Here is a 57,671-nt window from a genome sequence, read left to right as displayed (position 1 = left end):
CATCTTCAAAAATGAGCTTACTTTCAGGGAAATCCTCTTCTGTTAGTGATTTGATTTCATTTAACGCTCCCTTTTTCTCATCCATAAATGGATATACTTCATCTATTTGTTTGGCAGAATGAAGTTTTCCTTTAATAAAATTACCATCGGTATCAATATCGATTTCTGCAATAGGAGCATATCCTTTAATTCCTCTTAAATTAAATCGGGAGTAGGTGCAAAAATTGCCTAGGCTATATGCTATAAATTTGTTTTTATATACTTCAAAAGCTCTTGATACATGCGGGCCGTGCCCTAGAATGATATCAGCACCTGCATCAATCATAGTATGTGCAAAACGATATACATCACCGCGATCTTCACCATAAAAACGTTCTGTTTTTCTGGGAACATGAGTGTATTTAAGGCCTTCTGCCCCTCCATGAAAAGAAACGATCACGATATCTACCTTTTGTTTGAGTTCGGTTACGATTTTTTTAGCATTGGTTAAGTTATGAATTTTTATGCAATCCTTGTTAGGGGCAAAAGCACAAAATCCATACGTGATACCATCTTTTTCAAAAATTGTAGAAGGTTGAGCAAATACTCCTGCATAAGCAATATTGTGCTTTTCGAGAGTTTTAGAAGTATTCTTAATCCCGATTTCACCAAAATCACCAATGTGATTATTGGCAATACTCATTACATCAAACCCAGTTTCTTCAAGGTATTTTCCAAAATATTCTGGGGATCTAAAGGAGTAACATTTTGATGGATCAGAACAACGTTTAGCATTCTCTCCCTCATCAGTAAGTGTGCCTTCTAAATTACCAAAAAGTAAATCTGCCTGGCTAAGTATAGGATTAACATCATCAAAAGGACCTTTACCTTCAGGAGGTAAGTAACTATCATTAGGGAAATCAGTTCCCATCATGATATCACCAACGGCCATGATTTTGATATACTTTGGTTTTGCTAATTTTTGTTGAGTGTTTTGGACTATTACGTACATCGAATCCAATACTTCTTTTGAATATTTTTGAGCTTGTATTGAAGAACAGAAACCAAAAACGAAGACAATAAAAAGAAGTTTGCGCATTGATGTTTAATCTAAAGTTTCATTAATTAAATTAGAGGCCTTAAGCATTTCACTAAATTCTTCAGAAGTTAAACTTCCGTAGTAAAAATTACGAGGATTGATTCGTTCACCATCTTTAAAAATTTCATAATGTAGATGAGGTGCTACAGATCTTCCTGTGCTTCCTACGTATCCAATAACATCTCCACGATTTACTTTCTGACCTTTCTCTACATTATATTTACTTAAGTGAGCATATAAACTCACATAATTAAAGCCGTGATCAATACGAATATGCTTTCCATAACCAGAAGAATTAGCATCTGCCCGGGTTACTACACCAGTACCCGATGCATAAACTGGTGTCCCTGTATTAGCCGAAAAATCCATTCCGTAATGAAATTTTCGTGCTTTGGTAAAAGGATCACTTCTCCATCCATAACCAGAAGCCATACGTCTTAAATCCGAATTTTGTATGGGCTGTATAGCAGGGATTGTGGCTAATAATTCTTCTTTTTTCTCTGCCAACGATGCGATTTCATCAAGAGATTTTGATTGAACCACAATTTGTTTTGTTAATTTATCGATACGTTCACTGCTTTCAATAATAATATCAGAATTGTCAAAACCTTCTAAGCTTTTATATCTGTTTACACCTCCAAATCCAGCATTACGTAATTCCTCGGGAATAGGATTGGCACCAAAATAAAGGCGATAAATGTTATCGTCACGTTCTGCGATTTCTTTTAGAATATCTTCATCACGCTTCAATCTTTGATTCATTAAATCATACTGAAGCTGCATATTTTCAAGTTCTCTTTTATATGCTTTTTCTTTAGGAGTCTCTAATTGAGGGATATTAAGATAAATAAGAAGAAGGATGAAACCAGCTAAAAAAGCGCTAATAACTCCTAATGCAGCTATACCAAATTTACGACCTTTCTTTTGCTCAATTCTGCGATAAGAAAGCGTCTCACTATCATAGTAATATTTAACCTTTGACATAATCTAAAATATGCTATTTTTGCAGGATATCAACCAAAATGTGGTTTATAAAAAACCAAGACATCGCAACAAATATAATAAATTGTTACAAAGTCCAGAAAAAACTGACAAATATCGATTTAGAATCTTTTTTTTAAACAACGCAAAATAATGATCGCGATTGTGTTAAGTGTTTTATTTCGAAAAAATAGTAATACATAGAATTCATGAAATCCCAAGAAATACGAAATCAATTTTTAGAGTTTTTTAAATCCAAAAAACATAGCATCGTGCCTTCTGCACCAATGGTGATTAAGGACGATCCTACTTTAATGTTTACTAATGCCGGGATGAACCAGTTTAAAGAATTCTTTTTAGGTAATGGTATTCCAAAAAGTAATCGAATAACAGATACTCAAAAATGTTTACGTGTAAGTGGTAAACATAATGATCTGGAAGAAGTAGGTATGGATACCTATCACCATACTATGTTCGAAATGCTTGGGAATTGGAGTTTTGGAGATTATTTTAAAAAAGAAGCAATTCAATGGGCCTGGGAATTATTGACCCAAGTATATGGTATAGATAAAGATATTCTTTATGTTTCTGTTTTTGAAGGTGCGAAAGATGAAAACCTGGATATGGATCAGGAAGCTTATAATCTTTGGACGGCTATTGTTCCTGAAGAGCGTATCATCATGGGAAATAAGAAAGATAATTTCTGGGAAATGGGAGATCAGGGACCTTGTGGTCCTTGTTCCGAAATTCATGTAGATATTCGTTCTGATGAAGAAAAAGCTAAAACTCCTGGTCGGGACCTGGTAAATATGGATCATCCACAAGTGGTAGAGATCTGGAACCTGGTTTTTATGCAGTATAACCGAAAAGCAGATGGATCATTAGAGAAGTTGCCCGCGCAACATGTAGATACCGGAATGGGTTTCGAACGTTTATGTATGGTGTTACAAGGAGTGAAATCAAATTATGATACCGATGTTTTTACACCTTTAATTCGAGAAATTGAAACGATCACCAATTCTACATATGATAAAAATAGCTTACCAACCAATGATGATGGAAAAGTAAGTGTTGCAATTCGTGTTATTGCCGATCATGTAAGAGCTGTGTCATTTTCTATTGCAGATGGCCAACTACCTAGTAATACAGGAGCAGGATATGTGATACGAAGAATTTTGCGTAGAGCTATTCGATATGGGTTTACTTTTCTGGATACCAAAGAACCTTTTATATATAAGTTGGTAGAAACACTTAGTAAACAAATGAGTAAAGCTTTCCCTGAATTGAAGGCTCAGAAAAACTTAATTACTAATGTAATTAAAGAAGAAGAACAATCTTTTTTAAGAACATTGGATCAAGGATTAGTATTGCTAGAAAATGTGATCAAGAATACCAAAGGAAATATAATCTCTGGAGAGAAAGCTTTCGAATTGTATGATACTTTTGGTTTTCCGATTGATTTAACAGCTTTAATTTTAAGTGAGCAGGGATATGAATTAGATGAAAAAGCTTTTGAAATAGAACTTCAGAAACAAAAAGATAGATCCAGAGCAGCATCACAAGTAACTGCGGGAGATTGGAAAATATTACTAGATGATACTACTACAGAAAATTTTATTGGATATGATCATCTTAAAACAGATGTAAAAGTAACCCGTTATCGCAAAGTAAATAGTAAGAAAGATGGAGAACTGTTTCAGTTAGTGTTTGATAAAACACCTTTTTATCCCGAAGGAGGGGGACAGGTTGGAGACAAAGGATATCTAGAGGTACCTAATGGTGATGTGGTATACATCATAGATACCAAGAAAGAAAATAATCTGATCATTCACTTTACTAAAAATTTACCTAAGCATATAGACGAGACTTTGACTGCTGTGGTAGATGAAAAACAACGTTCGAGATCTGCTTCTAACCATACAGCAACACATTTGATGCATCAGGCATTGCGTACAATTCTGGGTACTCATGTAGAACAAAAGGGATCGATGGTTCATAGTGGTAATTTACGTTTTGATTTTTCTCATTTTGCTAAAATGACTACTGAAGAATTGAAAGAAGTTGAGCATTTTGTAAATGCGAGAATTCGCGAGCAACTTCCACTAGAAGAGCGACGCAATATTTCTTATGATCAGGCAATAGAAGAAGGAGCAATAGCACTGTTTGGAGAAAAATATGGAGATACAGTAAGAGCAATACGATTTGGAGAATCTATGGAGCTTTGTGGTGGTACTCATGTAAAAAATACCAGTAGTATATGGCATTTTAAAATTGTATCAGAAAGTGCAATTGCAGCAGGGATTCGTAGGATTGAAGCAATTACCGGTGATGCAGCAAAAGAATTCTTTACAACTCAATCTGAAGCGTATGGAGAAGTAAAAGCAGTTCTTAAAACAAAGGATCCTTTAAAAACTATTATATCATTACAAGAAGAAAACTCAAGTCTGAAAAAACAAATAGAAACTCTTCTTAAGGATAAAGCTAAAAACCTGAAAGGAGATCTTAAATCAGAATTTGAAGATGTAAATGGGGTTAAATTTCTGGCTAAAAAAGTAGACTTAGATGCAGCCGGAATTAAAGATTTGTCATTCGAATTAGGAGGTGAACTTGAAAATGTTGTCATGCTATTCGGATCAGATCAGAAAGGAAAGGCCTTGTTGTCATGCTATATTTCTAAAAATCTGGTAGAAGAAAAACAGTTAAATGCTGGGCAAATGGTTCGTGAACTTGGTAAGTATATTCAAGGTGGTGGTGGTGGACAACCATTTTTTGCTACAGCAGGAGGAAAGAACCCTGCCGGTATAGAAGAAGCATTAGAGAATGCAAAACAATATTTGAAATAATCTTAAACTATAAAACTCTCCCTCTTCCGCATAAAGGAAGAGGTTGGAGTAAGGAGACTTATGAACCTACAAACCAAAATAACGCTACAGTCTCAAGAGCCAAAAGTTGATTATAACTCAGAACTTTTACTGTTAGGTTCATGTTTTGCAGAAAACATAGGAGAGAAATTCGAATATTTTAAGTTCAGGAATAAGATCAATCCATTTGGGATATTATTTCACCCTAAAGCAATAGAAACATTTTTGTGGATGGCTACTCAGGGAGAACAATATACCGATACAGATTTGTTTTATATCAATGAACAATGGCATTGTTTTGATGCACACTCCTCTTTAAGCAATGCCGATCAAAATGTAGCATTGTCTAATTTAAACACGGCATTAACGACTACAAGAAAGAATATTAATTCTGCGACACATGTTTTTATCACTTTAGGAACCGCTTGGGTATATCGATTAAAATCTCTGGATATGGTGGTGGCGAACTGTCATAAAATTCCGCAAAGAGAGTTTGAAAAAGAATTATTATCTGTAGATGAGATCAATCAATGCCTTCAGAATTGTATACATCTAATTAGAGGTATTAACCCTTCAGTAGAAATTGTATTTACTGTTTCCCCTGTACGGCATAGTAAAGATGGGTTTGTAGAAAACAATAGAAGTAAGTCTCATTTAATCACATCGCTACATCAAACTATTAGTAGCAATAAAAATCTAAATTATTTTCCTTCTTATGAAATCATGATGGATGAACTTAGGGATTATCGGTTTTACAATGTAGATATGATTCACCCTAATACACTGGCGATAGATTATATTTGGGAGCGTTTTTCTGAAGCTTGGATTTCTGAAAAGACTGCCCAGACTATGGGTAGAGTCGAAGAAATCAAAAAAGGAATGATGCATAGACCGTTTAATCCACAAAGTGAGCAACATGTGTTATTTTTACAGAAGCTTGAATCAAAAAAATATCAACTCTATAAAGAATACCCTCATATGATTTGGGGAGAATGATTATTTATGAGTTCTATGATTAAAATAAAAAGAGGTGACTGTAGTAAATACAGTCACCTCTTTTATTTTTATAACGTGTTGTTTAATTATTAGGGATAAACAGAGGAGATAAAGTAACGGTTGCATTACCTCGGGCACCTACGTGATTGGTATAGGTTTTGTTTTTTTGAATGGTATACAAAGAATCTACATAATCATCGTTATTGGTGTACCATTCATCTGGCATTGCTTGTAAGATAGCTCCTGCCACCTGCCCAAGTACATTTACCCATGGCTGTCCAGAAACTGTACCAACAATTTGAAAAATACCATCAACAATAATGGTGACCAATTGCTTAAAATTGTAGTTGTCATCTTTTTCGAATAATTGGATATTTGCTGCCTGGTATTTATAATCGTCCCAGAAAAGCAAGATTTGGTTAGGGTAATATGTTGTGCCTTCATAATCCAGATAATACATAGGTATGATCTTTACTTCAGCTTCATTACTGTTGTTTTTTATTCCAGAAGTGATAGCGTAAACTTCTGCAGCACCACTAATCCAGGGCTCCTCATCGTTATTTAATCGTATTTTGTCTAATTTGGTAGTTTCAAGCCCTGCATTGGCTTTTGAAGAAGGACTTAAGTCCATTTTAGCAGACTTAAAACGATTATTTTGTAATCCAGCAGTTTGTAACTGCTTATTCATATAATCAACTTCTGCTTTTAAGGTTTCATAACCTTTGGTTTCTATAACAAGTACAGGTACACTAGGTATATCTTTAACGTCTAGAAAAACGGTTTCTCCATCAAGCGTATACGCTTCAATTTTTGTCCATGATTTTTCATCACCTTCGGGAGCAAATGATACTAATAGATCAGCGTAGTTTACAGATTTATTATTAGGTTTTTGTAACCATAATTCTGGTATTTCTATATTATCAGGTATTTCATTAGATTTAAGCTGATTATCTGCTTTATCTACTACTTTTTTTAAGGATTGATACGATTCCTGATCTGATAATAAGGAGGCGTTTTCTTTTAATACTTTAGATAACTTAATACCTGGTGTTCGATCTTTGCCTAATACCTCCACAATATTAGTACTAAACTCTGTGTTAGCTAGTAAATCAATTAGGTCAAATGCAATCTTCTTTTTGTCTATTCTATTCTTGTTTTGAACGACATTAGTTTCGTTAACGACTACTTCTTCCGTTTCGCAATTAAAAAATAACAAGGAAACGAGAACTACATTTAAAAGTAAAAATGATTTTTTCATAATTTTAATATACTTAAGTTAGTTTTGTCTTTTAAAATTAGGAAAATGATATCTTATTACCTTGATTTGCAAGGTGTTAAATACTCAAAAAAAATGTGGTTAGGCCATAAAAATTGACAAGTGATTTTTTGTTTTTTACATATTTATTATGCATGCATATAAAGTTGCACTTTATATATAATCTGTTGGTAATGAGGTTTTTGATAGTATTTAAGTTGTTTTGGTTAAGAATTTTAGAAACACACACACTTATATGGTAGCAAACTAAAAATTCTAGAAGCCATGATTTCTGAAGAAATAATTTAAAAAAAAGAAATAGTATTCTATACCGTAAATTCTGAATTGATCACAGTATCAATACCGCTATTAATTAAATGTTTAATATTAGGTCTTTTAGATTGTATGTTTTTAAGATGTTCTAACACTTGCGAAGCAAATATTGAATCTCTATCATAAACTAATTCATAAATCTCTAAAGAGAGTAACCAATCGCTGGGGTGATCTTTTTCTAAAATTTCGAATACGGCTTCCAGTGAAAACGTAGTATTTTTTCCTTCTCTAATATTTTTAATAGAGGAGTATAAAGAATGTAGATCTTTTTCTTTTTCAGAATATGTTCTTTGTGCAGTAACCAACGAAGGGTTATGAGTCACTAAATCAAATGAGTTATCATCTGCAGGACCAGAGAAAGCAGATACGATTTCTTTTCCGACAGCCAAATCAAAAGTACCCCATTCTGGTTTAAAAAGATATTCGTCTTTGTATTTGATAGTACATTCACTAAATTGAATTAAAATCAATTCACCTTTAATGTTTCTTATCCCGGTAATATTAGTTCCTGCAATAGTAATTCCACTTTCGAATTCGAATTCTATATACTCTCCATCATAGAAATTATAAGCTTTCAGGTCTCTTGGAGACATGTTTTCTATAGCAAGATTGATCCCTTTTAATTTCCCAAGAGGAGATCTAAGCCCATTAGGGTGAGCTTCTATACCATGGCCAATAAGCTCTTTTTCTCTAAAAGAAAGTGCTGTTGGGCCACTAGTTTCAAAATAAATAACTTCGTTATCCTCATTTTTTATCATTCGGGTAAATACTCCCGAGATTTGTAGACCAGTACTTAACTCTATGGTTCCTAAATTTTCTGATTCGATTAATTTTGCAAGTCCTCTGTGCCCACCTTTTCTTAAAGCCATAGTATCTGCAAATTCTTCTAATACCTGACATAAATAAGCAAAATCTGGCGTTACAAAGAGTTGAGGTTGTGGTTTGGTAATGTCAAAATCCTGAAAAGCAGCATCGGGAGAGTAGGGCAGTTTTTTTACATTGTCTGTCATGCACCATTCGCTTTCTCCAATCGAGGAAAGCAATCCTGCACCATAGATTCTAGGTTCATCTACTGTACCAATTAGACCATATTCAACCGTCCACCAATGTAAGTTACGTATCAAAGCCATTTCCGAAGGGTTCTCTTTTTGATTTTGTAACTCTTCTATTTTTCTTTCTGCTTCTTCTATCTCTTTTGGATTTGTACCATATGCCTCTTTTAGAATAGAAAGTGTACGCACAGCTTCATACATATCATAATCTTTTTTAGAAGAGATTGCTTTGCAACCAATTTTCCCGAAACGTCGTAGGTACTCTGCATAATCAGGATTAGCAATGATAGGAGCATGTCCCGCCGCTTCATGAATTATATCGGGAGCAGGGGTGTATTCAATATTTTCTAATTGCCTGATGTCTGATGCGATAACAAGAATATTATATGCCTGAAACTCCATAAATGCATTAGGAGGGATAAATCCATCGACAGCTACAGCCGCCCAACCAATTTCTTTTAAAATTCGATTCATTCCATACATACTTGGTATCTCATCGATCGAAATTCCTGTCTTTTTAAGGCCATTTAGATAAGAATTATGGGCAACTTTACTAAGAGAAGTGGTGTTTTTGCGCATAACATACCTCCAAACCGCTTGATTTATCGGCGTATACTCTTCATAATTTTGTGGTTTTATGAATTGTTTTAAATGTGCGGGAAGCCTTTCAATTAGGGGGTTAGATACAATATTTAGAGACATATATAGAAATTAATTTTTTATCAAGACAATTTAATTGGAAAATTAATAGTTTTATTTTGATATTGAAGTATTCTTAAATAGTTAAATTTGTTTTATCAATTAAAAAAATAAATGGTTGTGAGAATTAAGCTGATAGTATTAGGATTGTTATTATTTACATTAGGTATAAATGCCCAGGTTACATATAGTGAACCAGTAAGTTGGGGTATGCAGGAGAAAAAAAGCATAGTTCCGATGCTTATGAAAAATTTTGATTTGGCTAAAATTGAAGCTGAAGATGCCAAGAATGATTTAGATAAATCAAGACCATGGAGATTTGGTTATGAACTTAAAGTAAACTTAGGTCTTAAAAATTCTGGAGTATGGGACGAATTACCCAATGGAGATAGAATATGGCGTATTAATATTATATCTAAAGGTGCCAAGACATTAAATTTCATTTTTGACACCTATAAAATACCTAGAGGAGCTACCGTGCATCTATATAATAGAGATAAATCTGATCTTTTGGGTGCATATACAAATATCTTTAACAGACCAGACCAGATGCTAGGTACTTGGATGGTAGAAGGAGATAATGTTTGGATAGAATATTTTGAACCTGCTTCTGTTGCTGGTAAAGGGCAATTAAATATTGCTAAAGTAATTCATGGATATCGTTCAATTACAAATACTCAAATTCAGCAAAAAATAGATGAATCGGGAGACTGTAATCAAGATGTGAATTGTCCTGTTGGAGAAGATTTTGATGAATTAAAAGATAGATTAAAACATGCTGTAGCTTTTGTGATTATGCAAGGATTTGTTTGTACAGGGACATTGATTAATAATACGAAGAATGATAAAGCACCATATTTTTTGACAGCTAATCATTGTAATGCTGGTAATGAATCTACTTGGGCATTTCGTTTTAATTGGATTAGTCCTAATCCTTCTTGTGCAACAACTACAGGCAGTACAGATGCAGCAGTAAACCAAACAACGAGTGGAGCTACACGATTAGCTGCGAATGCAGAATCTGATTTCAAACTGTTGAATTTGGATGGAGGTTTAGATGAATCCTGGGATTTAGAATGGGCCGGTTGGGATCGAAGAGATGTAGCAGCAAATTTTGCGATAGGGATTCACCATCCTAGTGGAGATATAATGAAGGTATGTAGAGAAAATACAGCGTTATCACAAATAAAAACTAATATTGGGGGTTTAACGGCTCCTGTTGATTCCTGGCAGGTAATAGATTGGGATCTTGGAGTTACAGAAGGAGGATCTTCTGGTTCTGCTCTTTTTGATCCAAGTGGTAGAATAGTAGGGCAACTTGCGGGAGGAGGAGCAGCCTGTTCTGGAACAAATGATAATGGTCTTTCAGATTTTTATGGTAGGTTTAATATTTCATGGAGTTTTGGTAACTCAGATTCTAACAGACTCTCTAATTGGTTAGATCCTGATAATACGGGAAGAGAAACATTAAATATGCTTTCTCAAGAAAACGGCGGAAACCCGCCACCACCGCCACCGCCACCAATTGATCCTGATCCTGAACCTGAAGAAGAAAAGGTGTTAGCGGTTTCGTTTAACGCATCAGAAGCTATTATTAGTATTACTAATACAGTAGAGGGTAAATTAGAATATTACCTTTATAATATTTCAGGAATGGTTGTAGATTCTGGGAAATTGTCTGAGGAAAAAGGACAAATTGATATGTCAGATAAATCTACAGGAATGTATTTTATTTATGTTAAAAACACATCTGATGGTACTTCCTTTACCAAAAAGGTAATTGTAAGTAAACAATTCTAGATATAGAATAACAAAATACAAAGAGTTATTCTTTGGATCTTATCCCAAAGAATAACTCTTTATTATTACCATCTTTTAAAATTAGAGTATCTTCTTTCTGGATTCTGGTTTTAACTTCAATAAGAGTTTTAAAAAATTCTTTTTCTATTGCTGCATTTTTTTTACAATACATTTTTGTTGCAATAGGAAAGCTAAAAGAAATAGTGTTGCCTTCTTCGGTATACTTAGACGAAAACGTATTACAGCCAGAATGGCCATAAGCAGAGCTTTGTTCTTCGTCAAAAGTGATATGTAACTTCCTGTTAGAAACATCTTTCTCATTAAGACGAGTAATAGAAAAAGTTGTTTTTTTAGTAACCTTATTTTCTTTTTCCTGACTTTTGACTGCTGCATTATTTTTGTTTGCACAACTATTTGTATTTGAAAATGCCACGAAAAACAAAATGATTAGTAAAGATTTCATAAGTCTAGTTTCTTTTTATGGTTAATATAGTATTATTTATAACATAAATTCATCATAATCATTGTTTTTGGTCGCAAAAATATGGGTTATATGAGATTAAAATTTATTTTTGAGTGGAAAACAAAATACCTACCATGAAATGAGTATAGTTAAGGTTTTTGATACCGGCTTCACTTTATTAGTTGAGCCTGTTGAAAAATGATTACTATGTGAATTTTATCTGACCAATAAAAATGATAAATCGAAACAGATGAGACCCGAAAGCAGAAAACAAGAAATTATAAATGCAGCAGCTATTCTTTTTAAGGAAAAAGGGTATAGTGCAGTAACTATGAGAGATTTGGCAAAAGCTATGGGGATTAAAGCAGCAAGCTTGTATAATCATATTCAGTCAAAACAAGAAATATTATCTACTATCATAATTGGACTTGCAGAAGAATTTACTATTGGGATGAATAAAATTGTGAATTCTGATGAAAATACGATCCAAAAGCTGGAAAACATTATTGACTTACATATAGATGTGACATTGCGAAATGCAGATGGTCTAGCTTCACTTAATAATGATTGGATGCATCTTGAAGAAAATAATTTGCAATATTTTGAGAAAATGCGCCAGGAATATGAAGATAATTTTAGAGATATAGTAAAGAAAGGATTAGAAAAAGGAGAGATTAAACCCTATAATGTAGAAATTATGGTGTTTTCTACACTCTCTACCTTAAGAACATTGTATTTATGGTACCCCGAACAAAAAGAGATTGATTCTGATATCTTGAAACGAGATATGATATCAGTATTGTTAAAAGGAGTGGCATGACTAGTATTTTGAGGTAGTCATAAAATTAACAGATAATTATTTGTGTATCAAACTAACAATTGTTAGTTTTGTTTAGCTATAACTATATAGTTAAATTAAGATATGACTGATTTTTATTCTATTCGTGTTTCTGAATTAACTAAAGAAACTAAGGATTGTACATCTATCACTTTTGATATACCAGAAGAGCTTAGAAATACATTTTTGTTTAAGCAAGGCCAGCATCTTACTCTAAAAACATCTATTAATGATGAAGAGGTAAGACGCTCTTATTCTTTGTGTTCGAGTCCTGTTGAAAATAAATGGCAGGTGGCAGTTAAACGAATTGATCAGGGATTGTTCTCTAACTTTGCAAATGATGTGCTTAAAGAAGGAGATGTTCTGGAAGTAATGCCTCCTATGGGAAACTTTTTTGTTGAAGTAGCACCTTCAAAAGCCAAAAATTATATTGTTTTTGCTGCAGGAAGCGGTATTACACCCATATTATCTATACTAAAAACTCATCTTGCATCTGAACCAGAAAGTACTTTCAAGCTCTTTTACTTGAATCGGAATGCGAAATCCATTATCTTTAAAGAAGAGATAGAAGCGCTTAGAAACAAGTATTTTGGAAGAGTAGAGATATTTTACTTTTTAACAAAAGAACATCGGGATATACCATTACTTAATGGAAGATTTACAGAAGAAAAGATACAGGAACTTACTGATAAAATAATTGACGTATCCAGTGTAGATGAATGCTTTGTCTGTGGCCCCGAAGAAATGATCTTTTTGATTAGGGATGGATTGATGAATGCAGGATTGTCAAAAGACAAAATTCATTATGAACTTTTCTTTTCAGGTGTTTCTGAAGAAGATAAGAAAAAAGCAGCAGAAGTAGTTGATCATAAATTTGATGGAACCGTGGTTACTATTATAGATGGCGGAAAAGAGTTTCACTTTGCCATGGATGATGATCATGATAATATATTAGATGGAGCGTTGGCTTCTGGCGCAGATCTGCCTTTTGCCTGTAAAGGCGGAGTGTGCAGTACTTGTAAATGTAAAGTTGTTGAAGGAGCAGTAGAGATGAAGATAAATTACGCATTAGAAGAAGATGAGGTAGCAAAAGGCCTTGTCTTATCTTGCCAGGCTGTTCCTACTACAGAAAAAGTAGTAGTTGATTTTGATGTATAAAACTCTAGGATTATGAGCGAAAAAGAAATAAAAAACCATGGGACTGGGCAGAGTCTAAGTCTAGAAGAAATCTTTGAGCAGAGAATTGCCAGAGATGAAAAGATCGAACCTAAAGATTGGATGCCGGAAAAATACCGAAAAACTCATATTCGGCAAATTTCTCAACACGCACATTCCGAAATTATTGGAATGCTACCAGAAGGAAACTGGATCACCCGTGCACCCTCTCTAAGACGTAAAGTAGCTTTGTTAGCTAAAGTTCAGGATGAGGCAGGACATGGATTATACTTATATAGTGCATGTGAGACTTTAGGAATTTCTAGAGAAGAGCTATACGAGCAATTGCATACAGGTAAAGCAAAATACTCTAGTATATTCAATTACCCTACAATCACCTGGGCAGATATGGGAGCAATTGGCTGGCTGGTAGATGGTGCGGCAATTATTAATCAAGTGCCACTATGCAGTACTTCTTATGGACCATATGCAAGAGCGATGATTAGAGTATGTAAAGAAGAGAGTTTTCATCAGCGTCAAGGATATGAAATAATGATCACATTGGCGAATGGTACCCCAGAGCAAAAAGAAATGGCGCAAGATGCGTTAAATAGATGGTGGTGGCCATCGTTGATGATGCTGGGACCTACAGATGCAGAATCTGTACATACAGCCCAATCAATGAAGTGGAAATTAAAAAGAAAAACTAATGATGAATTACGTCAGCAGTTTATTGATCAAACAGTTCCGCAAGCAGAATTAATTGGACTTACTATTCCTGATCCGGATTTAAAATGGAATGAAGAAAAAGGGAGTTACGATTTTGGAGAAATAGATTGGGACGAATTCTGGCAAGTAGTAAAAGGTCATGGCCCTTGTAATAAAGAGCGTATGGCAGCTAGAGTTAATGCCTGGGAAAAAGGAGAATGGGTAAGGGATGCAGCGATGGCATATGCCAAAAAACAAGAAGATAAAAAGCTTAAAAAAGCAATATAATAATTCTGAATTCAGAATTTAAAATTCATAATTATGAAAAATAACTGGCCACTTTGGGAAGTGTTTGTAAGAAGTAAAAATGGTTTAGAACATCGTCATTTTGGTAGTATTCATGCGGCCGATGCAGAAATGGCTTTAGAAAATGCCAGAGATGTATATACGCGAAGAAATGAAGGAGTAAGTATATGGGTAGTAGAATCTAAACATATCACTGCATCAAACCCCGAAAATAACGGAGAATTATTTGAACCTGCTCAGGATAAAGTGTATAGACACCCTACATTTTATACATTACCAGATGAAGTAAAACATATGTGATTTTTACAATGGTAAAAATTGCAATTCCCGTGAATACGGAAAACTTACTATTTGAAATTAAAGTTATTTAAATAAGATACCCATCATTACGGGCAGTGTTATGAAAAACGAAAATAAAATACAATACATCTACGGTATAGCAGATAATGCTTTGATCCTTGGTCAGCGATTATCAGAATTATGTGGGCATGGACCAAACCTGGAAACAGATATTGCAATGACTAATATGGCATTAGATTTATTAGGCCAAACGCGAAGTTATTACCAATACGTGGCTCAGCTTTCTGGAGATGGAAAAACTGAAGATGATATTGCTTTTTTGAGAATAGAAAGACAGTACAAAAACGTACTTCTTGTCGAACAACCAAACAGACACTTTGGATATGTGATTACAAGACAGTTTTTCTATGACGCTTTTCACTTACTATTGTTAGAAGAATTGCAAAATAGTGATGATGAAACAGTAGCAGCAATTGCAAAGAAAGGAATTAAAGAAGTAAGTTATCATCAAAGATTTTCGTCTGACTGGATGAAAAGATTGGGAGATGGTACAGAAGAAAGTCATCAAAAAGTTCAGGAAGCAGTTGATGATCTGTGGAAGTATACAGACGAACTATTTCATATGACAGAGGATGATAAAATTGCTGTAGAAAATGGAGTTGGTGTTAATACTGCGGCTTTGCGAGAAAAGTACGACCAAAGGATTAGAGACGTATTTGAAGAGGCTAGAATTACCATACCAGAAACAAAATGGTTTCAGAAAGGCGGTAAACAAGGTATTCATAGTGAACATATGGGCTACTTGCTTTCAGATTTGCAATATATGCAACGTACCTATCCTAATATGAAGTGGTGAAATAATACAGAATACCGAATTTAGAATATTGAATGATGAAGAGAAATAAAACTTCAGCCTTGGATATTAAATGTTCGATATTCCATATTTATTATGACAATAGAATTTGAGAAACATATTGATCCTACGCTGATTCCAATTTTGGAAAAAGTTCATGATCCCGAAATTCCGGTATTGTCTATTATGGATATGGGAGTGGTTCGCTCTGCTCAAATGATAGAAACTATTGCTCAGATTACAATTACCCCAACATATAGTGGTTGCCCTGCAATGGATGTGATAGGGGATGATATTATAAGTGCTTTTGCAAAAAAAAATATAGAAGCCAAAGTTTCCTTAGTCTTATCGCCGGCATGGACTACCGATTGGATTACACCAAGAGGTAGAGAAGCTCTAGAAAAATATGGGATTGCCGCACCTTTACATGAAAAAGCAGATAAAGAAGCATTACTTGGAGGTAAAAAAATAGTAAAATGTACCCAATGTGGCTCAACAAACACAAAAATGGTAAGCCAGTTTGGTTCGACAGCGTGTAAAGCACTTTTTCAATGTAATGATTGTTTAGAACCTTTTGATTACTTCAAATGTCTCAAATAATGATGCTCGGATTAAGAACAACAATATATAAAGTTAGTGATCTGGATAAAGCCAGGAAATGGTATTCAGACGCATTTAATACGAAACCCTATTTCGACGAACCTTTTTATATAGGATTCAATATAGGAGGGTATGAACTTGGATTACTTCCAGAAGAAGCCCCTTCAGAAACAAAATCTGATAGCGTACTTTCGTATTGGGGTGTAGAAAAGATAGATGCAACATACCAAAGATTACTCGATTTAGGAGCTACCGAACATGAAAAACCAACAAATGTAGGAGGAGAAATCGTGGTAGCAACAGTTAAATGCCCATGGAATAATATCATCGGAATAATTTATAACCCACAATTCAAAATAGAGAATTAAATATGCCTTCAATCGAATTGCACATTGATAATGGAGTAGCGAGAATAACGCTAAACCGCCCAGATACTTTTAATAGTTTCAATAGAGAAATGGCCTTGTTACTACAAAAAACATTAGACGAGTGTAATGCTAATGATAAAGTAAGAGCCATTATGCTTATCGGAAACGGAAAAGCGTTTTGTGCAGGACAGGACCTTAAAGAAGTAACTTCTCCCGAATTGAACCCTGGTTTCAGAAAAATATTAGAAGAACATTATAATCCAATAATCAGCCGCATTAGAACTATCGAAAAACCTATTGTGGCAGCTGTAAATGGAGTTGCTGCAGGAGCAGGAGCTAATATAGCTTTGGCGTGTGATATTGTTGTAGCTACTGAGGCGGCAAGCTTTATCCAGGCATTTAGTAAGATAGGATTGGTTCCTGATAGTGCCGGAACTTTTTTTCTACCCAGATTAATCGGTTTTCAAAAAGCTTCTGCTTTAATGATGTTAGGTGATAAAGTAAGCGCAAGAGAGGCAGAGCAATTAGGGATGATATATAAAGTGTTTGAAACAGAAACCTTTGAAGAAGAGGTGACTAAGCTGGTTTCAAAATTAGCTCAAATGCCAACCAAAGCTTTAGGATTGACTAAGAGATTATTAAATCAGTCATTGGTAAATACGCTCGATGAGCAATTAGCAATAGAATCGGATCTACAGATAGAATCTGCAGAAAGTGAAGATTATGCAGAAGGTGTAAATGCATTTATTGAAAAAAGAAAACCAATATTTAAAGGTAAATAAGAATGATGATTGTTGGAGTAATAGGATCAGGAACAATGGGAAGTGGTATCGCTCAGGTAGCAGCTACTTCTGGTTGTAAAGTAAAAGTATTTGACACAAAGCAAGAAGCACTAGATAGAAGTAAACAAGCTTTAGAAAAAATTCTTTCCCGCTTGATTGAAAAAGGAAGAATTGATCAAACAGAGAAAACACGTATTCAAGGTAATATTTCTTATGTAGATTCTTTAAAAGACCTTAAAGACGCAAATCTTACTATCGAAGCTATCATAGAGAACCTGGATATTAAAAAGAAAGTATTTTCAGAACTAGAAACATATGTTTCAGAAGATACCATTATTGCATCCAATACCTCCTCTTTATCTATAGCATCTATAGCATCATCATTACAAAAACCAGAGCGATGTATAGGAATTCATTTTTTTAACCCTGCTCCGTTAATGAAATTGGTTGAGGTGATTCCGGCAGTACAAACTTCAACTCAGGTTACCGACAAGGTGGTAGAAATCATTAATGGCTGGAAAAAAGTAGTTGCCTTAGCAAAAGATACTCCCGGGTTTATTGTGAATCGTGTAGCACGACCATTTTATGGAGAATCTTTACGTATTTATGAAGAAGGCTTGGCTGATATTGCTACCATAGATTGGAGTTTAAAAACTTTGGGAGGGTTTAGAATGGGCCCTTTTGAATTAATGGATTTTATAGGAAACGATATCAATTATACGGTTACAGAAACTGTTTTCAAAGCATTTTACTATGATCCCCGATATAAACCTTCTTTTACACAAAAAAGATTGTCTGAAGCAGGATATCTAGGAAGAAAATCAGGTAAAGGATATTATGATTATAGTGATACTGCAGTAAAAGATGCCCCAAAAGAAGATAAAGTACTGGCAGAGTATATTTTTAATAGAGTATTAGTAATGTTAATTAATGAAGCTGCTGATGCATTATTCTGGAATATAGCTTCGGCAGAAGATATTGATAATGCAATGACCAAAGGAGTAAATTACCCTAAGGGATTATTAACCTGGGCAGATGAAAAAGGAATTGACTGGTGTGTTACTATGCTGGATAATCTCTATAATGAATATCATGAAGATCGATATCGATGTAGTCCACTATTAAGAAAAATGGTGAAAGAGAATAGAACTTTTTTTAGTGAAAAATTAGTTGCAGATAATTAATCTACTGGTATGATAAAATCAGAAAAAATCCCTAATAAGATGTTGTCCCAAGACGCCTTTAGCCAATGGTTAGGTATCGAAATTATTGAAGTCGAAAAAGGAAGATGTAAAGTAGGAATGACGATTAGGAAAGAAATGCTCAATAGCATGAGTAAAGCTCACGGAGGAATATCCTATAGCTTAGCTGATACAGCTTTTGGCTTTTCTGCAAACACCCATGGCAAATATGCTGTATCTATAGAAACCTCGATCAATCATATCGAGGCATTAGAAGAGGGGGATTATCTAACAGCAGAAGCTACAGTTGATATTACTAAAACAAAAGTAGGCTTCAATATTGTAGAAGTTAAAAGAGGAGATGATATTGTCGCACTTTTTAAAGGAGTAGTATATAGAACCAGTAAAGACTGGGAGGAATAAATATAAAACCGTAAAATGATAAATATAAAAGTGGTTCAGATATATGAGATTACACTTTAGAATTTATGATTTAACATTTAAAATTTAAACTTTTGAAAGAATCGTATATAATAGACGGAGTCCGCACTCCTATAGGAAGCTATAAAGGAACATTATCAGCAGTAAGAACTGATGATTTAGGAGCTTTGGTAATAGAAAAGTTAGTAGAAAATAATCCAAATATTCCAAAAGATGCATATGATGATGTCATTATGGGGTGTGCTAATCAGGCTGGTGAAGATAATCGTAATGTAGCCAGAATGGCTGCGTTATTAGCAGGGCTACCTTTTACTGTTCCGGGAGAAACGGTTAATCGTTTGTGTAGCTCAGGGTTATCTGCAATAATACATGCTAATAGAGCAATCAAAGCAGGAGACGGCGATCTATTTATTTCGGGTGGAGTAGAAAATATGACACGTGGGCCATACGTGATCGCAAAACCGTCATCTGCCTTTGGTAATGATTCTAAAATGTATGACTCTAGTTTTGGATGGCGATTTGTAAATCAAAAAATGCATGACCTGTATGGTACAGATGGTATGGGAAATACTGCAGAAAATCTGGTAGAGAAATATAATATATCTAGAGAAGATCAGGATGCATTTGCGTATTGGAGTCAGATGAAAGCAACCAATGCCCAGAAATCGGGGAGATTAGCCAAAGAAATTACTACAGTCGAAATCCCACAGCGCAAAAAAGATCCAATCTTATTCTCTGATGATGAATTTGTAAAACCAACTACTACCAAAGAGGTATTAGCAAAATTACGTCCAGCTTTCAAAAAAGAAGGTAGTGTAACAGCAGGAAATTCTTCAGGATTAAATGATGGAGCAGCAGCTACCATTATTGCATCAGAAGATGCAGTTAAAAAATACAATCTAAAAACACTAGCTAGAATAGTAAGCTCTGCAGTGGTAGGAGTAGAACCTAGGATTATGGGTATCGGACCTGTTCAGGCTTCTAATAAAGCTCTGGAAAAAGCAGGGATTACAATGGATGATATAGATGTTATTGAGCTTAATGAAGCCTTTGCCTCACAAGCATTAGCGTGTATACGAGAATGGGGATTAGCAGATGATGACCCAAGAATAAACCCTAACGGAGGATCTATTGCAATTGGGCATCCATTAGGAGTAACAGGTACCAGGATCGCGTATTCTGCAGCTTTAGAGTTACAACAACAAAATAAACGATATGCACTAATCACAATGTGCGTTGGAGTAGGTCAAGGATATGCTTGTGTAATCGAAAATACAAATGTCTGATTTATGAAAAAACTAGAAAGCTACATAAACGGAAAATGGACTTCAGGTTCTGGAGATGGAATCGTAATGCACGATGCCATTACAGGTGAAGTTATTGGGACGTCTACAACTGAAGGATTAGATATCCCCGAAGTATTACAATATGGTAGAACAAAAGGAGGAGAAATACTGAGGGAAATGACTTTTCAGCAACGTGGTAATATGCTTAAAAAATTGGCATTATATCTTACCAAACGCAAAGAAGAGTTTTATGAACTAAGTTATCGTACAGGAGCAACCCGAATAGATAGCTGGATCGATATCGAAGGTGGTTTTGGTAATCTTTTTGCCAATGCATCATTACGAAAACTATTCCCTAATCAACCATACCATGTAGAAGGAGATCCTATAGATCTGTCTAAAGGAGGACGGTTTATGGCACATCATATTTTAGTACCCAAAAGAGGAGTCGCTGTACATATCAATGCTTTTAATTTTCCTATTTGGGGAATGCTAGAAAAATGTGCTGTTAACTGGATGGCAGGAGTACCAGCAGTGGTATTACCTGCACCACAAACCGCATATTTAACAGAAGCAGTAGTACGAGTAATTATAGATTCTGGAATACTCCCCGAAGGAGCATTACAGTTACTTAGCGGAATGACCAAAACGATTCTGGACACAGTAGAATCTCAGGATGTAGTAACTTTTACAGGTTCTGCGCATACAGGAAGAATGTTGAAAGCACATCCAAGACTTATAGAAGAATCTGTACCTTTTACAATGGAGGCAGATTCATTAAATGCTTCTATATTAGGAAAAGATGCTGTGCCAGGTACACCAGAGTTTGACTTATTTGTTAAAGAAGTTCGAAAAGAAATGACTGTGAAATGTGGTCAGAAATGTACTGCAATTCGTAGAATTATTGTGCCTTCAGAATTGGTTGAAGATGTACAAATTGCTTTAGGTCAACAGTTGGATAAAGTTACTGTAGGAGATCCAAGATTGAAAGAAGTGCGAATGGGAGCACTGGCAAGTAAGCAGCAGGTAGAAAGTTTTAAAAATAATATCTCAGAAATAGCTAAAACTGCTCAGATTGTATATGGTGATTTAGATAAACTTGAAACTGTAGGAGCCGATGCTCAAAAAGGAGCATTCGTAAGTCCGATTTTGATGCGAGAAGATAACCCATTCAAAAATACAAATGCACATACGATTGAAGCATTCGGTCCGGTAGCGACTATTATGCCTTATGATACGCTAGAAGATGCTATTACCTTATCTCAAATGGGTAAAGGATCATTAGTGTCCTCTATTTTTACATACGATGATAAAATAGCCAAAGATTATATCGTAGGTGCAGCTTCTCATCACGGACGTATCTTGGTTGGTAATCGAGAAAATGCGAAACAAAGTACTGGTCATGGTTCTCCATTACCATTACTTACACATGGAGGCCCGGGACGAGCTGGTGGTGGCGAAGAAATGGGAGGAATGCGAGGAATTAAACACTTTATGCAACGTTGTGCCATCCAGGGAACACCAACCACACTTACCGAAGTAACAGGTATATACCAGGCAAATTCTGCGTATAAAGAATCAGAAAATCATCCGTTCTCATATCATTGGGAGGATATAGAACCGGGAATGTCACTAAAAACCCATAAACGTACAGTAACTGATACAGATATCATTGGTTTTGCAAACCTTACCTGGGATCATTTCTATGCGCATACCGACATCACATCTTTAGACGGGAGTATTTTTGAAAAACGAACGGCACATGGGTATTTTATCCTGGCAGCCGCAGCGGGATTATTTGTATATCCAAACAAAGGCCCAGTAGCAGCTAATTATGGATTAGAAGAATGTAGATTCTTGAGACCAATCTATCATAATGATACAGTATATGTTAGACTAACCTGTAAAGAAAAAGTAGATCGCGATGTTGCAAGTGCAGAACATCCTAGTGGTATTGTAAAATGGTTTGTAGAAGTATTTGATACCGAAGATGAGTTAGTAGCTATTGCTACCATTTTAACAATGGTACAGAAAAAACAAACCTCTCTTGTAGAAATGACCGAAGCAAAAATTAAGAAATGCTTACTGAAACTATCTGCAGACACCAAACCAAAATGGGGGATTATGACACCCCAGCATATGATAGAACATTTGGAGTATACCTATAAAATTGCTTCAGGAGAAATTCAGGATTTTGAAATTGCAACACCAGAAAAGATTTTGGATAAAGTACATAATAGCTTATATAATTACGAACCTTTTCCTAAAAACACAGATTTTCCATTACTTAAAAAAGGAGAGTTAGAAGATTTAAAACATCCTGACCTAGAAACAGCTGTAATAAAGCTGAACGAAGCAAGAGAAGTATATAAAACATATTTTAAGGAAAATCCAGATGCAATACTAAAAAATATTGTTTTCGGAGAATTGAATAAATATGAATGGTATCTGTTAGAAAGAAAACATTTAAACCATCACTTTGATCAATTTGATCTGTTAGGCTAAGTAGTTTAGAAAATAAAATATAAACCTCACAGGTTTTGAAAACCTGTGAGGTTTTAGAAGAAAAAAATATATTATAAAAACCGAACAATGTAAAATAGTAAATGATAAAATTTTAAAGCAATGTTATCTCCTTTAAACTTTTAGATTTTATATTTAAAATTTGATATTTATTTTGACACAACCATACGTAAACATAAACATAGAAAATCAGGTAGGAATTATTGAATTTTTTCATCCTGCGCATAACTCCTTACCGGGAGATATTTTGACTAAGCTTGCTCAAACTATTACTGATGCGGGTACTAATGATGATATCAAGGTAATTATATTAAAAAGTGGAAAAGACAGAACGTTTTGTGCTGGAGCCAGCTTTAAAGAGTTGATCAATATTAATGATGCCGAAACCGGAAAAGTATTTTTCTCTGGTTTTGCCAATGTAATCAATGCGATGCGTAAATGCCCAAAATTTATTATTGGGCGAGTACAAGGAAAAACTGTTGGAGGAGGAGTTGGATTAGCTTCTGCAACCGATTATTGTATGGCAACAAAATATGCATCCATAAAATTAAGTGAACTTAATGTAGGTATAGGACCATTTGTAGTAGGACCTGCAGTAGAACGTAAAATAGGATTGTCCGCAATGACGCAGATCGCAATTGATGCAAATTCGTTTTATGATGCAGAGTGGGCTAGAGATAAAGGGTTGTTTACCAAAGTTTTTGAAGATGTAGAAACATTAGATGCTGAAGTAAAAGCTTTTGCAGAACATTTATGTACATACAATCCAGAGGCAATGAAGGATATGAAACAAGCATTTTGGAAAGGAACAGAAGATTGGGATACGCTTTTGGCAGATAGAGCTGTAATTAGCGGAAGATTGGTACTTAGTGATTTTACAAAAGAAACCTTGAAAAAATTTAAATAAAATAGTAATTACTGCACTGAGTTTGCCAAAGTGTAATCAAAATTTATAGACCTCACAGGTTTTTAAAACCTGTGAGGTCTAAGAAAGTAAGAATTTAAATAGATTAATGATTTACAGCTTTAAAGGATATATACCTGTAGTACACGAAAGTAGTTTTGTACATCCACTGGCGGCAGTGACCGGTAATGTGATCATTGGTAAAAACTGTTATATCGGTCCAGGAGCGGCGATACGTGGAGATTGGGGAGAGATTATCCTTGAAGATGGAGTTAATGTGCAAGAAAATTGTACGGTACATATGTTTCCTGGTAAATCTATTGTGCTCAAAGAAAGTTCGCATGTAGGACACGGAGCGGTGATTCATGGTGCAAATTTGGGACGTAATTGTTTAATTGGAATGAATACTGTGATTATGGATGATGCAGAGATCGGAGATGAATGTATCGTGGGGGCAATGTCTTTTGTGAAAGCAAATACAGTTTTTTCAAAACGAAGTTTGATTGTTGGTAATCCGGCAAAGGTAATTAAAGAGGTAAGTGATGAAATGATAGCCTGGAAAACAAAGGGCACACAGTTATATCAACAATTGCCAGCAGATTGTTATGAGTCACTAAAAGAAGTAGAGCCTCTAAGAGAAGTTCCGGAGGATAGAGGAAGGCAGGAAGCATTTTATAAAACGCTAGAGGAGTTTAAGCGAAAATAGATCATTACGAATGTAGCATTGAGTTGCCGCACTAAGCTTGTCGAGGTGTTGCCGAAATGTAACATAAACGAATAAAATTAATATAAATAAACTAACAAACATTTGTTAACCAAGATGTCGACAGTAGAATTAAAAATGCCCAAAATGGGCGAAAGTATATCAGAGGCTACCATTCTTAACTGGTTAAAGAATGTAGGTGATACGGTAGAAGAGGATGAAACAATTTTAGAAGTAGCTACAGATAAAGTAGATTCTGAAGTGCCTTCTCCTTGTAATGGAGTGATTACAGAAATACGATATCAGCCTAATGATGTAGTAGAGATAGGGCAGGTAATTGCTGTTATCAATGCCGATGCAGTATCTGGGTCATCTCATCAAAAATCGGAAGAGACAGAAACTACTATTGAAAGATCACAAAAAAAACCAGAACCATCTGTTCAAATAGAATCAAAAACAACAAGTAATTCTGATTTTAAAAATCTAAACCTAGGCGAAAATGACGGTTTTTTATCTCCTTTGATCATTAGCATTGCTCAAAAAGAAAATATCACTATAGAAGAACTGCAAAGTATTGCAGGTACAGGAGTAGATGGTCGTATACGCAAAAGTGATGTGATGCAATACCTGAAAAACAGGAAATACCCACTGCCTAGCAGGCCACAACCGCAATCACCAAAATCGACTTATAATGCACCTCCGATCTCATTTATAGAAGGCAAAGATCGTATTGTAGAAATGGACCGTATGCGCAAAATGATTGCAGATCATATGGTGTACTCTAAACATACTTCGCCCCATGTAACCAGCTATATCGAAGTTGATGTAACCAATATTGTGAATTGGAGAAATGAAGTAAAGGTGAAGTTTCAGGAAAAACACGGAGAAAAATTAACATTCACTCCAATTTTTGTAGAAGCGGTTGCTAAGGCAATTCAGGAATATCCAATGATTAATGTTTCTGTAGATGACAAGAAGATTGTGGTACATAACGATATTAATGTTGGTATGGCAACTGCATTGCCTAATGGTAACTTAATCGTTCCGGTGGTTAAAAATGCAGATGAAAAAAACCTACTTGGATTGGCTAAACGTGTAAATCATTTGGCGAATAGTGCAAGAAGCAATGCCTTGAAACCAGATGAAATACAAGGAAGTACTTTTACCATTTCTAATGTAGGAACCTTTGGTAGTTTGATGGGAACACCAATTATTAATCAACCCGAAGTTGCTATTCTGGCTTTAGGAATTATAAAGAAAAGACCAGAGGTGATTACTACAGAAAAAGGAGACGAAATCGCAATTAGAAGTATGATGTATTTATCATTGTCTTTTGATCATAGAGTAGTAGACGGGTTTTTAGGAGGGTCATTTTTACGTAAAGTAGGTGATGAACTGGAAGCTTTTGATATAAATAGAGAAATATAATAATCAATACATGCACAAGGGATAGAAGCAAGCTACCATGTAGCGCGAATAGCCCGACCCCGAGAGATACGATTCGGGGATGTGCCCAAAACAAATACTAATGGAGCAGCAAATCAAAATTACAACAACCTCGGATTCAAAATTAAAGGATATTGATTTTGATAATATTCCTTTGGGTAAAGCCTTTACCGATCATATGTTTATCTGTGATTATGAAAATGGAGCGTGGCAAAACCCGCGTATCGAACCATTAGAATTTATTCCTACACATCCTGCAGCGATGGCTTTGCATTATGGACAGGCAATTTTTGAAGGAATGAAAGCTACAGTAGGAAAGGATAATACTCCGTTGTTGTTTAGACCAGAAGAAAATGCAAAACGATTTAATCATAGTGCTGCAAGAATGGGAATGCCTTCTGTACCCGAAGAACTTTTTGTAGAAGCAGTAAAGCAGATTGTAGGCATAGAGTACGGGTGGATACCACCACAAGAAGGAAGTGCATTGTATTTACGACCATTTATGTACGCAGATGAACCTTTTATTGGGATGCGTGCAGCAACAAGTTATAAGTTTATTGTGATCTGCTCTCCTGCCGGACCGTTCTTTACCAAAAAAATAAGATTGTATGCTGAAACCGAATATATAAGGGCTGCAGACGGAGGAACGGGTGAAGCAAAAGCGGCAGGTAATTATGCTGCTGCGATCCTACCTACCGAAAAAGCCAAAGCCAAAGGCTATGATCAGGTATTGTGGTTAGATGCTAATGAGCACAAGTATATTCAGGAAGTAGGAACTATGAATATCTTTTTTAAGGTAGATGGTAAGTTTATTACTCCGAGGACCAATGGATCGATTTTAAAAGGAATTACTCGTGATAGTGTAATCACTTTGCTAAAAGATAAAGGTTTTGAAGTAGAGGAACGCCCAATTACGATTGATGAGGTTATTGAGTTTTCGAAAGAAGGAAAATTAGAAGAGGCTTTTGGAACCGGAACAGCAGTTGCTATTGCCATGATAGAAGCTATTGGGTATAATGAAGAATTAATCACTTTACCCGATACAAACCCTGTAAGCCAGGATATGAAAAATACTCTGGATGAGATCAAAGCTCAGAAAAGAGAAGATAAGCATGGTTGGATTATACCTGTGTCTATTAAAGAGAAAGTAAAATAATTAGAATGTTATTTAAGGAAGAATTTTGGTTGTTTCAGTGTTTAACGATAGTTAAAAAATATTGAGAGCAAGTGAAATTAAAAATCGTAAGTCGTACATCAAAAATTGATTTAAAATGTTAGCTGAAAAAACAATAGCAAAAGAAGTATTAGAAAAAGCATTCATGACGCTCTGTACGGCTAAGTCGATGACAGAGTTGTACGAAGAAAACTTTAAGATTGTTTCTAAATATGTACATGCTACCTCGAGAGGACATGAAGCAATCCAAATAGCTACAGCAATGCAGCTATTACCTCAGGATTATGCGTTTCCCTATTACAGAGATGATTCGATGTTGCTGGGGATAGGAATGCGCCCGTATGATTTGATGTTGCAGTTACTAGCAAAAAAGGAGGATCCATTTTCGGGAGGTAGAACCTATTACTCGCACCCCAGTTTACGAGATGAAGATAAACCAAAAATCCCGCACCAATCATCAGCAACAGGAATGCAGGCCATACCTTCTACGGGAGTAGCATTAGGAATGCAATACAAAGAATTGGTTGGTTTGGATGACAAATCATTAAAAGATAAACCTCTGGTAGTATGTTCTCTTGGAGATGCATCGGTAACAGAGGGAGAGATTGCAGAAGCTTTTCAGATGGCTGCCTTAAAGCAATTACCGATTTTGTATTTGGTACAGGATAACGGATGGGATATTTCTGCAAATGAAGAGGAAACCCGTGCACAAAATGCTTTTGAATATGCAGCAGGATTTAATGGATTAGAAGCTATTTCTATCGATGGGGCTAATTTTACAGAAAGTTACCTGGCGATACAAGAAGTAATCAAAACTATAAGAGAAGAAAGAAGACCAATTCTGGTGCATGCCAAAGTACCTTTACTAAATCATCATACTTCGGGAGTGCGAATGGAATGGTATCGTGATGATCTTGAAGAAGCTCGTTCTCGTGATCCATATCCTGTATTGAGAAACCAATTGCTTTCATCTGGTTTTACCGAAGATGAAGTACTGGCTATAGAAGCAGAAGCAAAAGCAGTAGTGGCCAAAGATTTGGAAGAAGCCATGAAAGCTGAAGATCCAAAACCAGAAGACTTATTTACTCATGATTTTGCTCCTACACCAATTACAGAAGAGAAAGGAGAACGATCCCCTGCTGATAAAGAAGAAGTAGTGATGGTAGATTGTGCTTTGTTTGCTGTAGAAGAATTAATGAAGAAGCATAAAGAATGTTTGTTATATGGACAAGATGTAGGGGGAAGACTAGGAGGAGTATTTAGAGAAGCAGCTACATTAGCTCAAAAATTTGGAGACGAACGTGTGTTTAATACTCCTATCCAGGAAGCTTTTATTGTTGGTTCTACTGTTGGAATGTCTGCTGTTGGTTTAAAGCCTATTGTAGAAGTACAGTTTGCCGATTATATCTGGCCAGGGCTAAATCAATTATTTACAGAAGTAAGCAGGTCATGTTACCTATCTAATGGAAAATGGCCGGTATCGATGATTCTACGAGTTCCGATTGGAGCTTATGGTAGTGGAGGACCATACCATTCTTCCTCTGTTGAATCTGTAGTAACTAATATTCGCGGAATCAAGATTGCATATCCAAGTACCGGAGCAGATCTTAAAGGGTTGATGAAAGCTGCATACCATGATCCAAATCCTGTAGTAATCTTAGAGCACAAAGGCTTGTATTGGTCAAAGGTAAAAGGAACCGATGCTGCCAGGACCATAGAGCCATCAGAGGATTATATATTACCTTTTGGTAAAGCTAATGTTGTACAACGTATATGGCCACAGGATCAAAAAGAAACCATGACGATTATAACCTACGGTATGGGAGTACATTGGGCGCTTAATGCCACAAAAGACATGAAAGATGTAGTTGAGGTTATTGATTTACGTACATTGTATCCTCTGGATGAAGAAACCATTATGGAATCGGTAAAGAAAACAAAGAAATGTCTTGTAGTTACCGAAGAACCTACCAATAATTCTTTTGCAAGAGCATTATCGGGTAAAATCCAGGAAGAGTGTTTTAGATCTCTGGATGCTCCTGTAATGACTATTGGATCAGAGAATATGCCAGCCATTCCTTTGAACAGCACTTTGGAACAAACCATGATTCCTTCTACCGAAAAGGTAAAAGCTAAGATAATGGAATTATTAGCATATTGATTTGTTCAAATAGGTTAGGTTAAAAATGAAAAACCTGAATTTAATTTAGAATCCAGGTTTTTCATTTTTTTTTTATTTCTATTATTTAGAAACTCTATATGGTTTTAGTTCTTCAAAGAAGATATCATCATTAGGAACATCAAAATCCATACTTTTAACATTTAAGTTATTATCGGTATTAAATTTTACGGTTCCAAAACTAAACCAGGCATGTTTCTTATCCCAAACAATTTCCCAAACGTCATGATGCCAGTGTCGTAGTGTAGCAGATAAATCTGGAGTATGTTCAAATTTCATGCGTAACAGGTCTTTTTCTAACGAGATTTTAATTTTTCCGTAGATATCAGACATATAATCTCCTGCTATTTTAGTTGGTGCGACAGAAGGTTTGGTGTTTAGCTCTCTTTTTTCTTTTCTTTTAGAGATTCGAGTATCTTTTTTGCCATTATTATTTGCCTTTTTCAATAGTTTGGCAGACCAATCGATAGATGCTGTACCTAGAAATTGATCTAAAGCATAATAAGTTGCAACTCTAATTGGACTTTTCATACCATTGGTAAGTACTACAACCCCTAGATTTTCATCTGGAATTAAAGTAACTGCCGTAATCATCCCATCAAACCCTCCTGTATGAGCAACGCTAAGTCTTCCTTGATAATCACTTAATCCCCATCCTAATCCATAGCCACTAAAATGTTTATTGAAATCATTTTTTGAAGTGTGATCTACTCTATAATTGTTATGAGGTGTCCAGATCATATTTCTGGTGTTTTTGGTAAGTAATGTATCTTTATCGATACGACCATGGTTTAGATTAAAGATCATCCATTTAGAAACATCTTTAACACTAGAAATAAGCCCACCCATAGCTCCTATTTCTTCCCAATCTACCCAGTCGATAGGGATATTTTTATCATTTTCACGACCATGCGGGGTGGCATAATTCTTTTTTGTATCCAGTTTTTTATATGATGTTATGGTTCTATCCATTCCCAGAGGATCTAGAATTCGTTCTTTTACATTTTCTCCCCAACTTTTCCCCGTTACTTTTTTTATAATTTCTCCTGCAGTAATGTACATTACATTAGAGTACCCAAATCCAGATCTGAAATCATGAGTTTTAGGAAGATGTTTAATTCTTTTTATAATTTCTTCTGATGTTAAGTTTGCTTTATACCAGATCACATCACCACTGAATGTGCCAAGTCCAACACGATGACTTAATATATCTCTAATAGTAACTTGATTACTTACCCATGGATCGTAAAGCGCAAAATATGGTAGATGTTTTTTTACTTTATCATCCCAATTAAGCTTTCCTTCCTGAACCAGCATTCCAATAATAGTAGCCGTAAACGCTTTAGAGTTAGATGCAATGGCATACAGCGTATTTTCATCTGGTTTTTCGTCTTTTCCTTTTTCTTTTACTCCGTAATTACCACTGAAAATCAGTTTTCCATCTTTAACAATTCCAATAGAAACACTAGGTATATCCCAGTCTTTTGCCATTTTTGCATAGTATTCATCTAACTTTTTAAGATCAACTGTAGTGCCTGTTTGACTTAATATATTCGTTGTAGAAATCAGTAATACTGTAAATAACAGCAATAGTTTTTTCATGATATTAATTTTAGATAGTGTTTTGTGTGTTTCGAAAGGTAAATATAATTTATTTAAGATGATAAGAATGCTATATCTCCTTCAAAAGAGGATCAACTATACAATCGATTTTGTCTAACTAATAATTATAGTTAGGTATATGGGATGCTATTTTTTTAACAATTTTCTGAATGCTTCAGCATTTCCATGAAATAGATCATAATCGACATCGCCTCTGATTCCTTTTAAGTTTTTAAGATCTGTACGTTGCCAGATAATCCAGCCTTCACTTTTCCAGGTGTTGGGAACTTTTGGAGTTTTTTTGGTATACTCTGCAATCCACAATTTATATTTGGCAAAATCGGGATGGTCAAGGTATTTAACACCAAAATAAAAATTAGAATAGATAATTGGGGTTACTCCCCATTCTTTTTCTACTGTTTGTAACCAGAGTAAGGTGTTTTTTTGATATTCTTTTTTGGTTACGTGGGCTTGAATCCCTAATTCTTCTAGATCTAAAACAGGAGGTAAATCTCCCGGTTCTAATGTACCTACTGCAGCTATAAAATTTTGAGCTTGCTTTGTAGGATCGTAACCAGTTTCATAAAAATGATATGCACCCCGGTAGATGCACTTACTTTTTGCAGCTGCTCTGTTTGTTTTAAACATTGGATCTTTAAAATCATCACCTTCTGAAGCTTTGATATACACAAAATTAACACCGTCTTTCTTAATATCATCCCATTTAATATCTCCTTGAAAATGAGAGACATCCATCCCTAAGATAGAAGGGTCTGTTTCGAGTCTTTGATTTTCTGAACTACACAAATTGTTTTTGTCTGTTGCGCAAGAAAACAGTACTAACGATAGTACAAAAAGTTGAGTGGTAATTTTTTTCATGAATTCTATTGGTTAAGTCTTAAGAATATTTAATTGTTTAATTTTTAGGTTAATGTGGATCATGAGTTAGATCTTTGCCAAGTTTTTTTAAATTTTCGTCTTGAGCTTCTTCAATTTTACTTAATCCAGAAAAATGAAAGAACTTCTTAAGTAAGAAACTCATGAGATAAAAATATAATAGTGGCAGAATAAGAAAAAGAACAATGAGGTTACTAATCATGTTTATGATAAGTTTCATCAATTCTTTTTTACCTTCTTTTAAGATTTGAAAAGCTTCAGAAAACCCTTCTTCTGCGTCAATACTAACATCTTCGACTTTGTCAACAACTGCATCTTCAACTTTTTTAAAAATGCCTATACCTTTACGACCTTTTTCTTTGGCTTTCTCTAATTGCCTGTTTTTTCGAGCTTCTTGTTTTGATTTGATGTGCTTTTTCTTTGCTTCATATTTGTTTTTAATAGATGAAAGATGTTTATGTAACGAAGAACCAAGACTTAATTCCATTGTGTCAGATACATAGTGTATTCCATTAACATATAAAGAAAGTCCCGGGTTTATAAGCAATGCTATAATAAGCAGTTTTAAAGCTGTTTTTTTATATTTTTCGAAGAATATACCAATAAGAAAAATTAAAGGAAGTACTTTAAACAGTAACGATTTACCCATATTCACTAATATGGTTTGAACCGCGATTACAATATTTGCAAAGGTTAAGTAATTGATGGCTCGTGTAAAAATATCAGAAAGCTCTGTGGCCAGCCCACCAACTAAAAGGATACCAGAATTGTCAATACCTGCAGTGATACTTTTTAACTCCATGGCAACGCCAAGACCCAGCATCATATCTCCATTTATATTAGATAAAAAATTAATAGCTGGTGCTACTAATATGTTACTAAATCCCAGAACAATAATAATCAAAGAGATGATAATAACCCAGATTTTATCATTTTTAATAAGATTGGATAGTGTTTGGTTAATATCCATAGCAGTAGTAAAGTTGGTTCGTTTTTGTGTAATTTAAAGGTAGAGAATTTTTGAAGTAAATTATATAGGTATTTATACGTAATTATTTTATAAACTGCACCAGGTTTTTGGGCAAAATCATACGCAACGTGGTCTTATAATTTACGATGGTTTTGATATGAATAAAATTAAGTTTTTAGGCATTTAAATGAAAAGTTAATAAATATAGTGTCTATGTTTTTTGAAATAGGCACTCTTTATAAAGAATGTTTAAGAATTAATTATATATCACCAATATGAGAATTAGTACAATTTTTACTATGCTATTAAGTGTAGTTCTGTTATCATCTTGTTCATTTAAAAAACAAGAAGATATTCCTTCTGATCCAATTGAGGCCAAAGTGTCTGCACTATTATCTGGTATGACTTTGGAAGAAAAAATTGGTCAAATGACTCAAATTACAATCACTGCTCTTGAAAAAGAAGGGAATCCAGGAATACTTGATAAAAATAAACTAAAAAAAGCTATTCATAAATATAAGATAGGTTCAATACTTAATACTCCTAATCCAGGAGCTCCAACACCAAAGAGATGGAATGCAATTTTGAACGAAATTCTAGCAGAAACTAATCAAACCGATAAAAAAATTCCGATAATTTATGGAATAGATGCTATTCATGGTGCAAGTTATACTAATGGAGCAGTTTTATTTCCTCAACAAATAGGCCTAGCTGCAACATGGGATGCTGAACTAGTAGAGAAATGCACTGCTATTTCTGCTTATGAGACCAGAGCATCTTCAATACCCTGGGTCTTTTCTCCCGATCTTGATCTACCCCGAAATCCAGCCTGGTCAAGACTTTGGGAATCTTTTGGAGAAGATACCTATCTATCCTCCCAAATGGCGGTTGCTATGGTGAAGGGGTTTCAGGGGAATGACATTGGTAATTCTGATAAAGTAGCAACTTGTATTAAGCATTATATAGGATATGGTAGTCCAACTACAGGAAAAGATAGAACTCCAAGCATTATACCAGAGCGAGTTTTAAGGCAATATGATTTACCTATATATGAGAAAAGTATAAGTGCTGGTGCCAAGAGTGTAATGGTGAGTTCTGGAGAAATTAATGGTACTCCGGTTCATGCCAGTAAAAAAATGATAACTGATATTTTAAAGGGTGAATTAGGATTTAAAGGTTTTGTTGTAACCGATTGGAAAGATATAATTTACTTGCATACGCGCCATAAGGTCGCTTCTACAATGCGTGAAGCAGTTAAAAAATCTGTAATGGCAGGTATAGATATGAGTATGGTTCCCGAGGATTATTCATTTTTTGAAGAGCTATTCTCTTTAGTAAGTGATGGTGAGATACCTATGTCTAGAATTGACGATGCTGTACGTAGAATCCTGAGAGTGAAGTTTGAACTAGACTTATTTAGAACACCAGTTACTGACCCCGAGGATTATCCTAATTTTGGTTCCCCTTCTTCGATAGCAATGTCGTATATCGCAGCATCTGAGTCTATTACTTTACTAAAAAATACAGATAAAATACTTCCTATCTCTAAAGAGAGTAAAGTGTTGATAACTGGCCCTACTGCCAATAGCATGAAGTACCTTAATGGCGGATGGTCATATACTTGGCAAGGAGAAAAAAGTGATGAATATGCAAATGATAAGCTTACTATTTTAGAAGCATTTAAAAATAAAATAGGAGAGCAAAATGTAATATATACGCCTGGTGTATCTATTTTTGAAGAAGTCGATATCGCCAAATCTGTTTCACTTGCCAGTAATGTAGATTACATTGTTTTATGTCTGGGGGAGCATAATTATACAGAAACTCCGGGAGATATTAATGATTTGATAATCACAGAACCTCAGATCAAATTGGCTCAGGAATTAGCTAAACTAAATAAGCCGGTTATACTAATCCTAAATGAAGGAAGACCAAGAATCATAAATCAGTTTGAAAATGATATGGATGCCGTTTTACAATGTTATCTTCCGGGAAATGAAGGAGCACGTGCTTTGATAGATATTGTTTACGGCGATATAAACCCAAGTGGAAAATTGCCTTACAATTATCCCAGATATACAAATTCTCTACAAAAATATAATAGAAAGTATACTGAAAGTTTAGGGGATGAAGAGCAAAATGATGATGCAAATTATCAAAAGAGTTATAATCCACAATATGAGTTTGGTTATGGGTTATCATACACAACTTTTAGCTATAAAAATTTGAAACTAGATAAGATATTTATTAATAAAGAAGATGTTATTCAAATAACTGTAGATGTTCAAAATACCGGAGTAAGAACCGGAAAAGAAGTGGTGCAGCTCTATCTTAGAGATATGTTTGCTAGTATTACACCAGAAGTAAAAAAACTAAAAAGATTTAAAAAAATAGAACTTCAACCAGGAGAAATCAAAACAGTTTCATTTACAATTGGGGTTGACGATTTAAAATTTGTAAATGACAATAATCAATGGGTTACAGAAAGCGGAGAATTCGAAATAATGATCGGATCACTTTCTAAAAAAATTGTACTTGAAAAAGAGTTATAGGTATTTTTGATTATATTTATTTTTATTAATTTAATGTTAGGTCAATTGTCAAAACGTTAAAAATATACCCTATTCTTTTGGGAATTCATAAATGCTTAAAACTATTTTAAATGCAATCCGTTAAAACTAAAGATACTACATTGTGGACAAAAGTTAAATTAGGGGATTTAGATGCTTTTAATCAACTATATGATAAATATATAGATGCACTTTATGAATTTGGTATTCAATATACGAACGATACAGACTATGTTAAAGACTGTATTCATGATCTATTTTTGGATATTTATAAATATCGTAAAAAACTTTCTGATGTAGATAATGTAAAATATTATCTTTTTAAATCTTTGAAAAGAAAGATCAATAGAAAATTTAAATCAAAACTTACTCTATTTTCAACAGAAGAGAAAAAAAATGAAATTAAATCAGAATACAAATCCATAGAAGAAACGATTATTCAATCAGAAAATTCTTCAGAAATTGAGGCTAAACTTTCTGTTGCTTTAACATCTCTTTCTAGTAGACAGCGAAAAGGATTGTCCTTAAAGTTTGAAGAAAAAAAGTCTTATGAAGAAATTGCAGCGATCATGGGTATTTCTATAGAATCAGTACGTACACTTATCTACAGGGCAGTAAAAAAATTGCGAAATAAAATATAAGTTAAATAAAAATTAAAAAAACAATAATTTTTTTGTCTATGTTTTTTGATTTTTATCCTTTAATAGTATGGTGAGGTGCTGAATTTGTTATTTCATCTCTAAATTTTGCCGAATACTATAATATAATAATGTGTTAAATAAAGAACATAAAATAGTATAATTGATATTAAAACCTTCCCAAAATGTTAAATGAAGAAGAAAAAAGGCTTTTAAAAAATAAAATAAATACTTCTATTACTGATTATCGTAATAAAAGAAAAAAACGACGAATAGGGTATTACATAACTGCTGCGGCTGCAGTCACGATTGTATTCTTTTCTGTCAGGTATACAAATAACTATCAAAACTCTTCAGCAATTAAAAACTATGTTGATGCTACAGATATCAGTATTGATAAAGATGGAGATGTGAAACTAGTTTTGAATGACAAAGATGAAGTGAAAATTACTGAAAAGGCATCAAGTATTACTTATTCTAATTCTGGAGGAGAAGTTGATATTAATAACTCTAAAAAAGTTGAACAATCATCAGAGAATACTTTTAACACAATTATTGTTCCTTACGGAAAGAGAACTAAAATTACACTTTCTGAGGGCACAAAAGTTTGGCTCAATTCGGGTTCTAAACTTACATATCCTGTTGTATTTAATGGGGATAAAAGAGAGGTTCATCTTACGGGTGAAGCTATTTTTGACGTAAAGCATAATAAAAAACAACCTTTTTATGTAGTGACAGAGGATTATGATATTAAAGTTTTGGGTACTGTATTTAATGTAAGTAGTTATGGTGATGATTTTTATACTAGTACAGCTTTAGAAAGAGGCAGTGTAGAGATAAAATATCAAGGGAATTCTATTTTCGGAAAATCGAGTATAAAAATAACTCCGGGAACACTTGCTATATATAATAACAAAACAAAGAAGATACGAAGTAGTAGAGTTGATGTCACCAAATATATGTCATGGAGAGATGGTAAGTTTATATTCAAAAAACAAAGAATGGATATGATAGTTAAAAAACTTTCTCGATACTATAATGTTGCGATTTCAATCGAGAGCGAAGAACTTAAAAAACAAACTTTCTCTGGGCATTTGGATTTAAAAGATAGTGTAGAAAAGGTAATGGAAGTTCTTAAACAGTCAACAGATTTGAAATACAAAATAGAAAATGGAAAATTTGTAATTAACTAAAATCACCAACTATATGATATGAAATAACAAAACAACCGTAATTTATTACAAAAAAGTCAGAAAATGCGGCAACATTTCCTGACCTAAATCAAAATATTGCGATATCGCAATACTTAATGCATAAAAAACAAAATTATGAATAAAAAAGTTAACGGCATTTCTTTTTTGTCTGAAAAGAAGAAATTCAATTTTTTATTAACCCTTATGAGAGTTTTTATTTTATTTCTGTGTTTTGGCTTAACAAGTGTATATGCACATAACTCTTATTCGCAAACTAAGCTGGACATTAATTTAAAAAACGGTACTCTTGAAGAGCTGTTTGATCAAATTCATTCTCAAAGCGAGTTTATATTTTTTTATAAGGATGATATTGTAAAAACCAATACAAAAATCACACTACGTCTTAAACAATCTACTGTAAAAGAGATACTAAATAAGGTATTTAAAAAAACAGACCTCACCTATAAAATAATTGATCGGCAAATAGTTATATCTAGACAAAAAAAAGAGTTAGAAACGAAAACGTTTTCAGAATCAAAAGATCCATTACAAGCAATATTAACGGGTAAAGTTATTACAGGAGATGGTGTTCCATTACCAGGAGCAAGTGTACTAATAAAAGGAACAGATAGAGGAACACAAACCGATTTTGATGGTAATTATACATTAGAAATTTCTAATGGAGAATCTCTGGTGTTTTCTTACGTCGGATTCATAACTAAAGAGGTAGTATTCTCTGGTCAGTCTGCAATAAATATTACCTTGATTGAAGATGCAAGTGAATTGAGTGAAGTAATTGTAACTGGATATACAAAGCAAAGTACTAGAAATATAACTGGTTCGGTAACAATTGTTCAATCAGAATCAATAGCAGCAACAACTCCCTCAAGTATTGAACAAGCATTACAGGGGCAGGCATCTGGTGTTACTGTTGGAGTTGAAGGCGGTCCTGGAGGAAATGCAGCAGTACGTATCAGGGGATATGGTACTATTAATGGTAATGATCCATTATATGTAATTGATGGAGTCCAAACGGGACAAGGGTTAAATGACCTTAATCCCGATGATATCGCATCTATTCAAATACTTAAAGATGCAGCAGCAGCTTCAATTTATGGGATAGGTGCTGCAAATGGTGTTATTATCATTACTACAAAAAATGGAAATAGAAATAATAAAGTTTCGTTTACATACAATGGAGTTACGGGTGTAGATTTTATTCCTAGATCTGTTTTTCCTGAAATGGCAACACCACAACAATTAGCAGATGCATATTGGCAAGCCACAATAAATGATGGAAACCCTAATCCATCTCATCCTCAATATGGTTCTGGGGCAAGTCCGGTATTACCAGATTATATACTCCCTCAAGGTGTGTCAGGTAATGTTGATGAAAGCGCGTATAGTTTTCCTGATAATAGAATTACCCGAGCGAATAAAGGAGGTACAGATTGGTTTGATGAATTTTTTAACTCAGCATTGGTTCAGCAACATAATATAGGAGTCAATGGCGGTGGTGAAAATTCAAAATTTTATGTTGGTTTAGGATTATTGGATCAGAAAGGTGTAGGGAGCGAAACTTATTTTGATCGTTATAATCTTAGGGTAAATTCTGAATTTAATATTACCGATAGATTTCGTATTGGAGAAACGTTAAACACTTCTTTCTCTGAAAAAGTAGGTATTACAGATCCATTAAATGAAAATGATAATCAAAATAACGAAAGTCAGCTAGCAGCCTTATACAGAATGCATCCACTTATCCCGGTTCGAGATGTTGGAGGTAATTTTGCTGGAACTGCAGGCATCCCTGGTGTAGGTAATGGATATAATGCGGTAGCAGTCGCTGATAGAAATAAAAACAATACAACAGAGACTTTAAGAGCTTTAGGAGCTATATATGCAGAATTTGATATTACCAGTGATTTAATGATAAAAACTACATATACTGCTGATATTGGAAGTTCTAAGTTTTCATTTTTTCAGCCTGTAGATTATGAAAATGCCTCTGCGAGATCAGTAAATCAGCTCAGAGAAACATCGACCGATGTGATCAATACAAACTGGTATAACATCCTTCAATTCACTAAGAATATTAGTGATGTTCATGATATTGATGTTTTTGTAGGAACAGAATTTAAGAAAAATAGATTTGAATCTTTTTACGCACAAATTTCAGATTTCTTGTTTACCACACCAGATGCTACTTTTTTAAGTGCAGGAACAGGTACTGCAATTGTAGGTAGCAGTCAAACAAAAACTTCAAGTTTTTCAGTATTTGGAAAGGCAGATTATGCATATAACGACAAGTATTTATTAAGCGCTACATTAAGACGTGATCAATCTTCTAAGTTTGAAGGAGGTAATCAAGTAGGTACTTTCCCTGCTGTAAGTGTAGGTTGGAGAATTTCTGGAGAAAATTTTTTAAGCGAGTCTTCTATAGTAAACAATTTACTTCTTAAAGTTAGCTGGGGAGAACTTGGTAATGATAATATACCAGCATTCCGAGGGGTTACAGCATATGGTCCAAATCTTAATTATAACAACTATAATGGGCAAACAGGATATTTCTTAACCAATATAGGAGATCCAAATTTGTCATGGGAAACAACAACGACTACCAATATTGGTATTGATGCGGATTTTTTCGATAATAAGCTTGGAGTTAATTTGGATGTGTACGAATCTGTGACCAAAGATATGTTGTTAGCGACTCCAGTTGATCCAACGATCTATGGGAATACAATAAACTCTATTTATAGAAACTTGGGACAAATGACCAATACAGGTTTTGATTTGGGAATTACTTATTCGAGTAAATCAGAGCATGCTTTTAATTATTCTATTGGAGTAAATGTTTCGCATTATAAAAATAAAGTAGATTTCTTAGATAGAGAAAACCCAGCGCCAATTGCTAATCCTGTTTTAGGGTCTCATTCTGGGTTTGAAACTACAAATACTGCAGAGGGGCATCCAATATCTTCTTTTGTAGGGTTAACATGGGAAGGGATTGATCAAAATACAGGAAGAGCAATTCTTACAGGTGATCCTAGAGATATTATAGGAGATCCACACCCGGATTTTACCTATGGAATAAATTTTAATGCTGACTATAAAAATTTTGATTTCACTATGTTATTTCAGGGATCACAAGGAAATGATATTTATAATTTAACAAAATTCTGGACTGATTTCTCGAATTTTGAAGGAGGTAAAAGTATAGATTATGTAACAAATTCTTGGTCGCCATCAAATCCTAATGGAGTACTACCTGCATTAACATTAAGTGCAAATGAAGCAACAGGTTCTTCTTACTATATCGAAGACGGATCTTATTTAAGACTTAAAAATGTCTCTCTTGGTTATTCATTAGATGATAAGATTACTTCTAAGTTAAAAGTTGATAAAATCAGAATCTTTATACAAGGTAAAAATTTATTGACATTTACAGATTATAGTGGTTTGGATCCCGAAATTAATCTATCGAACTATACCAATCAACAACAAGCAAACCTTGAGATAGGTGTTGATAGGGGAGCATATCCGGTTTCTAGATCATTGAATTTAGGTTTAAATGTTACATTCTAAAAGAAAAGAAAGATGAAAAAAATAGTTAACTATATAGAGCCGAAAAAAATAGTCCTTTTACTATGTATTTCGATATTGACGATCACTACTTTTCAATCTTGTAAAGAAGAATTAGATATTCCTCTTCAAGGGCAGTTTAGTTCAGATGTTATTGTATATGATAATAATTGGGTAAGTGCCCAATTAACAGCTGCCTACGGTATGTTAGATGGAAATTTGGATACACAAGATCCTTGGCGCTCAGCAGCATCAAACTGGATTTATGGAGAAGTAGCATCAGATAATGCATATAAAGGAAGTGATCCTGGTGATCAGCCGCAGATTGATAATGTAGAATTTTACTCACCTAATTCTGGAGAAGGAAGATTTTATGGATATAAATGGAATTCTCTTTTTGAAGGAGTTGCTAGAAGTAATGAGGTAATAAAAGGAGCAAAGATTGGATTAGAAGCTGGTGATCTTACCGAATCAGAAGCAATTCTATTTGAAGCTGAAGCGAGATTTTTAAGAGCTCATTATCATTTTGAAGCTAAAAAACTATGGGATAATATCCCTTATGTAGATGAAACGGCTACAGAATCTTTAACCAATGTAAATGTAGATTCCTGGGCTCGAATTGAAGAAGACTTTACATTTGCTATTGCTCAATTATCTGAGACTTCTCGATTTGTAGGTAGTGCAAATAGCTGGGCAGCAAAAGCATATTTGGCAAAAATACATATGTATCAGCTAGATTATGCAGCAGCAGCACCAATATTAGATGATGTTATTAATGCTGGGCCTTATGATTTGGCACCAAAATATTCTGATAATTTTAATGCAGCATCAGAGAATAGTATAGAGTCTATATTCGCGGTTCAAAATACGGTTGATGATGGATCTTCTGGGGATGATAATGGTAATTGGGGAGATGCATTAAATTTCCCTAATGGGGCTCCTGTAGGAACTACAGGAAATGCATGTTGCGGGTTTTTTCAACCTTCACAAAATCTGGTTAATGCATATAAAACAGATGCAACAGGCTTACCTTTATTAGATACATTTAATAATAGCGATGTTACTAATGATGATGGGGTGGCTTCTGCAGATGCATTTACACCACATACAGGAGAATTGGATCCTAGACTAGATTGGAAAGTAGGTAGAAGAGGTATTGATTTTAATGGATGGGGTATAATGCCTGGGCAGTCCTGGATTAGAAACCCTTCTAACGGAGGGCCATATCTTCAAAAGATAACCGTGTTTAGACAAAGTCAGTTTAATGATGCTGGTATAGATGCACCTTCAGCTTGGGCTCCTGGCGTTAGTGCGCTAAATACTAATATTATAAGATTTGCTGAAGTACTTCTTTGGAGAGCCGAGATTATGGCAGCACTAGGAGAAGGAGACATGGGAGCATCATTGGTAGATAGAGTTCGAATGCGTGCTGCAAACCCAGATGATTTTGTTAAAGAATTAGATGCAGATGGAAAGCCGACCGCAACCCCTGCAGCAAACTATGTTGTGGGTACTTATGGTACTTTTTCTGGTCAGGATCAGGCTATAAAAGCTGTAGCTCATGAATATAGAATAGAAACAGCTTTAGAAGGTCATCGGTTTTTTGATTTAGTAAGAAGAGGTAATGCCGCTCAGGTTTTAAATTCTTACCTATCTGTTGAAACTACAAAGCGCTCACATTTATCCAGTGCATCATTTATTCCTGGAGTAAACGAACGTTACCCTATAGCGCAAATCGTGATTGCGGTAAGTAATGGGCAACTTAAACAAAACAATGGATATTAGATTTGTTTATTTGAATTGTTTTTAAAGAAGACAGCGTGTTTTTACATGCTGTCTTTTACATATGATTTTGCAAAATATGATATATAAGTGCTTTGTTTTTGTTGTTAGTTTGATCGTACTTACCAGTTGTTCGCAAAAGAGTACATCAATTGATGATCGAATATTTACAGACCTAGAATACTCATCAACCGGGATTCATTTTAGTAATGATCTTACCGAGAATGACTCTTTGAATTACTTTACATATTCATATTTATATATGGGTGGAGGTGTTGCGACAGGTGATATTAATAACGATGGACTTATAGATATTTATTTTACAGGAAATCAGGTTTCAAATAAATTATATATCAATAAAGGTAATCTTAAGTTTGAAGATATTACCATAAAAGCTGGTGTTGTTGGAGATGATAGATGGTATACTGGTGTAACCATGACAGATGTTAATGCAGATGGTTTTTTAGATATATACTGCTCTGTTGGTGGAAAATTTGGTTCTAAAATGAATCAGTTATTCATCAATAATGGGGATAATACATTTACAGAAAGAGCTTCTGAGTATGGTATCGATGATATTGGAAATAGTGTTCAGGGAACATTCTTTGATTACGATAATGACGGAGACCTTGATCTTTATGTAGCTAATTATCCTCCCACAAAATTTAATGCTCCTAATTTCTATTATAGGTTTAAGATGAAAAATGTAACCGGTAAAGAAACAGATCATTTATATAGAAATGATGGAGATAGATTTACTGATGTCACAGAAGAAGCAGGAGTAAAGAGTTTTGGGCTTACTCTTAGTGCAACAGTAGGAGATCTAAATAATGATGGGTGGTCAGATATATATGTATCTAATGATTTTAGTACCCCAGATTATCTATACTTAAATAATCAGGACGGAACTTTCAGGGAAGTAGTTAAACAAGCGACATCACATACTGCTTTTTTTGGTATGGGAGCTGATATTGCAGATTATAACAATGATGGAAACCTGGATATTTTTCAGGTGGATATGGATGCTCAGAAAAACCGGCGTAAAAAAGCAAATATGGCAAGTATGAACCCTAAGTTGTTCTGGAGCACGGTTAATTCTGGTTTTCATTATCAATATATGCATAACTGTTTGCAATTAAATACGGGAGTAGTAGATGACGGAATACCTCATTTTTCTAATGTTTCAAGAATAACAGGAACTTCTTCAACAGATTGGAGCTGGGGACCTCTTTTTGCAGATTTTGATAACGATGGGCGTAAAGATTTATTCATTACCAATGGTACCAGAAGAGAAATAAATAATAACGACTATTTTGAAAATTTAAAGAAATTAAAAAACAAGAAAGATAGTCTTTTGCAAAGAAGCTTAATGATCCCTTCTGAAAAGATAGATAACTTCATGTTTCGTAATGTTGGAGATTATAGCTTTGAAAAAGTAAATAAACGTTGGGGAATACAATATGAAGGCTTCTCTAATGGAGTTGCATATGCAGATTTGGATAATGATGGAGATTTAGAAATTATTACAAATAATATTGATGATTATGCTTCAGTTTTTGAAAATAAGAGCTCGGATAAAAATAACTATATCACTATCCAATTTGATGGAAGTATTAAAAATAAATTTGGATTAGGAAATAGAGTATATCTCAAAACAGGTGATCAAACTCAAATGCAAGAACTCACTTTATCAAGAGGGTTTCAGTCATCAGTTGCTCCAGAATTACATTTTGGAGTTTATCAATCAAAAACTATTGAAGAATTAAAAGTTGTCTGGCCTGATGGGAAACTTCAAAAATTCAAAAACCTTGAAGTAAACCAAAAATTGACAGTAAAATACGAGGATGCAATACCTGAAAATTCAATATCAAAAAAAGAGACTGTCTTATTTGCTTCAGAAGGAAAAGATGGCTTTTCAGAATACAAACACCAGGAAAATAATTATAATGATTTCTCAAAACAAGTTTTACTTCCTCATAAGATGTCAGCTTTTGGACCAGGAATGGCAGTTGGAGATATAAATAATGATGGCTTAGATGACTTTTTTGTAGGCGGAGCATCAGAACAACCGGGAAGTTTGTTTTTTCAAAATAAAACCGGATTTGAAAAGCAAATTGTAGAGGTATTTGAAGAAGATAAATTAAATGAAGATGTTGGCGCTGTTTTTTTTGATGCAGATCAAGACGGTGATAATGATTTATATGTGGTGAGTGGAGGTTATGAATTTTCTCCAACATCAAACATATTACAAGATAGATTATACATTAATGATGGTAGAGGGCGTTTTACCAAATCAAAAAACAGTCTACCACAAATGTTAACAAGTGGATCGAGAGTATATCCTTTAGATTTTGACAAAGATGGTAAGCAAGATTTACTGGTGTTAGGACGTCAGGTTCCTGAACAATACCCAATTCCTGCACATAGCTATCTGTTAAAAAATAATAGTCAGAACGGGAATATACAATTTGATGATGTTACTGATTCTTATGCAAAAGATTTTATTGATTTGGGTATGGCCACAAGTGCTGTAATTACAGATTATGACAATGATGATTGGTTAGATATTATTGTTGTTGGTGAATGGATGCCTATTCGGGTTTTCAAAAATATTAGAAAAGGATTTAAAGAAGTATCGCAAGAATTGGGATTAACAAAAGATACTACAGGATGGTGGTGGAGTATCGGGCAAGGAGATATTGATAACGATGGTGATATGGATTATATCCTAGGGAATAACGGATTGAATTACAAGTACAAAGCTACAGAAGAAGAAACTTTTGATATTTATGTAAATGATTTTGATAAGGATAGTAATGCCGACATTGTACTTAGTTATTATAATGACGGAAAGCAATTTCCGGTAAGAGGAAGAGAATGCTCATCTGATCAAATATCAATGATCAAACATAAATTTAAAGACTATGAAAGTTTTTCTGAAGCCACATTAGTTGATGTATACACAAAAAAATCACTAGAATCATCACTGCATTATCAAGTAAAATCTTTTGCAAGTGTATATCTCGAAAATAAAGAAGGAAAATTCATCATTCATAAACTACCATTAGAAGCTCAAGTATCATCGATTAATCAAATTTTGGTAGATGATTTTGATGAAGATGGTTATATAGATGCTCTTATTGCAGGAAATTTACATGCTTCAGAAGTTGAAACACCAAGAAATGATGCCGGGCACGGATTATTCTTAAAAGGCGATGGAACAGGAAAATTCAAGCCAATTTCTGCAGCCAAAAGCGGCTTATTCATACAAGGAGATGTAAAAGATTTAGCTATACTACAGACAGATACTACTAGATATGTTGTAGCAGCAAAAAACAACGATTATTTACAGTTTGTAAGAATTCAAGAAGTGAATAAAAACACTCCTTAGGTTTCGAGATTATAATAATGAAAGAATATAAAAAAGTGTAAAGAATGTTTTGATACACATTGGTAAAATAGTAGTCATTATTCCATTTGCCATAGATATTGAGGTTTGTTAGTGAATTATGTTGCAGTTATAAATGAAGATTAAAATAAAGTTATGAATTATATTGGTATTATTTCTTTTTTAGGGTTTACACTTTTGGTAGGAGTGATTTCTTACTTATCTACATCAAAAACAGATGAAAAATCTTCTGATGGTTACTTTTTGGGAGGAAGAAGTTTAACAGCAGGAGTCATTGCAGGTTCCTTATTACTTACTAATCTATCAACAGAACAAATAGTAGGTCTAAATGGAGCAGCATTTAAAGAAGGTATATTGGTGATGGCATGGGAAACACTTGCAGCCATTGCAATGGTAATTACGGCCATATTTTTATTACCTCGGTATCTAAAAGGAGGGATTACCACGGTACCCCAGTTTTTGCAACGAAGATATGATACAACAACCAAAGCAATAACCTCGGGTTTATTTCTTACAGGTTATGCAGTTATTTTATTGCCCACAGTTTTATATTCGGGAGCATTGGCTATAAATACAATGTTTAATATACCAGAACTTCTGGGAGTATCAGAATCAATAGCATTATGGATTACAGTATGGGGAATAGGAAGTATAGGCTCAATTTATGCAATTTTTGGAGGGTTAAAAGCTGTTGCAGTATCAGATACAATTAATGCTATTGGATTATTAATAGGAGGAGTAATGATCCCTTTATTTGGATTGTGGGATATTGGGAGTGGTAGTATTTCGGAAGGAGTTAATGTTTTATTTGATTTATATCCTGATAAATTTAATGCAATGGGAGATAAAAAAGCATCGGTTCCTTTTACAACTATTTTTACAGGAATGATGTTGGTGCAATTATTTTATTGGGGAACCAATCAAGCAATTATTCAAAGAGCTCTTGGAGCAAAAAACTTAAAAGAAGGTCAAAAAGGTCTATTATTGGGATCATTTATTAAGATTTTAGGGCCAATTATAGTTGTGTTACCGGGTATTATTGCTTTTCATATGTTTGGAGATACACTCAAAAACCCAGATGAAGCTTATCCGATGCTGGTAAGTAAAGTTTTGCCAGTATCCTTGGTAGGTTTTTTTGCTGCAGTATTATTTGGAGCTATTTTAAGTTCATTTAATAGTGCTTTGAATAGTTCTGTAACCCTATTTGGGATAGATATTTATAAAGAATATTTTGATAAAGAAGCGAGTGAAACTACTATTGTAAAAGCAGGAAAACGATTTGGAATTATCTTAGCAATAATATCAATGTTTGTAGCACCACTTCTTGTTTACGCTTCAGATGGATTATTTGGTTACCTGCAAGAGGCAAATGGTATTTATAGTATTCCGATTTTGACAATAATTGTAGTAGGGTATCTAACAAAACATGTTCCGGCAATTGCTGCAAAAATAGGACTTATCTCTGGTTCTATACTGTATATTATTAGCCAGTTTATATTAAAACCATATGTGATTGGAGAAGAAGATTATCCGCATTTCTTACATGTAATGGCATTGCTGTTTATTCTAAATGTAATTATTATGTTACTTATCGGTAAACTATACCCAATGAAAAACGAATATAAGCAAGAATACACAAGACAAGTAAATATAAGTCCATTCAAATATGTTGTACCTATAGGTGCGTCAATTTGTATTATAGTTATTGTTATCTACACGTATTTTTCATAAAATAAGAATTCCCTTTTGATATAATTCTAATTTAAACCCTGTTACCTTCCCCATTTGTAACAGGGCACTACTACAAGCCCTCGTTTATGGTAATCCTATTAAACCTGATGAGGGTTTGTTGTTCACTAAAATTTCAATTTTGTGTAGATTATGTTATCATTTATCAAAAATGCGATGTCTGTCATTTTTACTTTGTACTCCTTTTACTTCTGGGGGGTATAAAGTTTTGCTCATAGCTGTAATGTAATTAGAAAGCCATTTTGCTAATATTTTTGATATTTTTCTTTCTTTATTAGTGGTAAGTTGTGTTTTCATATTATTAAATTTTCAATTGTTATTTATGTGCCTGGTAATGATTCAAACTCAGGTGCGTTGATTTTTTCAAAAGAATTTGAATAATTCTCTGTTCGTTTCTTTGCTGTATAGCTCATGTCGCGACAATATCTATCGTGGTTACTCCCGCTAGTTGGTTTGAGGTGAGGAGTAATACTCATAGTTCTAGATTGTACAATGAACTTTCCTGTTTCTGTGGTTTTACGCAAAAACCATTGTGATTCATCATTTTTCATGATTATTGTTTTTAAAGATTAATAGAGCCGATAAGGTTATCTTATCAGTTTTTGCTTTTTTATACTATATGTTAATTATGATATGATCTAAATTGATGGTAATTAGATGCTTGAGGAATACCGTATTCCTTGTGATGTTTTACCAGAATATCCTTCAAAAATTTCTATATTGCTTATTCAATTAGAACTATAAAAGATGGATAGTGTATCGACAATTATTTTAGCTTTATCTCTTATTATTATAATGCTTGGAATGGGATTATCGCTAGTTGTTGATGATTTTAGAAGAATATTTATATATCCTAAAGCAATACTGTTAGGATTGACCAACCAAATACTAATATTACCAATATTGGGATTTGCATTAGCATCTTTATTTCCTATTCAACCCGAGATTGCAATCGGAATTATGATTTTAACTGCATGTCCAGGTGGGCCAACGTCTAATTTGATATCTCATTTGGCAAAAGGAGATATAGCATTATCTGTTACTCTTACTGCATTAAGTAGCTTTATTACTATTTTAACTATACCTTTTATTATAAATTTTGCACTTCTTCATTTTTTGGAAGAGGGACAAATGATTAAATTGAATGTAGTAACAACTATTGTTCAGATATTGGTAATTACCATTATTCCTGTAGGTATTGGTATGTTAATTAGAAAATATAATGAACGATTTGCTTTAAAAATGGCTAAACCTGTTCGAAGAGCCTCTGGCATTGTACTTATACTTGTAATTGCAGGTATCACAATTAAAGAAAAAGATAATATTGTGTCTTACTTTCAGCAAGCAGGAATTGTTGCCTTATGTTTAAATGTTATTACAATGATTGTGGGGTATTACTCTGCTAAATTATTTAATATTAAAGATAAAAGAGCTATTTCAATCGCAATAGAGTCAGGAATCCAAAATGGAACTCTAGCAATAACTATTGCTGTTGTTTTGCTTAAAAATACTTCGTTTGCAGTTGCTCCGGCAGTGTATAGCTTATTAATGTTTTTTACAGGAGGTATTGCTGTTTATTTGGGTATTAAGAAAAGTAATGCCCGGGAAAATTAGTAGTACCGATCCCGCAGTGCGGGATGTACATCCAAGAGACAGTAGGATATACTAGCATTGTGCTACAGTACATACTATATTATATTGGTTCTGGTATTAGAACCTTATACGTTAATTTTTTCAATATGTCAATGAACCTTATCAACAAAAAAAGACGCCTTATTAGGGCGTCTTTTTTATATCTTGATCTGTTTATAAGTTATACTCTTATAATTATCTTTTGTATATAATAGACACCTTTTATGTTCACTACAGAACAATACCTCGATTGTTTAATAAAAAAACGAGTTAGTATATGTTGTAAGTTACTTGGTGTCATTTTTTAATTTTTTAGTTAAATATGTGCTATTGATAATAATTTAGGTTGATAATTGTTTCGATGCAAAGATCAAAACATTTTTTAAAAAAGCAAATATTTTTTTGATTTATTTTATTGATAATCAGTATGTTGCGTTTATTTTTAGATATAGGAGTTCTTGTCCGTTTTTCAACAGATTTTGGATATTCTTGCAATTGTCTGTCTCCCTGTTGCTTACTTTCCAAATGGTATTTTTTATGTGCTAATTAATTTTTATTCATATGTCTAATTTTTTTACTGAATTTATTCGGATTATTGAGTTATGAGATCAAAATGTATTGTTACTTATATCAAATTCTATTCTTTAGTGAGATTATTTCGACTAGATTTTTGTACTTACTTTGTTTTACATTAAAAAGATTCAATAAAAAAAGCGTCCAATTTCTTGGACGCTTGAGTTATATTTAGGTTTAGTTTTAAATCACTTCAAAAAAAATCAAAAATAGCTATATAGCATCCTATTTTGTGGGGATAATGTATTTACCCTACGATACTCACATTGTTTATACAATGTTTTAGGATTAATATGTAGTCTATTGTTTCTCATTTTGTTATGCAAATATTAGTAGTTTCTTTATTGTTTTCCAAATATTTATTGAAATTAACTCTATTTTCACATACCTACTTCTTAATTCCGGGTAATCCATTAGGTTTTTTGGTTTGCCAATGAAAAGTTTCTGCTTTTTGTTTTTTTGGCCATACTTCATCCAATGTATTTGCATTATACACTCTTCCATTTTTGATTACATGAGTTAATGTATTTGTGTTTCTGATATTTTCTAATGGGTTTTTTGATAAAATTAAAATATCGGCTAGTTTTCCGACTTCAATGCTTCCCAAATCATTATCTAATCCCAATGCTTCGGCTCCAAGTGTTGTAGCAACTCTAAGAGCATCATGATTTTTCATTCCGCCACTACCCACAGACCATAATTCCCAATGAAATCCGAGTCCTTGTAATTGTCCATGACTTCCTATTCCGGCTAAACCACCTGCTTCTACCAATTCTTTCATAAACGCTGCATGTTTTTTAAATACATGTTCCTCTTCCATAAACCAGCCTGGTCTTCTTCTGGATTTTTGTGCTAATTCTTCATAAGGTGTGAAATATTGAATTTTTTGATCGCTCCAAACATTCTCACGTGAGTAATAATAATTTTCTGCCCAAGGCCCACCATAGGATACTAATAAAGTAGGTGTTACTGCCATTTTTGAATCTGCTACGGTTTTTACAACATCTTTATAGATAGGGTAAATAGGTAAGGAATGTTCATGACCGGGATAGCCGTCTAAAAGCTGAGTCATATTTAGTTTAAAATCTAAGCCTCCTTCAGTAGTAGGCATTAGTTTTAATTCTTTTGCAGCCATCATGATCCATTGTCTGTGTTTGCGATTGCCCACCAAATACATTTTAATACTTTTGGTATTGTAATACTCGCTATACTGCTTTAATACATCTTTGGCATGATCCAGGCTTTCGATTTGATATTTCCAAAACCCAACTCCCGGACCAGTACTATATACACGTGGACCATGGATCATACCAGATTCTACCATATCACTATAGGTAAGAACATCGGTTGTACCGGTTTGCGGATCTCTGGTAGTCGTAACGCCATAGGCCAGATTTGCAGAATACATCCACACCTGGTTTTTATGTACACCCCAATTAGGCCACATATGGGCATGAGTATCAATGAATCCAGGAACTAATGTTTTTCCTGAAACATCAATGGTTTGTGTACCTGCAGGAATTGTTATGCTTCCCGAAATACCAATAGCCTTAATTCTATTGTTCTCTATAAGAATATCTCCCTTTTTGATAACATCATATCCTTTCATAGTAACAATATGACCTCCTTGTAATAATAAAGTTCCTTTAGGAATATCCTTTTTATAATTTACTTTAATTTTAAATTCTTCAGCTTCAAATTTTGGATCTTTCTTTTTTTCTTCATCTTCTTTCTTGTCTGTTTTTGTAGTACCAGATTTTTTCTCTGTTTCCTTAAGTTCTTCTTCTTTTTTCTTGGCCGCAGTTATGCTATCGTTAAACTTTTTTCCTGCTTCTAGATCGTACCTGAAATGACTTGCTCCCAGGGACCAATGTATTTTTTTACTGTTCGAGGACCAGGTAGGAAATTCACCACCCATAACTGTTAATTTCATAGCCGGAAACGCAGCTCCGCTAACTTTGGCGACAGAAACCGAAGGTGTTTTACCATATCGAGGAATAATTACCGTATAAATATCGTTATTAATTAAAGCGAGTGCAGTTTTCCCATCTGGGGAGATTTGTATTTCTGAAGGCTTGGAAGCTTTACTTTTATCACGCCACCCTTCTTCTGCAGATGGTAATGCACTAGAAATATAACTATCAATATTATTTTCATGATGATCTTTACCAAAAACATCCTGAGAACCATGAGTAGTGATTCCGGTTAATTTTAGGTGCTCTTTTTCATCAGATCCATCCCAGCGAATAGAAATTAACCCTTTTTCATTACTACTTAAATAAATGCGATTATCTATTTTGGTAAAATGAGGACTTTGCCTTCCTTTTGTTTTATCAATCATATTGATAATACCTCCATTAGCATTTATCCATACTAAATCTTCTTGGGCTCTATTTGAAAATGGATCAATTGCATCATCATATGTCTGAGCTACTCCTCGATGAAATGCAATTCTATTTGAAGAATAAGACCATGAAGGTTTTGTATAAATACCGGGTTGTTTGGTTAATTGTACAGGTGCAGAGCGACCATCATGACTTACTTTAAATAAATGACCACCTCCTTGTTTCCATGTAGTGAATACGATATGTTTTCCATCGGGAGACCAGGTAGGTTGTGCTTCTGTAAAATTATTTGTAGTTAAACGCCTGGGAGTACCATTTGGTAAATTCATTACATATAACCGATTCAACGCGGTAAATACCAGTTTAGAACCATCTGGTGACGGTTTAGCATCACGAATTTGGGTTGCCAATACATTTTCAGTATCTTTTATAGGGTATTTAAAAGCTAGTTTTGGTCCTAGGTCAAGGTTTACATTAACCTGAAAAGGGATTTCTTTGGCAGTATTGTTTTCTACAGAAACAGCATATATTTTTCCACCATACGAAACAATTAGGTTCTTATTGTCAGGAGTAAATGACATAGCCGGAAGCACTCCCAGAGGAGCAATCGATTCTTGCTCATCTCGTTGAACAGGGTATGCTAGCCATCGTTCTTTTCCAGTTTTTAAGTTTCGTAATACAAGTCCGGTTTCTTCTTCAAAACGAGTACCGTACACCAACCAGTTGCCATCATTAGATAAAGTAGGAGTGAAAGCAGAACCATATCGAGAGGTTATTACCGCCATATCACCATCTTCCATGTCATAAGTACCTATTTGGTATTGTGGTAATTGAGCATTGTAGTTCCACGAACCTTTACGCTGAGAGAAATACAATACTTTACCATCTGCACTAAAAGCAGGATCAATGGCTTTGATATCCTTAGGTTTTTCAAACAATTGACCACCAGAACCACCTTCTTTATGATAAATATGTAATTTAATATTTCTACGGCCTTTACCCCCTACAATATATTCGCCATCGGTAGTCCATTCTGCAGAAAAGAAATTGTGCTTTTCTTCTTTGGTAATCTGTTTATCCTCTTTGGTAGCAAGATCCAGAGTCCAGATATTATCAGAACCACTTTTATCTGAGATAAAAACCAAAGACTTACCATCAGGGCTATATCTGGGGTGTACATCATATGCCATACCACTAGTAATTTGTGTTGCTTTACCACCACTAATTGGAATAGAATAAATATCACCCATAAGATCAAAAACAATAGTTTTTCCATCCGGACTTACATCTAGCGAAATCCAGGTTCCCTGATCGGTTGTAAAAGATATTGTACGTTCAGGCTCTAAAGGAAGTTCCTTAGTTGCTTTTTTGATTGAATCTTTTTCCTTTTTAGCATTTTGAGAAAATGTAGTGAGCGTACATAAAAATAAAAATAGGGAAGTAACCCTTAGAGTGATGTGTGAATTCATTGATTGTGAATGTTGAATTATTTTGAAAAGTAAATATAAACAATAAATTAATGGACTCTGCTCTTGTTCAAAACCCTAAATACTAAAGTTTTGTGAAATGTATTTACCTTTTTAAGTTCTCTAATAATAAATTAGAAAAATCATCTTTAATGAAGCCATTAAACTGACATTTATCAAAAAAACAATTGATAAATATCAGGATTTGGGTTGATTAATTCGAGAATTTGAATGATGATAAGAAAGTATTTTTGAATCATTATTAACCACAAATCTACACAAGCTTATGACAAGCGGAGAAATACCTTCATCTCTAAATTTATATACTATCATTTATTACAATTTTACACTTCTAAATGTAGAAAGAGAAAAACTGGATTACAGCTTTATAAAAACACATAGCATTTTTATAAAAAAATGAATTCAGTTTAAGAAAAATGATAAACTACCTTCAGGATAGATGTAGTTTGTGGTGGTGGTTTATAATCTATTGATAGTAAAAGCTTTATTTAAATAAAAAAAATAATGAACTAGGGGGTGATTATGATTAATACGTCATAATAAATAGACACAGTCATTTTAATTAGTAACCAAATTAAAACCTATGAATACTCAAAAAACCAGAAGTAACCAAACGAAGATCATGATTCCCCGAACCGAATGTCTTTTTAGACATAAAAGATTTTTCTGATAAAAATCTTAAACTAATTTTTCTATACACACAATCTTAATTAATTAAAACTCAACTCATGAAATCAAGGAAGAGCATATTCCTCCTTATTCCTTTTTTGTTGTTTTCGATATTCGTTAACGCACAAAATCAGAATGACCGAGAGAATATTAAAAAGCAGACCAATTTACAAGCCTTACAAAGCATTGTTGACAGGTCTAATAATGTAAATAATGCCAATAAGGCCAAAATTGCTAACCAAAAAGTTCCTCTTACTAAGACCACTGCAGATGGTCGATTAGGAGTTTTTTATTCTTTTAATGAAAAAGGTGAAGCCATTTATGCATATGATGATAATGTTGATGCTGCTGCTTCTGGACGTACAAATAAAATTTGGGCAGGAGGTTCATCTGGCCTCAATCTTACTGGTGCTGGTATCGAAATAGGTGTCTGGGAAAGTGGTTATGCCAGACCGTCTCATCAGGAATTTGGAGGCAGAGCTTCTAATGGAGGTGATGGGGGATCTGTTACCAGTCACGGGACACATACAGGAGGTACATTAATTGCCAGTGGTACCGATCCTGCTGCCAGAGGAATGGCTTCTGGAGCAACTATAAAAAACTATACAGCTTCTGGGATGGTAACAGAAGCTGCTTCATTTGCAGCTGCCGGAGGAATTTTGGCTAATAACTCTAATACTCCGAGTGGCTCGGCAGGTGTTTATGACGCTACTGCCCGCGATATGGATGAAGTCACTCATAATGCTCCATTTTACCTGCATTGTAAATCTGCGGGAAATAGTGGGAATAATTATGGAGTAGTAAAAACAAACCAGCTCGCAAAGAATTTACTGGTTGTCGGAAATTGTAATGATGTACTAAACTATACAGGACCTTCTTCTGTAAGTATGTCTTCATCTAGTTCCTACGGTCCTTCTGATGATTGGAGAATTAAACCAGATATTACTAATAATGGTACTACGGTATATTCTTCTGATAGTGCTAATAATACAGATTATGGTACTAAGAGCGGTACTTCGATGTCTACTCCGGCAACTGCAGGTACTATTGCTTTGTTACAAGAGCACTATAAAAATATTAATGGAGTGTATATGAGGGCTGCTACAGCTAAAGGATTGATTATTGATACTGCTGATGAAATGGGAGCTAATGATGGTCCAGATTTTGCAAGTGGATGGGGGCTGGTGAATGCAGAAAGAGCTGCCCAGGTGATCACTAATAATGGTAACACATCTATTATGGATGAGTTAACTTTAAATAACGGAAGTACATATACCAGAACTATTATTTCTAATGGATCTACCCCATTAGCTTTGACTATCGTATGGAATGACCCCGCAGGAGCAATAGGTTCAGGAAATACACCTGTATTGGTAAATGACCTGGATGTTCGTGTGACTGGTAACAATACTACTTATTCTCCTTGGGTAATGGTACCAAACGGAAGTTTTAATAACTATACGGATCCTGCTCAAAAAGGTGATAATTTTAGAGATAATGTCGAAAAAATAGATGCTGTTTTAACTGCAGGAACATATACCGTTACAGTTACTCACAAAGGAACTCTAACTAATGGCTCTCAGGATTTTTCATTGATTGTTAACGGGGTTGTAGTAAGCGCAGATACACAGGCACCAAGTGCTCCGGCAAATTTAGCAGCTTCTAATATTGGGGCAACAACAGCAGACTTATCCTGGACTGCTTCTACAGATAATATAGGAGTTACAGGATATGAGATTTTTCAGGGAGGAAGTAGTATAGGAACATCAACCACAACTAGTTTTAATGTTACGGGTCTTACTGCTTCAACAGCCTATAGTTTTACTGTAAAAGCTAAAGATGCAGCAGGTAATGTATCAGGAAACAGTAATGTTGCCAATATTACTACTACAGCTACTCCAGCCTGTGCTGGGATTAGTAGTTTTCCATATAGTGAGAGTTTCGAATCTGGTTTAGGAGTTTGGACCAATGCTACAGGTGATGATATCGATTGGACCCGAGATTCAGGAGGAACCCCATCTAGCGGTACTGGTCCTGCAAGTGGGCAAGATGGTTCATTCTATCTGTATACCGAAGCTTCGACTAATGTTACTCCGGCAGGTAGCCCAAATAAAGTAGCTTTATTAAACAGTCCATGTATAGATTTAACAGGAGTTACAAATACTTCATTAGAATTTGGATATCATATGCAGGGAACTGCTATGGGTAATATGGAAGTTTTGGCAAGTACCGATGATGGAGTTACATATACTTCTATATGGTCAAAGAATGGTAGTCAAGGAGATGTTTGGAACCAAGCTACTGTTGCACTTACTTCCTATTCTGGATCTGTAATCAAGTTACAATTTAAAGCAACTACAGGATCAGGATGGAGTAGTGATATAGCGATCGATAATATAAAGATCATTTCTACAACACCTGATACGCAGGCGCCAAGTGCTCCGGAAAATTTAACAGCTTCTACTATTGGGGCAACAACAGCAGACTTATCCTGGACTGCTTCTACAGATAATATAGGAGTTACAGGATATGAGATTTTTCAGGGAGGAAGTAGTATAGGAACATCAACCACAACTAGTTTTAATGTTACGGGTCTTACTGCTTCAACAGCCTATAGTTTTACTGTAAAAGCTAAAGATGCAGCAGGTAATGTATCAGGAAACAGTAATGTTGCCAATATTACTACTACAGCTACTCCAGCCTGTGCTGGGATTAGTAGTTTTCCATATAGTGAGAGTTTCGAATCTGGTTTAGGAGTTTGGACCAATGCTACAGGTGATGATATCGATTGGACCCGAGATTCAGGAGGGACCCCATCTAACGGTACTGGTCCTGCAAGTGGGCAAGATGGTTCATTCTATCTGTATACCGAAGCTTCGACTAATGTTACTCCAGCGGGTAGTCCAAATAAAGTAGCTTTATTAAACAGTCCATGTATAGATTTAACAGGAGTTCCTAATGGATCATTAGAATTTGGATATCATATGCAGGGAACTGCTATGGGTAATATGGAAGTTTTGGCAAGTACTGATGATGGAGTTACATATACTTCTATATGGTCAAAGAATGGTAGTCAAGGAGATGTTTGGAACCAAGCTACTGTTGCACTTACTTCCTATTCTGGATCTGTAATCAAGTTACAATTTAAAGCAACTACAGGATCAGGATGGAGTAGTGATATAGCTATCGATAATGTAAAGATCATTTCTACAACACCCGACACCCAAGCACCAAGTGCTCCGGCAAGTTTAGCAGCTTCCAATATTGGAGCAACAACAGCAGATTTATCCTGGACTGCTTCTACA

Annotated in this window: 40 protein-coding genes (1 of these 40 running past the window's edge); 29 read left to right on the top strand and 11 right to left on the bottom strand. The window is 34.4% G+C overall.

Annotation, left to right across the window (positions count from 1 at the left end; translation table 11 throughout):
• Both Z053_RS0124930 and Z053_RS0124925 read right to left on the bottom strand, forming a co-directional pair.
• A protein-coding gene (locus tag Z053_RS0124930) for a CapA family protein (RefSeq protein WP_025667685.1) crosses the window boundary here: on the bottom strand, window positions 1-1,078 show its 5' portion. It extends 29 nt beyond the left edge of the window; 1,078 of the gene's 1,107 nt are visible here — the first part of the coding sequence; its start codon is at window positions 1,076-1,078; the stop codon falls past the left edge of the window.
• A 6-nt stretch (window positions 1,079-1,084) separates the two neighbouring features.
• Window positions 1,085-2,062, bottom strand: a complete 978-nt coding sequence (locus Z053_RS0124925; protein ID WP_025667684.1) for a M23 family metallopeptidase — start codon at window positions 2,060-2,062, stop codon at window positions 1,085-1,087.
• Window positions 2,063-2,268: 206 nt separating this feature from the next.
• On the opposite strand from Z053_RS0124925, the gene alaS reads away from it, so the two are divergent.
• Both alaS and Z053_RS0124915 read left to right on the top strand, forming a co-directional pair.
• Window positions 2,269-4,902: an alanine--tRNA ligase gene (gene alaS, locus Z053_RS0124920; protein WP_025667683.1), complete on the top strand. Its 2,634-nt coding sequence runs from the start codon at window positions 2,269-2,271 to the stop codon at window positions 4,900-4,902.
• Between the two features lie 60 nt (window positions 4,903-4,962).
• Window positions 4,963-5,916 (top strand): GSCFA domain-containing protein, encoded by a 954-nt coding sequence (locus tag Z053_RS0124915; RefSeq protein ID WP_025667682.1) that lies wholly within the window; start codon window positions 4,963-4,965, stop codon window positions 5,914-5,916.
• A gap of 82 nt (window positions 5,917-5,998) precedes the next feature.
• Here the strand turns inward: Z053_RS0124915 and Z053_RS0124910 are convergent, their stop codons facing one another.
• Window positions 5,999-7,174, bottom strand: coding sequence for a DUF3103 family protein (locus Z053_RS0124910; RefSeq protein WP_025667681.1), 1,176 nt, complete (start codon window positions 7,172-7,174; stop codon window positions 5,999-6,001).
• A 323-nt stretch (window positions 7,175-7,497) separates the two neighbouring features.
• Window positions 7,498-9,258 (bottom strand): aromatic amino acid hydroxylase, encoded by a 1,761-nt coding sequence (locus Z053_RS0124905; RefSeq protein ID WP_025667680.1) that lies wholly within the window; start codon window positions 9,256-9,258, stop codon window positions 7,498-7,500.
• 117 nt (window positions 9,259-9,375) lie between these two features.
• Between Z053_RS0124905 and Z053_RS0124900 the strand changes: the two genes are divergently transcribed.
• Entirely contained in the window at window positions 9,376-11,055 is a 1,680-nt protein-coding gene (locus Z053_RS0124900; RefSeq protein ID WP_025667679.1) for a T9SS type A sorting domain-containing protein, read from the top strand.
• A gap of 25 nt (window positions 11,056-11,080) precedes the next feature.
• Here Z053_RS0124900 and Z053_RS0124895 read toward each other — a convergent pair whose 3' ends face one another.
• Window positions 11,081-11,518, bottom strand: coding sequence for an META domain-containing protein (locus tag Z053_RS0124895; RefSeq protein WP_035096778.1), 438 nt, complete (start codon window positions 11,516-11,518; stop codon window positions 11,081-11,083).
• A 250-nt stretch (window positions 11,519-11,768) separates the two neighbouring features.
• On the opposite strand from Z053_RS0124895, the gene Z053_RS0124890 reads away from it, so the two are divergent.
• From Z053_RS0124890 to Z053_RS0124810, 17 genes are all read left to right on the top strand, one after another.
• Window positions 11,769-12,338, top strand: coding sequence for a TetR/AcrR family transcriptional regulator (locus tag Z053_RS0124890; protein WP_025667677.1), 570 nt, complete (start codon window positions 11,769-11,771; stop codon window positions 12,336-12,338).
• A gap of 102 nt (window positions 12,339-12,440) precedes the next feature.
• Window positions 12,441-13,514 carry a 2Fe-2S iron-sulfur cluster-binding protein gene (locus Z053_RS0124885; RefSeq protein WP_025667676.1) on the top strand — a complete coding sequence of 358 codons (1,074 nt, stop codon included), beginning with the start codon at window positions 12,441-12,443 and terminating at the stop codon, window positions 13,512-13,514.
• 12 nt (window positions 13,515-13,526) lie between these two features.
• Window positions 13,527-14,507, top strand: a complete 981-nt coding sequence (gene paaA / locus Z053_RS0124880; protein WP_025667675.1) for a 1,2-phenylacetyl-CoA epoxidase subunit PaaA — start codon at window positions 13,527-13,529, stop codon at window positions 14,505-14,507.
• Window positions 14,508-14,540: 33 nt separating this feature from the next.
• Window positions 14,541-14,825: a 1,2-phenylacetyl-CoA epoxidase subunit PaaB gene (gene paaB, locus Z053_RS0124875; protein ID WP_025667674.1), complete on the top strand. Its 285-nt coding sequence runs from the start codon at window positions 14,541-14,543 to the stop codon at window positions 14,823-14,825.
• A gap of 100 nt (window positions 14,826-14,925) precedes the next feature.
• The gene (gene paaC, locus Z053_RS0124870; RefSeq protein ID WP_025667673.1) at window positions 14,926-15,681 is read left to right on the top strand and encodes a 1,2-phenylacetyl-CoA epoxidase subunit PaaC; all 756 of its coding nucleotides are present in this window, start codon (window positions 14,926-14,928) and stop codon (window positions 15,679-15,681) included.
• A gap of 93 nt (window positions 15,682-15,774) precedes the next feature.
• The gene (gene paaD / locus Z053_RS0124865; protein ID WP_025667672.1) at window positions 15,775-16,278 is read left to right on the top strand and encodes a 1,2-phenylacetyl-CoA epoxidase subunit PaaD; all 504 of its coding nucleotides are present in this window, start codon (window positions 15,775-15,777) and stop codon (window positions 16,276-16,278) included.
• Entirely contained in the window at window positions 16,278-16,646 is a 369-nt protein-coding gene (locus tag Z053_RS0124860) for a VOC family protein (protein WP_231389138.1), read from the top strand. The genes paaD and Z053_RS0124860 overlap by 1 nt, the downstream gene beginning before the upstream one ends.
• A 2-nt stretch (window positions 16,647-16,648) precedes the next feature.
• The gene (locus Z053_RS0124855; RefSeq protein WP_025667670.1) at window positions 16,649-17,428 is read left to right on the top strand and encodes an enoyl-CoA hydratase-related protein; all 780 of its coding nucleotides are present in this window, start codon (window positions 16,649-16,651) and stop codon (window positions 17,426-17,428) included.
• Window positions 17,429-17,433: 5 nt separating this feature from the next.
• Window positions 17,434-18,612, top strand: coding sequence for a 3-hydroxyacyl-CoA dehydrogenase NAD-binding domain-containing protein (locus Z053_RS0124850; protein ID WP_025667669.1), 1,179 nt, complete (start codon window positions 17,434-17,436; stop codon window positions 18,610-18,612).
• A gap of 9 nt (window positions 18,613-18,621) precedes the next feature.
• Window positions 18,622-19,032, top strand: a complete 411-nt coding sequence (locus Z053_RS0124845) for a PaaI family thioesterase (protein ID WP_174412107.1) — start codon at window positions 18,622-18,624, stop codon at window positions 19,030-19,032.
• Window positions 19,033-19,124: 92 nt separating this feature from the next.
• The gene (locus Z053_RS0124840) at window positions 19,125-20,336 is read left to right on the top strand and encodes a 3-oxoadipyl-CoA thiolase (RefSeq protein ID WP_025667667.1); all 1,212 of its coding nucleotides are present in this window, start codon (window positions 19,125-19,127) and stop codon (window positions 20,334-20,336) included.
• Window positions 20,337-20,339: 3 nt separating this feature from the next.
• The gene (paaZ, locus tag Z053_RS0124835; RefSeq protein ID WP_025667666.1) at window positions 20,340-22,841 is read left to right on the top strand and encodes a phenylacetic acid degradation bifunctional protein PaaZ; all 2,502 of its coding nucleotides are present in this window, start codon (window positions 20,340-20,342) and stop codon (window positions 22,839-22,841) included.
• A gap of 172 nt (window positions 22,842-23,013) precedes the next feature.
• Window positions 23,014-23,766 carry an enoyl-CoA hydratase/isomerase family protein gene (locus Z053_RS0124830; protein ID WP_025667665.1) on the top strand — a complete coding sequence of 251 codons (753 nt, stop codon included), beginning with the start codon at window positions 23,014-23,016 and terminating at the stop codon, window positions 23,764-23,766.
• Window positions 23,767-23,872: 106 nt separating this feature from the next.
• On the top strand, window positions 23,873-24,469 hold the full coding sequence (locus Z053_RS0124825) for an acyltransferase (protein ID WP_025667664.1): 597 nt from the start codon (window positions 23,873-23,875) through the stop codon (window positions 24,467-24,469).
• A 144-nt stretch (window positions 24,470-24,613) separates the two neighbouring features.
• Complete coding sequence (locus Z053_RS0124820) at window positions 24,614-25,894, top strand: dihydrolipoamide acetyltransferase family protein (protein WP_231389137.1); 1,281 nt, start codon at window positions 24,614-24,616, stop codon at window positions 25,892-25,894.
• 100 nt (window positions 25,895-25,994) lie between these two features.
• Complete coding sequence (locus tag Z053_RS0124815) at window positions 25,995-27,068, top strand: branched-chain amino acid aminotransferase (RefSeq protein ID WP_025667662.1); 1,074 nt, start codon at window positions 25,995-25,997, stop codon at window positions 27,066-27,068.
• A 115-nt stretch (window positions 27,069-27,183) separates the two neighbouring features.
• The gene (locus Z053_RS0124810; protein WP_035096775.1) at window positions 27,184-29,247 is read left to right on the top strand and encodes an alpha-ketoacid dehydrogenase subunit alpha/beta; all 2,064 of its coding nucleotides are present in this window, start codon (window positions 27,184-27,186) and stop codon (window positions 29,245-29,247) included.
• Window positions 29,248-29,328: 81 nt separating this feature from the next.
• On the opposite strand, the gene Z053_RS0124805 is transcribed toward Z053_RS0124810, so the two are convergent.
• The 3 genes from Z053_RS0124805 to Z053_RS0124795 all read right to left on the bottom strand — a co-directional run bounded on the left by Z053_RS0124805 (window position 29,329) and on the right by Z053_RS0124795 (window position 32,734).
• Complete coding sequence (locus Z053_RS0124805; RefSeq protein WP_025667660.1) at window positions 29,329-30,867, bottom strand: serine hydrolase; 1,539 nt, start codon at window positions 30,865-30,867, stop codon at window positions 29,329-29,331.
• A 147-nt stretch (window positions 30,868-31,014) separates the two neighbouring features.
• Window positions 31,015-31,746 carry a glycoside hydrolase family 25 protein gene (locus tag Z053_RS0124800; RefSeq protein WP_025667659.1) on the bottom strand — a complete coding sequence of 244 codons (732 nt, stop codon included), beginning with the start codon at window positions 31,744-31,746 and terminating at the stop codon, window positions 31,015-31,017.
• A 49-nt stretch (window positions 31,747-31,795) separates the two neighbouring features.
• Window positions 31,796-32,734 carry a hypothetical protein gene (locus Z053_RS0124795; RefSeq protein ID WP_025667657.1) on the bottom strand — a complete coding sequence of 313 codons (939 nt, stop codon included), beginning with the start codon at window positions 32,732-32,734 and terminating at the stop codon, window positions 31,796-31,798.
• A gap of 275 nt (window positions 32,735-33,009) precedes the next feature.
• Between Z053_RS0124795 and Z053_RS0124790 the strand changes: the two genes are divergently transcribed.
• From Z053_RS0124790 to Z053_RS0124760, 7 genes are all read left to right on the top strand, one after another.
• Window positions 33,010-35,286 (top strand): glycoside hydrolase family 3 N-terminal domain-containing protein, encoded by a 2,277-nt coding sequence (locus Z053_RS0124790; RefSeq protein WP_035096773.1) that lies wholly within the window; start codon window positions 33,010-33,012, stop codon window positions 35,284-35,286.
• Window positions 35,287-35,396: 110 nt separating this feature from the next.
• Window positions 35,397-35,945 carry an RNA polymerase sigma factor gene (locus Z053_RS0124785; protein ID WP_025667655.1) on the top strand — a complete coding sequence of 183 codons (549 nt, stop codon included), beginning with the start codon at window positions 35,397-35,399 and terminating at the stop codon, window positions 35,943-35,945.
• A gap of 182 nt (window positions 35,946-36,127) precedes the next feature.
• A complete protein-coding gene (locus tag Z053_RS0124780) occupies window positions 36,128-37,135 on the top strand; it encodes a FecR family protein (protein ID WP_025667654.1) in 1,008 nt (335 codons plus the stop codon).
• Between the two features lie 135 nt (window positions 37,136-37,270).
• On the top strand, window positions 37,271-40,723 hold the full coding sequence (locus Z053_RS0124775; RefSeq protein WP_025667653.1) for a TonB-dependent receptor: 3,453 nt from the start codon (window positions 37,271-37,273) through the stop codon (window positions 40,721-40,723).
• A 12-nt stretch (window positions 40,724-40,735) separates the two neighbouring features.
• Window positions 40,736-42,505: a RagB/SusD family nutrient uptake outer membrane protein gene (locus tag Z053_RS0124770; protein WP_025667652.1), complete on the top strand. Its 1,770-nt coding sequence runs from the start codon at window positions 40,736-40,738 to the stop codon at window positions 42,503-42,505.
• Window positions 42,506-42,581: 76 nt separating this feature from the next.
• Entirely contained in the window at window positions 42,582-45,893 is a 3,312-nt protein-coding gene (locus Z053_RS0124765; RefSeq protein WP_152538393.1) for a VCBS repeat-containing protein, read from the top strand.
• Window positions 45,894-46,046: 153 nt separating this feature from the next.
• Window positions 46,047-47,642, top strand: coding sequence for a solute:sodium symporter family transporter (locus tag Z053_RS0124760; RefSeq protein WP_231389135.1), 1,596 nt, complete (start codon window positions 46,047-46,049; stop codon window positions 47,640-47,642).
• Between the two features lie 156 nt (window positions 47,643-47,798).
• Here the strand turns inward: Z053_RS0124760 and Z053_RS31665 are convergent, their stop codons facing one another.
• Both Z053_RS31665 and Z053_RS0124750 read right to left on the bottom strand, forming a co-directional pair.
• Window positions 47,799-47,957 (bottom strand): hypothetical protein, encoded by a 159-nt coding sequence (locus Z053_RS31665; RefSeq protein WP_160170146.1) that lies wholly within the window; start codon window positions 47,955-47,957, stop codon window positions 47,799-47,801.
• 23 nt (window positions 47,958-47,980) lie between these two features.
• Window positions 47,981-48,211, bottom strand: coding sequence for a hypothetical protein (locus Z053_RS0124750; RefSeq protein ID WP_025667649.1), 231 nt, complete (start codon window positions 48,209-48,211; stop codon window positions 47,981-47,983).
• Between the two features lie 196 nt (window positions 48,212-48,407).
• Between Z053_RS0124750 and Z053_RS0124745 the strand changes: the two genes are divergently transcribed.
• Window positions 48,408-49,274, top strand: coding sequence for a bile acid:sodium symporter family protein (locus tag Z053_RS0124745; RefSeq protein ID WP_025667648.1), 867 nt, complete (start codon window positions 48,408-48,410; stop codon window positions 49,272-49,274).
• Window positions 49,275-50,253: 979 nt separating this feature from the next.
• Here the strand turns inward: Z053_RS0124745 and Z053_RS0124740 are convergent.
• Entirely contained in the window at window positions 50,254-53,679 is a 3,426-nt protein-coding gene (locus Z053_RS0124740; RefSeq protein WP_025667647.1) for an amidohydrolase family protein, read from the bottom strand.
• A 746-nt stretch (window positions 53,680-54,425) separates the two neighbouring features.
• Between Z053_RS0124740 and Z053_RS0124730 the strand changes: the two genes are divergently transcribed.
• Window positions 54,426-57,671, top strand: a 3,246-nt coding sequence (locus Z053_RS0124730; protein ID WP_035096771.1) for a S8 family serine peptidase, incomplete at its 3' end; no start/stop codon positions are given.

Source organism: Aquimarina megaterium XH134, from assembly GCF_000520975.1.
Taxonomy (GTDB): Bacteria; Bacteroidota; Bacteroidia; order Flavobacteriales; family Flavobacteriaceae; genus Aquimarina; species Aquimarina megaterium.
This window is presented reverse-complemented; position numbering and strand designations above follow the sequence as displayed.

Coding starts and splice junctions, on each gene's coding strand:
- Z053_RS0124825 (WP_025667664.1), top strand. CDS start 23,873: ATGATTTACAGCTTTAAAGGATATATACCTGTAGTACACGAAAGTAGT.
- Z053_RS0124810 (WP_035096775.1), top strand. CDS start 27,184: ATGTTAGCTGAAAAAACAATAGCAAAAGAAGTATTAGAAAAAGCATTC.
- Z053_RS0124820 (WP_231389137.1), top strand. CDS start 24,614: ATGGGCGAAAGTATATCAGAGGCTACCATTCTTAACTGGTTAAAGAAT.
- Z053_RS0124800 (WP_025667659.1), bottom strand. CDS start 31,746: ATGAAAAAAATTACCACTCAACTTTTTGTACTATCGTTAGTACTGTTT.
- Z053_RS0124750 (WP_025667649.1), bottom strand. CDS start 48,211: ATGAAAAATGATGAATCACAATGGTTTTTGCGTAAAACCACAGAAACA.
- paaB (WP_025667674.1), top strand. CDS start 14,541: ATGAAAAATAACTGGCCACTTTGGGAAGTGTTTGTAAGAAGTAAAAAT.
- Z053_RS0124890 (WP_025667677.1), top strand. CDS start 11,769: ATGAGACCCGAAAGCAGAAAACAAGAAATTATAAATGCAGCAGCTATT.
- Z053_RS0124760 (WP_231389135.1), top strand. CDS start 46,047: ATGAATTATATTGGTATTATTTCTTTTTTAGGGTTTACACTTTTGGTA.
- paaC (WP_025667673.1), top strand. CDS start 14,926: ATGAAAAACGAAAATAAAATACAATACATCTACGGTATAGCAGATAAT.
- Z053_RS0124855 (WP_025667670.1), top strand. CDS start 16,649: ATGCCTTCAATCGAATTGCACATTGATAATGGAGTAGCGAGAATAACG.
- Z053_RS0124895 (WP_035096778.1), bottom strand. CDS start 11,518: ATGAAATCTTTACTAATCATTTTGTTTTTCGTGGCATTTTCAAATACA.
- Z053_RS0124790 (WP_035096773.1), top strand. CDS start 33,010: ATGAGAATTAGTACAATTTTTACTATGCTATTAAGTGTAGTTCTGTTA.
- Z053_RS0124925 (WP_025667684.1), bottom strand. CDS start 2,062: ATGTCAAAGGTTAAATATTACTATGATAGTGAGACGCTTTCTTATCGC.
- Z053_RS0124910 (WP_025667681.1), bottom strand. CDS start 7,174: ATGAAAAAATCATTTTTACTTTTAAATGTAGTTCTCGTTTCCTTGTTA.
- paaD (WP_025667672.1), top strand. CDS start 15,775: ATGACAATAGAATTTGAGAAACATATTGATCCTACGCTGATTCCAATT.
- alaS (WP_025667683.1), top strand. CDS start 2,269: ATGAAATCCCAAGAAATACGAAATCAATTTTTAGAGTTTTTTAAATCC.
- Z053_RS0124850 (WP_025667669.1), top strand. CDS start 17,434: ATGATTGTTGGAGTAATAGGATCAGGAACAATGGGAAGTGGTATCGCT.
- Z053_RS31665 (WP_160170146.1), bottom strand. CDS start 47,957: ATGAAAACACAACTTACCACTAATAAAGAAAGAAAAATATCAAAAATA.
- Z053_RS0124805 (WP_025667660.1), bottom strand. CDS start 30,867: ATGAAAAAACTATTGCTGTTATTTACAGTATTACTGATTTCTACAACG.
- Z053_RS0124780 (WP_025667654.1), top strand. CDS start 36,128: ATGTTAAATGAAGAAGAAAAAAGGCTTTTAAAAAATAAAATAAATACT.
- Z053_RS0124815 (WP_025667662.1), top strand. CDS start 25,995: ATGGAGCAGCAAATCAAAATTACAACAACCTCGGATTCAAAATTAAAG.
- Z053_RS0124860 (WP_231389138.1), top strand. CDS start 16,278: ATGATGCTCGGATTAAGAACAACAATATATAAAGTTAGTGATCTGGAT.
- Z053_RS0124845 (WP_174412107.1), top strand. CDS start 18,622: ATGATAAAATCAGAAAAAATCCCTAATAAGATGTTGTCCCAAGACGCC.
- Z053_RS0124915 (WP_025667682.1), top strand. CDS start 4,963: ATGAACCTACAAACCAAAATAACGCTACAGTCTCAAGAGCCAAAAGTT.
- Z053_RS0124905 (WP_025667680.1), bottom strand. CDS start 9,258: ATGTCTCTAAATATTGTATCTAACCCCCTAATTGAAAGGCTTCCCGCA.
- Z053_RS0124775 (WP_025667653.1), top strand. CDS start 37,271: ATGAATAAAAAAGTTAACGGCATTTCTTTTTTGTCTGAAAAGAAGAAA.
- Z053_RS0124770 (WP_025667652.1), top strand. CDS start 40,736: ATGAAAAAAATAGTTAACTATATAGAGCCGAAAAAAATAGTCCTTTTA.
- Z053_RS0124740 (WP_025667647.1), bottom strand. CDS start 53,679: ATGAATTCACACATCACTCTAAGGGTTACTTCCCTATTTTTATTTTTA.
- paaA (WP_025667675.1), top strand. CDS start 13,527: ATGAGCGAAAAAGAAATAAAAAACCATGGGACTGGGCAGAGTCTAAGT.
- Z053_RS0124745 (WP_025667648.1), top strand. CDS start 48,408: ATGGATAGTGTATCGACAATTATTTTAGCTTTATCTCTTATTATTATA.
- Z053_RS0124765 (WP_152538393.1), top strand. CDS start 42,582: ATGATATATAAGTGCTTTGTTTTTGTTGTTAGTTTGATCGTACTTACC.
- Z053_RS0124795 (WP_025667657.1), bottom strand. CDS start 32,734: ATGGATATTAACCAAACACTATCCAATCTTATTAAAAATGATAAAATC.
- Z053_RS0124885 (WP_025667676.1), top strand. CDS start 12,441: ATGACTGATTTTTATTCTATTCGTGTTTCTGAATTAACTAAAGAAACT.
- paaZ (WP_025667666.1), top strand. CDS start 20,340: ATGAAAAAACTAGAAAGCTACATAAACGGAAAATGGACTTCAGGTTCT.
- Z053_RS0124785 (WP_025667655.1), top strand. CDS start 35,397: ATGCAATCCGTTAAAACTAAAGATACTACATTGTGGACAAAAGTTAAA.